Source organism: Microbulbifer discodermiae, assembly GCF_040742695.1.
Taxonomy (GTDB): domain Bacteria; phylum Pseudomonadota; class Gammaproteobacteria; order Pseudomonadales; family Cellvibrionaceae; genus Microbulbifer.
Genome location: NZ_JBFLAB010000001.1, coordinates 1 through 57,671, shown reverse-complemented (window position 1 = coordinate 57,671; position 57,671 = coordinate 1). Strand labels below are relative to the sequence as shown.

38 protein-coding genes and 1 pseudogene (1 of these 39 running past the window's edge) are annotated in these 57,671 nt (G+C 55.8%); 23 read left to right on the top strand and 16 right to left on the bottom strand.

The window, feature by feature from the left end; genetic code table 11:
• The 8 genes from AB1S50_RS00195 to mutT all read left to right on the top strand — a co-directional run.
• Nucleotides 1-614, top strand: partial view of a cell division protein FtsQ/DivIB gene (locus tag AB1S50_RS00195; protein ID WP_367148432.1) — the 3' portion only. The gene continues 115 nt to the left of window position 1, outside the view; only the last 614 of its 729 coding nucleotides appear in the window; its start codon lies beyond the left edge, outside the window; it ends in the stop codon at nt 612-614.
• 219 nt (nt 615-833) lie between these two features.
• Entirely contained in the window at nt 834-2,069 is a 1,236-nt protein-coding gene (ftsA, locus tag AB1S50_RS00190) for a cell division protein FtsA (protein WP_367148343.1), read from the top strand.
• Nucleotides 2,070-2,164: 95 nt separating this feature from the next.
• On the top strand, nt 2,165-3,376 hold the full coding sequence (gene ftsZ / locus AB1S50_RS00185) for a cell division protein FtsZ (RefSeq protein WP_367148342.1): 1,212 nt from the start codon (nt 2,165-2,167) through the stop codon (nt 3,374-3,376).
• Nucleotides 3,377-3,768: 392 nt separating this feature from the next.
• Nucleotides 3,769-4,680 carry a UDP-3-O-acyl-N-acetylglucosamine deacetylase gene (gene lpxC, locus AB1S50_RS00180; protein WP_367148341.1) on the top strand — a complete coding sequence of 304 codons (912 nt, stop codon included), beginning with the start codon at nt 3,769-3,771 and terminating at the stop codon, nt 4,678-4,680.
• 220 nt (nt 4,681-4,900) lie between these two features.
• Nucleotides 4,901-5,839 carry a M23 family metallopeptidase gene (locus tag AB1S50_RS00175; RefSeq protein WP_367148340.1) on the top strand — a complete coding sequence of 313 codons (939 nt, stop codon included), beginning with the start codon at nt 4,901-4,903 and terminating at the stop codon, nt 5,837-5,839.
• A gap of 159 nt (nt 5,840-5,998) precedes the next feature.
• Nucleotides 5,999-8,746: a preprotein translocase subunit SecA gene (secA, locus tag AB1S50_RS00170; protein ID WP_367148339.1), complete on the top strand. Its 2,748-nt coding sequence runs from the start codon at nt 5,999-6,001 to the stop codon at nt 8,744-8,746.
• Nucleotides 8,747-9,067: 321 nt separating this feature from the next.
• A complete protein-coding gene (argJ, locus tag AB1S50_RS00165) occupies nt 9,068-10,267 on the top strand; it encodes a bifunctional glutamate N-acetyltransferase/amino-acid acetyltransferase ArgJ (RefSeq protein ID WP_367148338.1) in 1,200 nt (399 codons plus the stop codon).
• Nucleotides 10,267-10,665 (top strand): 8-oxo-dGTP diphosphatase MutT, encoded by a 399-nt coding sequence (gene mutT / locus AB1S50_RS00160; protein ID WP_367148337.1) that lies wholly within the window; start codon nt 10,267-10,269, stop codon nt 10,663-10,665. Before argJ ends, mutT begins: the two co-directional genes overlap by 1 nt.
• Nucleotides 10,666-10,815: 150 nt before the next feature.
• On the opposite strand, the gene AB1S50_RS00155 is transcribed toward mutT, so the two are convergent.
• The 5 genes from AB1S50_RS00155 to pilB form a co-directional block, all read right to left on the bottom strand.
• Nucleotides 10,816-11,031: a DNA gyrase inhibitor YacG gene (locus AB1S50_RS00155; protein WP_367148336.1), complete on the bottom strand. Its 216-nt coding sequence runs from the start codon at nt 11,029-11,031 to the stop codon at nt 10,816-10,818.
• A gap of 6 nt (nt 11,032-11,037) precedes the next feature.
• A complete protein-coding gene (gene coaE / locus AB1S50_RS00150; RefSeq protein WP_367148335.1) occupies nt 11,038-11,643 on the bottom strand; it encodes a dephospho-CoA kinase in 606 nt (201 codons plus the stop codon).
• Nucleotides 11,644-12,700: 1,057 nt separating this feature from the next.
• Complete coding sequence (locus AB1S50_RS00145; RefSeq protein WP_367148334.1) at nt 12,701-13,573, bottom strand: prepilin peptidase; 873 nt, start codon at nt 13,571-13,573, stop codon at nt 12,701-12,703.
• Between the two features lie 3 nt (nt 13,574-13,576).
• Nucleotides 13,577-14,788, bottom strand: a complete 1,212-nt coding sequence (locus AB1S50_RS00140) for a type II secretion system F family protein (RefSeq protein ID WP_367148333.1) — start codon at nt 14,786-14,788, stop codon at nt 13,577-13,579.
• A gap of 94 nt (nt 14,789-14,882) precedes the next feature.
• Complete coding sequence (gene pilB / locus AB1S50_RS00135) at nt 14,883-16,595, bottom strand: type IV-A pilus assembly ATPase PilB (protein ID WP_367148332.1); 1,713 nt, start codon at nt 16,593-16,595, stop codon at nt 14,883-14,885.
• Between the two features lie 441 nt (nt 16,596-17,036).
• Here pilB and AB1S50_RS00130 point away from each other — a divergent pair, with 441 nt between their 5' ends.
• From AB1S50_RS00130 to AB1S50_RS00120, 3 genes are all read left to right on the top strand, one after another.
• Complete coding sequence (locus AB1S50_RS00130) at nt 17,037-17,513, top strand: pilin (protein WP_367148331.1); 477 nt, start codon at nt 17,037-17,039, stop codon at nt 17,511-17,513.
• Nucleotides 17,514-17,616: 103 nt separating this feature from the next.
• A complete protein-coding gene (locus AB1S50_RS00125) occupies nt 17,617-19,569 on the top strand; it encodes an LTA synthase family protein (protein WP_367148330.1) in 1,953 nt (650 codons plus the stop codon).
• A 763-nt stretch (nt 19,570-20,332) separates the two neighbouring features.
• Nucleotides 20,333-21,865 carry a DUF6531 domain-containing protein gene (locus tag AB1S50_RS00120; RefSeq protein ID WP_367148329.1) on the top strand — a complete coding sequence of 511 codons (1,533 nt, stop codon included), beginning with the start codon at nt 20,333-20,335 and terminating at the stop codon, nt 21,863-21,865.
• Between the two features lie 206 nt (nt 21,866-22,071).
• Here AB1S50_RS00120 and AB1S50_RS00115 read toward each other — a convergent pair.
• From AB1S50_RS00115 to imuA, 3 genes and pseudogenes are all read right to left on the bottom strand, one after another.
• A pseudogene (locus tag AB1S50_RS00115) lies at nt 22,072-25,174 on the bottom strand (error-prone DNA polymerase).
• A 191-nt stretch (nt 25,175-25,365) separates the two neighbouring features.
• Nucleotides 25,366-26,877: a Y-family DNA polymerase gene (locus AB1S50_RS00110; RefSeq protein WP_367148328.1), complete on the bottom strand. Its 1,512-nt coding sequence runs from the start codon at nt 26,875-26,877 to the stop codon at nt 25,366-25,368.
• A gap of 14 nt (nt 26,878-26,891) precedes the next feature.
• Entirely contained in the window at nt 26,892-27,587 is a 696-nt protein-coding gene (gene imuA, locus AB1S50_RS00105) for a translesion DNA synthesis-associated protein ImuA (RefSeq protein WP_367148327.1), read from the bottom strand.
• A 231-nt stretch (nt 27,588-27,818) separates the two neighbouring features.
• Here imuA and dcd point away from each other — a divergent pair, with 231 nt between their 5' ends.
• Nucleotides 27,819-28,388 carry a dCTP deaminase gene (dcd, locus tag AB1S50_RS00100; RefSeq protein ID WP_367148326.1) on the top strand — a complete coding sequence of 190 codons (570 nt, stop codon included), beginning with the start codon at nt 27,819-27,821 and terminating at the stop codon, nt 28,386-28,388.
• A 28-nt stretch (nt 28,389-28,416) separates the two neighbouring features.
• Here dcd and AB1S50_RS00095 read toward each other — a convergent pair whose 3' ends face one another.
• A complete protein-coding gene (locus tag AB1S50_RS00095) occupies nt 28,417-30,462 on the bottom strand; it encodes an amidohydrolase family protein (RefSeq protein WP_367148325.1) in 2,046 nt (681 codons plus the stop codon).
• A 404-nt stretch (nt 30,463-30,866) separates the two neighbouring features.
• Here AB1S50_RS00095 and AB1S50_RS00090 point away from each other — a divergent pair, with 404 nt between their 5' ends.
• Nucleotides 30,867-32,147 (top strand): ankyrin repeat domain-containing protein, encoded by a 1,281-nt coding sequence (locus tag AB1S50_RS00090; RefSeq protein ID WP_367148324.1) that lies wholly within the window; start codon nt 30,867-30,869, stop codon nt 32,145-32,147.
• 84 nt (nt 32,148-32,231) lie between these two features.
• Here AB1S50_RS00090 and pepQ read toward each other — a convergent pair whose 3' ends face one another.
• The gene (pepQ, locus tag AB1S50_RS00085) at nt 32,232-33,542 is read right to left on the bottom strand and encodes a Xaa-Pro dipeptidase (protein ID WP_367148323.1); all 1,311 of its coding nucleotides are present in this window, start codon (nt 33,540-33,542) and stop codon (nt 32,232-32,234) included.
• Between the two features lie 799 nt (nt 33,543-34,341).
• On the opposite strand from pepQ, the gene AB1S50_RS00080 reads away from it, so the two are divergent.
• The 10 genes from AB1S50_RS00080 to AB1S50_RS00035 all read left to right on the top strand — a co-directional run bounded on the left by AB1S50_RS00080 (nt 34,342) and on the right by AB1S50_RS00035 (nt 49,779).
• Nucleotides 34,342-35,067, top strand: coding sequence for an AraC family transcriptional regulator (locus AB1S50_RS00080; protein ID WP_367148322.1), 726 nt, complete (start codon nt 34,342-34,344; stop codon nt 35,065-35,067).
• A 597-nt stretch (nt 35,068-35,664) separates the two neighbouring features.
• Entirely contained in the window at nt 35,665-38,469 is a 2,805-nt protein-coding gene (locus AB1S50_RS00075; RefSeq protein ID WP_367148321.1) for a TonB-dependent receptor, read from the top strand.
• Nucleotides 38,470-38,698: 229 nt separating this feature from the next.
• A complete protein-coding gene (locus AB1S50_RS00070) occupies nt 38,699-39,883 on the top strand; it encodes a Gfo/Idh/MocA family protein (RefSeq protein WP_367148320.1) in 1,185 nt (394 codons plus the stop codon).
• The gene (locus AB1S50_RS00065) at nt 39,876-40,940 is read left to right on the top strand and encodes a sugar phosphate isomerase/epimerase family protein (RefSeq protein WP_367148319.1); all 1,065 of its coding nucleotides are present in this window, start codon (nt 39,876-39,878) and stop codon (nt 40,938-40,940) included. Before AB1S50_RS00070 ends, AB1S50_RS00065 begins: the two co-directional genes overlap by 8 nt.
• A gap of 23 nt (nt 40,941-40,963) precedes the next feature.
• A complete protein-coding gene (locus AB1S50_RS00060) occupies nt 40,964-42,220 on the top strand; it encodes an MFS transporter (RefSeq protein WP_367148318.1) in 1,257 nt (418 codons plus the stop codon).
• A gap of 38 nt (nt 42,221-42,258) precedes the next feature.
• Nucleotides 42,259-42,954, top strand: a complete 696-nt coding sequence (locus tag AB1S50_RS00055; protein ID WP_367148317.1) for a 3-keto-disaccharide hydrolase — start codon at nt 42,259-42,261, stop codon at nt 42,952-42,954.
• Between the two features lie 15 nt (nt 42,955-42,969).
• Nucleotides 42,970-44,652, top strand: a complete 1,683-nt coding sequence (locus tag AB1S50_RS00050) for a GMC family oxidoreductase (protein ID WP_367148316.1) — start codon at nt 42,970-42,972, stop codon at nt 44,650-44,652.
• Entirely contained in the window at nt 44,653-45,387 is a 735-nt protein-coding gene (locus tag AB1S50_RS00045) for a gluconate 2-dehydrogenase subunit 3 family protein (RefSeq protein WP_367148315.1), read from the top strand. It abuts the gene before it with no gap.
• A gap of 389 nt (nt 45,388-45,776) precedes the next feature.
• Nucleotides 45,777-48,068, top strand: coding sequence for an RHS repeat domain-containing protein (locus tag AB1S50_RS00040; protein WP_367148314.1), 2,292 nt, complete (start codon nt 45,777-45,779; stop codon nt 48,066-48,068).
• Between the two features lie 985 nt (nt 48,069-49,053).
• A complete protein-coding gene (locus tag AB1S50_RS00035) occupies nt 49,054-49,779 on the top strand; it encodes a hypothetical protein (protein ID WP_367148313.1) in 726 nt (241 codons plus the stop codon).
• Between the two features lie 247 nt (nt 49,780-50,026).
• Here the strand turns inward: AB1S50_RS00035 and AB1S50_RS00030 are convergent, their stop codons facing one another.
• The 6 genes from AB1S50_RS00030 to AB1S50_RS00005 form a co-directional block, all read right to left on the bottom strand.
• Entirely contained in the window at nt 50,027-50,917 is an 891-nt protein-coding gene (locus tag AB1S50_RS00030) for a TolB family protein (protein ID WP_367148312.1), read from the bottom strand.
• Between the two features lie 488 nt (nt 50,918-51,405).
• The gene (locus tag AB1S50_RS00025) at nt 51,406-51,603 is read right to left on the bottom strand and encodes a CPXCG motif-containing cysteine-rich protein (protein ID WP_367148311.1); all 198 of its coding nucleotides are present in this window, start codon (nt 51,601-51,603) and stop codon (nt 51,406-51,408) included.
• A 1,777-nt stretch (nt 51,604-53,380) separates the two neighbouring features.
• Nucleotides 53,381-53,581 carry a hypothetical protein gene (locus tag AB1S50_RS00020; protein WP_367148310.1) on the bottom strand — a complete coding sequence of 67 codons (201 nt, stop codon included), beginning with the start codon at nt 53,579-53,581 and terminating at the stop codon, nt 53,381-53,383.
• A gap of 715 nt (nt 53,582-54,296) precedes the next feature.
• Nucleotides 54,297-54,743: a DUF3224 domain-containing protein gene (locus AB1S50_RS00015; protein WP_367148309.1), complete on the bottom strand. Its 447-nt coding sequence runs from the start codon at nt 54,741-54,743 to the stop codon at nt 54,297-54,299.
• 816 nt (nt 54,744-55,559) lie between these two features.
• On the bottom strand, nt 55,560-56,459 hold the full coding sequence (locus tag AB1S50_RS00010) for a TolB-like translocation protein (RefSeq protein ID WP_367148308.1): 900 nt from the start codon (nt 56,457-56,459) through the stop codon (nt 55,560-55,562).
• A gap of 135 nt (nt 56,460-56,594) precedes the next feature.
• The gene (locus AB1S50_RS00005) at nt 56,595-57,434 is read right to left on the bottom strand and encodes a TolB-like translocation protein (protein ID WP_367148307.1); all 840 of its coding nucleotides are present in this window, start codon (nt 57,432-57,434) and stop codon (nt 56,595-56,597) included.
• Between the last annotated feature and the right edge of the window lie 237 nt (nt 57,435-57,671).

Here is a 57,671-nt window from a genome sequence, read left to right as displayed (position 1 = left end):
GGGCGAAAGCGCTGGAGCAGGTAGAGGTGAGGGGGCCGTTTCGCGCGGTTTCCCAGCGCGAGATCGAGGAGATGCTACTGCCGTTCCTGGGGCGGGGTTTCTTCTCGGTGGACATTCAGGGGATGCGGGCCGCCTTGCTGCGGCACCCCTGGATCACCGCGGCATCGGTCAGTCGCCGCTGGCCCCGCGGCGTCGAGGTGGTGGTGCAGGAGGCGCGGCCCCTGGCGGTGTGGGGCGGCGACCAGCTGCTGGTGGCCAGCGGCGCATTGCTGCCGCGGCCGCCGGGCATGGTCACCGGGCGGCTGCCGGAACTGGCCGGTGACGAGGAGCTGGTTGAGCAGATTATGTCGCAGTACCAGGCACTTGCGGGGCTGCTGACCGCACGGGATATGGAAGTGAAACGGTTGACGTTTGACGACCTGGCCGGATGGCAGCTGGAACTGGTGTCCGGCATTGAGTTGTATCTGGGGCACGATGAGTTGTTGGAGCGGATCAACCGCTTTCTCAACTTGAGCCGCGGCGTATTGGCTCCCTACCTGGCAAAGGTTGCGCGGGTGGATACCCGCTATAGCAACGCTGTGGCGGTGCAGTGGAGAGAGCGGAAAGAGCAGTAACCCACTGGGGGTTGGTGTCGGCCCGGGCGCAGAGGCAGGGATGAGCATTGGTTAAGCTGGTGTCAAACAGGTTTTTTGGCAGGCTGTTGGAAAAGTAGTTTTCAGCAATCTTTCAGGGACCGTTTGGCGATCGATTTGGTAATGGCGGGCACAGAGCTTGGGCCCAAGCCGGAATTGGAAATGCGGTTCTGAGTACAGTTCAGCGAGGTTGGCAAAAAGATGACGCAAGCAACTGATCAGCGCATGATCGTTGGTCTCGATATCGGCACATCAAAGGTGGTCGCTATTGTCGGTGAAGTTTCCGGCAATGGGGAGCTGAATGTGGTCGGTATAGGTTCCCATCGATCCACTGGAATGAAAAAAGGTGTGGTGGTGAACATCGAGTCCACCGTGCAGTCGATTCAGCGCGCGGTGGAAGAAGCTGAGCTGATGGCCGGCTGTGAAATTCACTCGGTTTATGCGGGCATCGCCGGCAGCCATATCCGCAGTCTCAATTCCCACGGCATAGTGGCGATCAAAGACCGGGAGGTGACCCAGCAGGACCTGGACCGGGTAATTGACGCAGCGCGCGCGGTGGCGATTCCGGCGGACCAGAAAATTCTGCACACATTGCCGCAGGAATTCCTGATCGACAACCAGGAGGGGGTGAAAGAACCCCTGGGCATGTCTGGTGTGCGCCTGGAAGCCAAGGTACACCTGGTGAGCGGCGCGGTAAATGCCGCGCAGAATATCGAAAAGTGTATTCGCCGCTGTGGCCTTGAAGTGGAGGATGTCATTCTCGAGCAGCTGGCCTCCAGCCACTCGGTACTGACGGACGATGAGAAAGAGCTGGGTGTGTGCATGGTGGATATTGGTGGAGGCACCACCGATATCGCCGTCTTCACCGGCGGTGCCATTCGCCACACGGGTGTGATCCCCATCGCGGGCGACCAGGTGACCAATGATATTGCCATGGCACTGCGCACCCCGACTCCCCACGCCGAGGACCTGAAAATCAAATACGCCTGCGCGCTGGCGAAGCTGGCCGGCGAAGGGGAGACCATCAAGGTACCCAGTGTCGGCGACCGGGCGCCGCGGGACCTGTCCCGCCAGGCACTGGCGGAAGTGGTGGAGCCCCGTTACGACGAACTCTTTACCCTGGTACAGGCGGAACTGCGCCGCAGCGGTTTCGAGGATTTGTGTGCGGCGGGCGTGGTGCTCACCGGCGGCTCGTCAAAGATGGAGGGGGCGGTCGAGCTGGCGGAGGAGATTTTCCACATGCCCGTGCGGCTCGCAGTGCCGCAGGGTATCGCGGGGCTGACGGACATAGTCAGCAATCCGATTTATTCCACCGGGGTCGGTTTACTGATGCACGCCATGCAGCACGAAGGGGTTGAGGCGGGCGGCCGGACACCGACACACGGCGAGAACCAGTGGTGGGACAAGGTGAAGCACTGGTTCCGGGGCAATTTGTAAACGAGTTGAGATCGGCGCTGCGGTCGCTGTGTCGCGGCGCTGAATATCAAGGACTGAAGAAAGAATTTGGCATGAGCAAGAAAAGGGGAACAGCAATGTTCGAACTAGTGGACAGCGTACAGGACAAGCCTGTCATCAAAGTAATTGGTGTTGGCGGTGGCGGAGGTAACGCAGTCAAACATATGATCGTCAGCGAGGTGGAGGGCGTGGATTTTATCTGCGCCAACACCGACGCCCAGGCGCTCAAAGATGTTCAGGCGCGCACCATTCTGCAATTGGGCAATAACATCACCCGCGGTCTGGGCGCCGGCGCCAACCCAGATGTGGGGCGCCAGTCGGCGCTGGAGGACCGGGAGCGTATCGCCGAGGTTCTGCAGGGCGCGGATATGGTGTTTATCACCGCGGGCATGGGCGGCGGCACCGGTACCGGCGGGGCGCCCGTCGTCGCCGAGATCGCCAAAGACCTGGGTATCCTGACCGTGGCGGTGGTGACCCGCCCGTTCAAGATCGAGGGGCGCAAACGCGGGCAGGTGGCCGAAGAGGGCATCCTGGAACTGCGCGACAAGGTGGACTCCCTGATCACCATCCCCAACGACCGCCTGCTGGAGGTGTTGGGAACCAAGATCACCATGAAGGCCGCCTACAGCGAAGCGGACAATGTGCTGCTGGGTGCGGTGCAGGGTATCGCCGACCTGATGATCCGGCCCGGCATCATGAACGTGGACTTCGCCGATGTGCGCACCGTGATGTCCGAGATGGGCATGGCGATGATGGGTTCCGGTGCCGCGGTGGGAGAGAGCCGCGCCCGCGAAGCGGCGGAAAAGGCCGTGCGCAGTCCCCTGCTGGACAATGTCAATCTGCAGGGAGCGCGGGGTATTCTGGTCAACATCATCACCGGCAGTGAGGAGAGTGGCTGTCAGGAGCTGACCCTGGGGGAATACTCCGAGGTGGGCGAGATAGTGCAGGAAATCGCCTCGGATGACGCCACCGTCGTCATAGGTACCGCCGTGGATGACAAGCTGGGTGACGAGATGCGCGTTACCGTGGTGGCCGCCGGGCTCGGCGATGGTGTTCAGCAGGCGCCGCGGCCGGCCAAATTGGTGGAAACCGGTCGTCGCGGGGAACTTCGCGAGACCCGCGAAGGTCAGAGTGCTCGCGCCTCTCTCGGCGTGCGGGAAAGTGCCGACACCCGGACCCGTGCGGAGAGCGAGCGCCCCAAGCGCCCAGCGCCGTCTCTCAATGACCCGGATGATCCCGATCTGCGGTATCTGGATATTCCGGCCTTCCTGCGCCAACAGGTGGACTAGTCAAGTCAGGTCCCGGCGTCACTTAGAGACGGCAACAGCACCGCTCATGCCGGCCGGCTCCCCGGGGCCGGCAGCTGTCTCGGTGGCGCTCAGTACAGCGACCGGCCAGTCCGGCCGTCGCTGCCGGAGACCGGGCCTGTGCCCGGTTTATCCGGGCGACAGGGATGATGACTGCTCAACCCGCCTCTGTGGCCCTATCATAGATGCAGTTTGACCGGTTGGCGCCGCAGTTTTTGTGTGGCTATGCTGGATTAGCAGGTGCGGAAAAAGGGATAACCGCCAAAAACCGATGACTGCCGGACGAACAATAGTTTTGGCGTTAGATTTCTGGTACTATCGGCCGCTTGCTGTGGCCCCTGTGCCAGTCCCACCTACCGGAAAATGATGGTTTCATGATCAAACAGCGCACACTCAAAAATGCTATTCGCGCCACAGGCGTGGGTCTTCACACGGGCAAGAAAGTCGTGTTGTCCCTGAAACCGGCGCCCGCGGACACCGGTATAGTGTTTCGTCGCACAGACCTGGACCCGGTGGTCGAGATAGAGGCCCGGGCCGAGAATGTAGGTGACACATTGCTTTCCACCACCCTGGTGAAGGATGACGTGCGGGTGGCCACCGTCGAGCATCTGCTGTCCGCCATGGCCGGCCTGGGCATCGACAACGCCATCGTCGAGTTGAGTGCGCAGGAAGTTCCGATTATGGACGGCAGTGCCGGTCCCTTCGTATTCCTGATTCAGTCGGCGGGCATCCAGGAGCAGTCGGCACCCAAGCGGTTTCTGCGGATCAAGAAGCCGGTTACCGTTGAGGAGGGCGACAAGGTTGTCAGCTTCCTGCCTTTCAACGGATTCAAAGTCACCTTCACCATCGATTTTGATCACCCGGTATTCCAGGGCCGCAACCTCACCTCCTCAGTGGACTTCTCCAGCACCTCCTTTGTGAAGGAAGTCAGCCGTGCGCGCACTTTCGGCTTTATGCACGAAATCGAATACCTGCGCTCCAAGGGCCTGGTGCAGGGGGGCAGTGTGGACAATGCGGTGGTTATCGACCACTACCGCATCCTCAACGAAGGCGGCCTGAGGTACGAGGACGAGTTTGTGAAGCACAAGATACTGGATGCCATCGGTGACCTGTATCTGCTGGGAACCAGCCTGATCGGCGAGTACAAGGCGTACAAGTCCGGTCACGCGCTCAACAACAAATCCCTGCGCAGCCTCATCGCGCAGACGGATGCCTGGGAAATGGTGACCTTCGAGGAAGAGGAAGAAGCGCCCATCTCCTATGTGAAGCCAATACTGGCAGTTTGAATCACACACAAAGCCGGCAGAAGTGCCGGCTTTTTGCCGATGGCCTGTTGAAAAGGGTTTTTCGGCAACCCACTTAGAAGTATGGTCCGGTAGTAAAGAGTACAGTCGCAAATGCCATTGGAAAGGCGTGAGTGGAACGGAGTGCACAGAAGCGACCGCGGTTACGGTGCGACAATAATTACGACAACAAAAAAGTCCCAACTCTACAACAACGCCTGATATGAAAGTAATTTTCGTCAACGAGCGCAGCGGCGTTTCCCGCAGCCTGAACTTCGGTGGCCTCAGCAGAGCCCTGCTGGGGCTGTGCCTGTTGGGTCTGCCCGCCACCGCCTTCTGGCTGGGTATGAATATCCCCGTGGCGGAAAGCGACACCTTTGACGCCCGCACCGTAAAGGCCTGGAACAAGGCCCTGCGCAAGCAGCAGGCGCAGATAGACAGGGCGGATCGCGAGGCCCGCGAGCAGCTCACCGCCGTCACGGTGAAGCTGGCGGAAATGCAGGCCCGCCTGACCCGTATCGACGCCCTGGGGGAACGCCTCACCACTGTAGCCAAACTGGATGAGGGGGAGTTTCAGTTCGGTACTCCCCCCGCCGTGGGCGGCCCGGAGGATCCGGGCATAGCCGGGGCCTCCGAACTGCCCTACCAGCCCCCCGAGTTTCTGCAGGCACTGGATGACCTGTCCGGCGAGATCGAAGACCGGCAGATGCAGTTGACTACCCTGGAATCCCTGCTGGCGGAGCGCCAGCTGCAGGACGAGCAGTTTATCGCCGGCCGCCCTATCGGCCGCGGCTGGATGTCGTCCCGCTACGGTTACCGCACCGACCCCTTCAGCGGGCGCCGCTCCTGGCACAAGGGAGTTGATTTCGCCGGCAAGAAAGGCTCCGACGTGGTGGCGGTGGCCGCCGGTGTCATCACCTGGGCGGAGGAGCGCTATGGCTATGGCCAGTTGGTGGAGATCAACCACGGCAATGGATACAAAACCCGCTATGGGCACAACAGCAAGCTCAAGGTCAAACTGGGCGATGTGGTCAAGCGGGGCCAGGTCATCGCCCTAATGGGGTCCAGCGGCCGTTCCACCGGCCCCCATGTACACTTCGAGGTGTACAAGAACGACCGTCCGGTCGATCCCGCCAGCTACATCCGCCGCACCGGCCGCTAGCAACTACTCTTCCCTGTGCGCGGCGCTGCCGCTGGAGTTGCCAGCCGCAGCGCCTTCCTGTTTACTTGCACCCCAACCCGGTACCGCCCCCGGCCCCGGCTTTGAGCCGGCGCCCCAGATGGCCGCTACCGCACTACAGAATTGAGTGGTTACTGAATAATGATTGGCAAACTGATAAAGACGGTCTTCGGTTCAAAAAATGACCGCGAGTTGAAGCGCATGCGCCGTGCAGTCGTAAAGATCAATGCGCTGGAAGACGAATACAAACAGCTGGACGACGCCGCCCTGAGAGCCAAGACGGATGAATTCAGGCAGCGCCTCGGCGCCGGCGAGACCCTGGACCAGCTGTTGCCGGAGGCCTTCGCCGCAGTGCGCGAGGCCGGTCGCCGCTCCCTGGGTTTGCGCCACTTCGACGTACAGTTGATCGGCGGCATGACGCTCCATGAAGGGCGCATCGCCGAGATGCGCACCGGTGAGGGCAAGACCCTGGTGGCCACACTGCCGGCCTACCTGAACGCGCTGGAAGGCAAGGGCGTGCACATAGTTACCGTCAATGACTATCTCGCCAGCCGCGACGCCAACTGGATGCGGCCGGTGTACGAGTTTATGGGCATGTCCGTGGGCGTCATCGTCTCCAACCAGAACCCCGAGGACAAAAAAACCGCCTACCAGGCCGACGTCACTTACGGCACCAACAACGAATTCGGTTTCGACTATCTGCGCGACAATATGGTGTTGCGCCGGGAGGACCGCAGTCAGCGCCCGCAGAACTTCGCCATTGTGGACGAGGTGGACTCCATCCTCATCGACGAGGCGCGCACCCCGCTGATTATTTCCGGTGCGGCGGAGGACTCCTCCCACCTCTATGTGGCCATGAACAAACTGGTGCCGCAGTTGCAGCGGTCCGTGGACGGGGGCGAAGGCCACTATTCGGTGGACGAGAAGACCCGCCAGGTGGAAATGACCGAAGACGGCCACCAGCTGGTCGAGGACCTGCTGGCCCGCAGCGGCCTGATACAGGAGGACGAATCCCTGTACGCCCCGGGCAATCTGGGCCTGCTGCACCATGTGCACGCAGCGCTGCGGGCCCATGTGCTGTTCAACAAGGATGTGGACTATATAGTGCAGAATGGCCAGGTGGTGCTGATCGACGAGCACACAGGCCGCACCATGCCCGGCCGGCGCCTGTCCGAGGGTTTGCACCAGGCGCTGGAGGCCAAGGAGGGGGTGCAGATCCAGAGCGAGAGCCAGACCCTGGCCTCCACCACCTTCCAGAACCTGTTCCGCTTCTACCCCAAGCTGTCCGGCATGACCGGTACCGCCGACACAGAGGCATTCGAATTCCGCCAGATATATGGCCTCGACGTAGTGGTGATTCCCACCAACATGCCGGTGCAGCGGGACGATCGCAACGACCTGGTGTACCTGAGCAAAGAAGAGAAGATGGAAGCGGTGATCGCCGACATCGAGGAGTGTCGGGACAAGCAGGCGCCGATCCTGGTGGGTACCGCCTCCATCGAGACTTCTGAGGAGATGTCCCGGCGTCTCACCAAGGCGAAGATCAAGCACCAGGTGCTGAATGCCAAGTACCACGAAAAGGAAGCGCAGATCATTGCCCAGGCCGGTCGCCCCGGCACCGTCACCATCGCCACCAATATGGCCGGGCGCGGCACCGACATAGTGCTGGGGGGCAACTGGGAGGCGGAAATCGCCGAGTTGCGCGAACAGCAGGGGCGGGAGCCCACCGAAGCCGAGGTGGCGGAGGTAAAGGCGGCCTGGCAGCAGCGCCACAATACCGTGATCGAGGCCGGCGGCCTGCATATTATCGGCACCGAGCGGCATGAATCCCGCCGCATCGACAACCAGCTGCGGGGCCGCGCCGGGCGCCAGGGGGACCCGGGTGCAACCCGTTTCTACCTGTCCCTGGAAGACAGCCTGATGCGGATTTTCGCCTCCGAGCGGGTAAAGAATTTTATGCAGATGCTGGGGATGGAGCGGGGCGAGGCTATAGAGCACCGGATGGTTTCCAACGCCATCGAAAAAGCCCAGCGCCGCGTCGAGGGCCGCAACTTCGATATCCGCAAACAGCTGCTGGAGTACGACGACGTCGCCAACGACCAGCGCCAGGTGATCTACAGCCAGCGCAACGAACTGCTGCAGGCGGACAACATCAGCGACACCATCACCGCTGTTCGCGTCGACGTGGTCAACGAACTTATCTCAGGCCATGTGCCCCCCCAGAGTGTCGAGGAGCAGTGGGACATTTCCGGCCTGGAGAAGCAGCTGACCGCCGAAATGGGTGTGCCCCTGCCGGTGCAGCAGTGGCTGGACGAGGACCGCACCCTGCACGAGGAGAGTCTGCGGGAGAAAATCACCACCTCGGTACAGGAAGCCTACGATGCCAAGGTGACCCGTATCGGCGAATCCACCGGCGATACCGGGCTGATGGCCACCATCGAACGGCAGATTATGCTGCAGGTGCTGGACCAATTGTGGAAAGAGCACCTGGCCAGCATGGATCACCTGCGCGCCGGTATCGGCCTGCGCGCTTACGCCAACAAGAACCCCAAGCAGGAGTTCAAGCGCGAGTCCTTCCACCTGTTCCAGAGTCTGCTGGACAACCTCAAGCATGAGGTGATTCGCGTGCTGGCCCATGTGGAGCCCATGACCCGCGAACAGATGGAGGAAATGGAGCAGCGCCGCCTGGAAGAGCAGCGCCGCCAGCAGCTGGAATTGCAGCACGCCCAGGCCAGCGCCCTGCCCGAGGCCGGCGACCAGCCGGCGCCACCGCCCCAGGAGCCGGTGCGCCGCGGACCCAAAGTGGGGCGCAATGACCCCTGTCCCTGCGGGTCCGGCAAAAAATACAAGCAGTGTTGCGGCAAGCTGGTGTCGTCCCCTCAGAGTTAAGTCGTAATTCCTGCATTGACCCAAAGGCCCCGCTCAGCGGGGCCTTTTTCGTCAACGAATACCGATTAATACGGCACAGGGATGTGCCGCAGCCGCGCTGGGTTAAGGGCCAGAATTCAATGGGTGGAGAAACATCTCTTGGATTGTCAGGTTGATAGTATCTGCGGATATTCAATTGAATTCCGCAGAAAAATTTGGAAATGCCTTGAGTCCCCGAATTTCAGGGGAAATAATAGCGGCCCTTTACCGGCGCCGGGGTCAGCAGTCTGCTGAAAAGCCCCGCCCCGGGTACAGGCAACTTTAGGGAGACAGGAAGGCACTATGATGGAATCCATAGCATCCATCGCCGGAGTCCGGCTGGCCAGCGTAGCGGCCAATATCAAACCCTGGAACCGGGATGACCTGGTGCTCGTGGCGCTGGACCCGGGTGCGGCCGTAGCCGCCACCTTTACCCGCAACAGTTTTTGCGCCGCCCCGGTGACCGTGGCGAAGGAGCATCTGTGCCGCGATGGTGTGCGGGCGCTGCTGATCAATGCCGGCAACGCCAATGCCGCCACCGGCGAGCGGGGCATCGCCGATGCCCGCGCCTGCTGTGCCGCCGTAGGCCGGGCACTGGGGCTGGCGCCGGAACAGGTACTGCCCTTCAGTACCGGTGTAATCGGCGAACCCCTGCCTTTGGAAAAGCTGCTTGAAGCCATACCGGTGGCCGCCTCGCGGCTGGCTGCAGATGGCTGGAGTGATGCCGCCCGGGCCATTATGACCACCGACACCCGCCCCAAGCTGGCCCAGCGCAGTGTCACACTGGATGGGGAGACCATCAGGGTGGTGGGTATGGCCAAGGGTTCGGGCATGATTCAGCCGAATATGGCTACCATGCTGGCCTATGTGGCCACCGACGCCGATATAGAACCGCAACTGCTGCAGTCGCTGCTGCGGGAATCCGTGGCGGCATCCTTCAACCGCATCACCGTGGATGGGGACACTTCCACCAACGACGCCTCTGTGCTGATCGCCAGTGGCGCCGCCGGGCCGCGGCTGGATAAGGCCGACGATGACAACTACCGGCGCCTGCGGGACGCCATTGTCCAGGTGCATGTGGAGCTGGCCCAGGCCATAGTCCGGGACGGCGAAGGGGCCACCAAGTTTGTCACCGTCCAGGTGCGGGGCGCCGCGTCCAGTGACGAAGCTTTCAAAGTGGCCTTTGCGGTGGGGGAGTCACCGCTGGTCAAGACCGCCCTCTACGCCTCGGACCCCAACTGGGGGCGGCTGGTGATGGCGGTGGGCAATTCCGGTGTGGAGGGGCTGGACCCCTCAAGGGTCAACCTCTTTGTGGATGAAGTGCAGCTGGTGGCCGGCGGCGGGCTGGCGCCCGACTATACGGAGGAGGCGGGCCAGCGGGTGTTTGCCCGGCCGGAATTCACCATCACCGTGGACCTGGGCCGCGGCGGGGCAGAGGAACATATCTGGACCTGCGACCTGTCCCGGGACTATGTGGCCATCAACGCCGAGTACCGCAGCTGATGTGGGTGCATGTGGCGGTGGGCGCAGTGTACCGGCAGGGCGCCATCCTGATCGCCCGGCGCCATGCCCACCGGCATATGGGGGACCGCTGGGAACTGCCCGGGGGCAAGGTGGAGGCGGGTGAAACCCCAAAACAGGCACTGACCCGCGAACTGCGGGAGGAAGTGGCCATCCGGGTTACGCAGCTCAAACCCCTGGTGGAGATCCGGCACGACTACGGCGACAAGCGGGTATTGCTGGATACCTGGTGGGTCACCGGTTTCGACGGTGAGCCCAGGGGCGCGGAGGGTCAGGAAGTGCGCTGGGTACCGGTGGAATCCCTGGGGGAGTTTCGCTTTCCCGATGCCAATCTGGCCATTATCGAAGCGATCCGCGCACAGGTCCTAGCAGGCTGTTGAAATTCGAAAAATTTCGACGCCTGGTACCGGAATAGGGATGTTCCGGCAAAATCGGCGATACCTGAGTCGTTGATTTTGCGAGAAAAGTGAGAATCACATTTTTCGCTTTTCGTGTTTTGAAACAGGCGGGATGCCTTTTTCAACAACCTGTTAGTGCTGGGTGAGGTCCAGATCCCCGCTGAGCAGATCATCGTACACCGGCTGGCCGGGAATCCGGTGCGACTCGCTGGCCCAGTCCCCCAGGTCCATCAGCTGGCAGCGCTCGCTGCAAAAAGGCCGGTGGGGGTAATCAGCACTCCAGGTAATCGGCCGCTTGCAGCTAGGGCAGGGGAGTGTCGGTGTCGGGTCGGAAGTGTCCTGCGGCATAAAATCTCATCTCTTGTCTGACGCGGCCAGTTGCAGATAGCGCTGGTGCAGTGGTTGCACTTGCCGCTCCAGGTCACCGGAATCCCCGCTATTATCCAGCAGGTCGTCGGCGCGCGCCAGCCGCTGGGTGCGGCTCAGCTGCGCCGCCATAATCTTGCGGATCTGCACCGGGTCGGCGCCATCCCGCCGGCAGGCGCGCTCCAGCTGGAGCTGCTCCGGCAGGTCCACCACACAGATTCGCCGCACCAGCTGGTCCTGGCGGGACTCGATCAGCAGTGGCGATTCCAGCATCGCATAGGGGCTTTTGCTCACCTGCAGGGCGGCGATAATCTCCGTGCGGATCAGCGGGTGCAGCAGCCCTTCCAGCCAGCGGCGCTGGTCCGGGTCGTCGAACACCAAGCGGCGCAGACGGGCGCGGTCCAGTTCGCCGTTTTCCAGCAGTACTTCAGTGCCGAAACGGGCCGCGATTTTTTCCAGCGCCGGCCGGCCCGGCTGCACCACAAGGCGTGCCGCCTGGTCCGCGTCCACCACATGCACGCCCAGGGCCCGGAAGCAGGCCGCCGCGGCGGACTTGCCGCTGCCGATACCGCCGGTCAGGCCAACTGTGTACATAGGGTGCTTTCCTAGGGCCTGTTGACACTAACTGAGATAGCCCTGCTGCCACTGGTTTTGTGGCCTGCAAGGCAGGAATTGCGCTGTGTGGTGGGCCCACATAAGCAATTTCTAACGCCGCAGGGCGCGAAACCAGGGGCAGCCCTTCGGGTTGTGCCGGAAAAGGCGCCACTCTTCGTTGCTCGTCGCTCATTTGGAACAACCAAACCGCTCTCCTCTTGCCTCGATTGGCACCTTTTCTGTCACAATAGGGCCAACTCAGTTAGTGTCAACAGGCCCTAGCTGGGGTGGTTTTGCATCATTGCGTAGATTTTCATCGGCCACAATCCAGTCGGCAAGGGTTCAGGTTTGGATTACCGGATTAACGCGGCACAGGGATGTACCGCCGCTGGCCGAAGGCCAGCGCGAGCCCTTGAAAAACGAACGATTGCACATAATTGTGGAGAATGTCATCGGCGGCAAGCCAATCGATACGGGTTCCCCGTTTGGATTACCGGATTAACGCGGCACAGGGGTGTGCCGCCGCTGGTCGAAGGCCAGCGCGAGCCCTTGAAAAACAAGCAATTCCGCGTAATTGCGCAGATTTTCAAGGCGACAATCCAATCGATATGGGTTCAGGGTTGGATTACCGGGTTAACGCGGCACAGGAATGTACCACTGTTGGTCGAAGGCCAGCGCGAGTCCCTGAAAAACAAACGATTGCACATAATTGTGGAGAATGTCATCGGCGGCAAGCCAATCGATACGGGTTCAGGGTTGGGTTACCGAGTTAACGCGGCACAGGAATGTACCACTGTTGGTCGAAGGCCAGCGCGAGTCCCTGAAAAACAAACGATTGCACATAATTGTGGAGAATGTCATCGGCGGCAAGCCAATCGATACGGGTTCAGGGTTGGATTACCGGATTAACGCGGTACAGGAATGTGCCGCCGCTGGTCGAAGGCCAGCGCGAGCCCTTGAAAAACAAGCAATTCCGCGTAATTGCGCAGATTTTCAAGGCGACAATCCAATCGATGAGGGACCATCGATTGGATTACCAAAGGAACCATCGATTGGATCACCAAAGGGAAAAATACCAGCTCATAATCTCCGCCCCCCACAGCATCGCAATCCAGCCGGCGCCGGCCAGGTAGGGACCGAAGGCGATGGGCAGGCGGCGGTCGCGGCCGGCCACCAGGCTCCAGGTGATCCCCGCCGCGGCGCCCACAGCGGCGGACAGAAGAATCACCAGCGGCAGCAGCTGCCAGCCAAACCAGGCGCCGATGGCCGCCAGAATCTTGAAATCTCCGGCCCCCATACCCTCCTTGCCGGTCACCAGTTTGAACAGGTGGTACACCAGCCACAGGGACAGGTAGCCGGCCATGGCGCCGATGACCGCATCCTGCAATGGGGCGAAGAGCCCCCAGATATTCACCAGCAGCCCCGCCCACAGCAGTGGCAGGGTGATGGCATCCGGCAGCAACTGCTTGTCGAAATCGATCCCGGTGAGCGCCACCAGCGCCCAGGTGAAGCCGCAGGCCGCCAGGGCCTGCCAGGTGAAACCCAGCTGCCAGACCACGATGGCGGTAAGCAGGCCGGTGGCCAGTTCCACCAGCGGATAGCGTTTGGAAATGGGTTTGCCGCAGCGGCGGCACCGGCCCTTCAGGGCCAGGTAACTGAGTAGGGGCACATTGTGCCAGGGCTTGATCTCCGCTTCGCAGTGGGGACAGTGGGAGTGGGGCAGGAACAGGTTGAAGGGCGTGTCCAGCAGTTGCTGTTCCGCCGCATCCGGCCGCTGGCCAAAATAGTCGAAGAAATCCCGCCGGTAGGCCCGCTCCATCATAATGGGCAGCCGGTGGATCACCACATTGAGAAAACTGCCGATCAGCAGCCCCAATACAAAGGCGCCGCCGACCGGCAGTGCCTGGTGCAATAGTATTTGATCCAGCACGATTTATACCACGTTGCCGAGCTGGAATATGGGCAGATACATGGCGATCATCAGGCCCCCTACCAGTATCCCCAGCACCGCCATAATCATGGGCTCCAGCAGGGTGGTGAGGTTGTCCACCATGTTGTCCACCGCCTCCTCGTAGAAGTCCGCCGCCTTGGCCAGCATCTCGTCCAAGGCGCCGGACTCCTCGCCAATGGACGCCATCTGCACCAGCATACTGGGGAAGAGGCCCGAGGTGCGGATGGCGTTGTTGAGGGGAATACCAGTGGCGACGGAATCGCGGATATCCAGGGTGGCTTTCTCGTAGACGGAATTGCCGGTGGCGCCGGCCACCGACTGCAGCGCATCGATCAGGGGCACGCCGGCGGCAAAGGTGGTGGACAGGGTCCTGGCAAAGCGGGCGGCGATGGAGTTGTAGGTGACCTGGCCGAAAATAGGCAGTCGCAGAATCAGCCGGTCGAAGAATTCCGCCACCTTTTTGCTGCGCTTCTTGGCCTCGATGGTGCCGCCAATAGCCAGCAATACGACCACCAGCAGTATAAACCAGTGGGCCTGCATCCACTCGGACATTCCCACCACCAGTCGGGTAAAGGCGGGCAGTTCGGCACCGAAGCTGGAGAAGGTCTCGGCGAATTGGGGCACCACCTTGATCAGCAGAATGGAGGTCACCACTATGGCCACCACCAACACTGCGATGGGGTAGGTCATGGCCTTTTTGATCTTGGCCTTGAGGGACTCGGTTTTTTCCTTGTAGGTGGCGATGCGGTCCAGCATGGTTTCCAGTGCCCCCGACTGTTCGCCGGAGGCCACCAGGTTGCAGAACAGATCGTCAAAGTGCAATGGATGCTTGCGCAGGGCTTCCGCGAAGGGCATACCGGAGGCTACATCGTCGCGGATCTTGAATACCAGCTCTTTGACCCCTTGATTGTCCAGGCCGTCGGCCACTATCTCGAAGCTCTGTACCAGCGGCACCCCGGCCTTCATCATGGTGGCCATCTGCCGGGTGAAGAGGGCGATATCCGCCGGCTTGACCTTCCTTTTGCCGCCAAACAGGGGTTTGGGTTTCTTGTGCACCCGGCTGGCGATGATCCCGTGCCTGCGCAGCTGGGCCTTCACCAGTGCGGGAGTGGTGCCGTTGATCTCGCCTTCAACCCTGTTGCCCTTGCTGTCCACACCCTTGTAGACATAGGCGACTGCGCTGGCATTGGCCATAGTGAGGCTTCCCCTTGTTATTTTGGACTGGCGCGGCGGCCCGTACCCTGAGTGAACTGTCTGTGGTTATTTGTGGCTAAAAAAGCTGAGTTGTTTAATCACTGGTCACCCGGTTGGCCTCCTCCAGGCTGGTGATCCCCAGCGCCACCTTGCGCAGGGCCGAGGTGCGCAGGTCGTTGAACCCTTCCTGTTTCGCCTGGTCGGCGATCTGAATGGAATTGCCGCCCTCCATTATAATGCGGGAGATGCCGTCGGTGATGCGAACCACTTCATAGACCCCCACCCGGCCCTTGTAGCCATCGGAGCAGTGTTCACAGCCCACCGGCTGGCGGAGTTTCCACTCCTGCCGGGGAATAGCGACAACATCGAAACCCTGGTTTTTCAAAACCTCCTCCGGCAGGTTGACGGGCTTTTTGCACTCGTTGCACAGGCGGCGCGCCAGCCGCTGGGCGATAATCAGGCTGACGGAAGTGGCGATATTGAAGGTGGGCACCCCCATATTCATCAGTCGCGTCAGTGTCTCCGGGGCGGAGTTGGTATGCAGAGTGGACAACACCAGGTGCCCCGTCTGCGCCGCCTTGATGGCGATCTCGGCGGTTTCCAGGTCGCGGATCTCGCCCACCATAACGATGTCCGGGTCCTGGCGCAGGAAGGAGCGCAGCGCCTCGGCGAAATTGAGGCCCACCTTGGGATTTACATTGACCTGGTTGATGCCCTCCAGGTTGATCTCCACCGGGTCCTCGGCGGTGGAGATATTGCGCTCCGGAGTGTTGAGGATATTGAGCCCGGTATAGAGGGAGACGGTCTTGCCGGAGCCGGTGGGCCCGGTCACCAGAATCATGCCCTGGGGCTGGGCCAGGGCATCCATATAGAGCTTTTTCTGCTCGTCCTCATAGCCCAGGGCGTCGATCCCCAGCTTGGCCGATGACGGGTCCAGAATCCGCAGCACGATTTTCTCCCCCCAGAGGGTGGGCAGGCTGTTGACACGGAAATCGATGGCCTTGGTCTTGGACAGCTTCATCTTGATACGGCCGTCCTGGGGCAGGCGCCGCTCGGAAATATCCATCCGGGACATCACCTTCAGTCGGGCTGAGATCCGCGATGCCAGCTGGATGGGGGGACGGGCCACTTCCTGCAGCACCCCGTCGGTGCGCAGACGTACCCGGTAGGTTTTTTCGTAGGGCTCGAAGTGAATATCCGAGGCGCCGCCGCGGATAGCGTCCAGCAGCACCTTGTTCACAAACCGCACCACCGGCGCCTCGTCGCCAACGGTGTCGTCATTGTCCCGGGTTTCGGGGGCCTCGGCCCCCACTTCCAGCCCCTCCAGCTCCTCGTCGTCCAGGCCCTCCAGGCCGGCCCCCATATCGTTATTGTCGGACAGGTAGCCATCGATGGCCTTGGCCAGCTTGTCCGCCTCCACCAGCACCGCATCGGTGTTGAGGCCGGTGTTGAAATTGAATTCATCCAGCCCGGACAGGTTGGTGGGGTCCGCCACTGCCACAAACAGTCGGTTGCCCCGTTTGTACAGCGGTAATGCGAAATGCTTGCCGATCAACCGCTCGTCGACAATATCCCTGGGGATCAGGTCAAAGTTGTAGCTGCCCAGATCGAACAGGGGCGAGCCGAACGCCTGGGAGGCGATCAGGGCCAGCTCGCGGCTTTTCACCAGCTTGGCCTCCACCAGGTGCTGGGCAAAGGTCTGGTTTTCCCGTCTGGCGGCCTTGCTGGCCGACAGGGCCGTGGACTCGTCCAGAATCTGGTCCGCCACCAGCCGCTTGGCCAGGCCGTTGAGGGGAGTACTGCTCATGGTGTGTTGATCTGGCTCAGGATAATTGTATTTTTAATGGGCTGGCCCAGTGCGAAAAAAGCTGCGGCCCGGGGTCAGCCCAGGCCCAACTATAACCAAACCCGCCGGTATCGCCAATCGGCGCGGCTCCGGCTTTTATCCTTATATTCCTTGTCGAGTAAAATCAACTGCTGTAAAAATTCCAATATATCTCCATGGGAAATTTGTGACTGTTCCTGATTAAACCATGACGGTTTGGGGATTAAAGTGACGCTTTTTGTCACTATTTGAAAGTTAGGGTCAAAGTAGAAGTTTTTTGCTTAAAAAACAGGCAAAAATCCCACTAATGCCCGGTAAATCTCCGCTTGCGCGAATTGGCACAAAGATTGTATTGTTGAATGCGATTTCCTAAGGGGAATTTAGAACAACCAACTCGAATCACTCTGTATGGAGACGGTTACAATGAAAAAACAACAGGGCTTTACACTGATTGAACTGATGATCGTGGTGGCGATTATTGGTATTCTGGCCGCGGTGGCACTGCCTGCCTACCAGGACTACACCGTGCGGGCTAAGATGTCAGAAGTTATTTTGGCTGGAAGTGCATGTCGTACCACCATCACTGAAACTGTACAGTCTGCAGTAGGCTCTACTTTGCCGTCCGCTGGAGAGTGGGGCTGTGAATCCAGCTCTCCAGCCACGAAATATGTTCAAAGTATCTCTACTGATGCTAATGGAGTAGTGACTATTGCTGTTCAGGGGCTGACACCGAGTGTTGCCGATGGTGATGTTGTTACAGTGATTCCGGTAATTGCTTCAGATGGCACCAAGTTGGCCAACTCAAACGTTGGCGCTTCTATCTATGGTTGGATCTGTGGCGGTGATGGCACCGATGTTGATCCCAAGTACCTGCCGGGTTCTTGTCGCGGTACCTTCTAAAACCTGTAACCACAGGTTATTAAGGCTCCGCTCTGCGGGGCCTTTTTGTTTGTGTCTGGTCGAAGACTGACACAGAGCCTACTTTTTTCTTTTGGAAGTTGGGATGGGAAGGCTGTATTTCTTCGGGGATTTGATACTGGTGGCAGCTGCCATTTCGGCACTTGCGCTCACAGCCTATTTTGGTTTCCCGAACCCGGTGCCAGTCGGCTTGGGCAGCTCGGTTGCTGTAGCGGCAATCGTCCTGGCAGTTCTCGTTTTCGCACGCAGCCTATCTATTCGCATCGCTTCTGTGGTTGGCTTTTTGCTTCTAAGCTTTTGCTTTTTTATCACTGTAGCAAACTGGTGGCATTATCAGTATTTCCAGGTGTTTTTTAATTATGAGTTTCTTCCGTTTGCGCGGGATAGTGGCGATGTGCTGAAGGCTCTACCTGCTTTTTCCTATAAGAAGGAGGCTGCATATACAGGCATTACCTATTTGTTTTTGTTTGTTTTTTATGCAGGCTGGTTTAAATGGCGTGAGCTATCACCATTCCGAGCCAGAATCGGTGCTATTTCTCTTCTATTGGCGGGGCTAGGATTGCTGTATTGGGTGGATTCTGTCATTGCTGATCTCCGCAAGGCCAATGCCTTCACCTTGTCACCTTACTATTTGCATCCAGTTCACGCTTTTATGATACCTTTGGATAGTAAATCAGCTGATACTCTATCGGACTGGAGTTATTTCAAGAAGAGGAATCGGGTATTAGCTGAGCAGGAGTATTTTCCGGTAGGTTTAGATAGTAAGCCATACAATATTCTTGTTATTACTATGGAGTCGTTTCGTGCATCCTTTTTGGGCGCCTACGGACAACGCAAAGGGCTAACTCCAAACTTTGACCGGATTTCCCAGCGGGGCTTTTTATTTCGCAATTTCTATGCAAACACCAATTATACAGTGAAAGGTGAGAACGCAATTATCTGCGGGATATTTGATCATAACGCCAAGATTTCTATTGCAGAATACCCTGGCGAAAAGAACCTGGAGTGTATGGCGTCAGCGCTTAAGGCGAAAGGATATGAAACACTTTATATGCACGCGAATTACGGTAGGTTTTACAACAGAAAGTACTTTATGCCGCAGCAGGGGTTCAGGCACTTGTACTTCCACGCCGACAAGCCCGGAGTAAATCGGGCGTCCGATGACAATATCGGTTGGGGACTGGCAGATGCCGAGTTTTTCAAGTTGGCACTAGACAAAGTTTCCCAAATGGAGGTGCCGTTTTATGCTCATCTTCTGTCGATTAGTAATCATTACCCCTTCGACTATGATTGGCCGGTGGATGTGCCCAATAGCCTGGAGGGTGTTAGGGATGAGGAAAGAGTATACCTCGCCTACGAAAATGCTATTTTCTATAGTGACTATGCTTTGGGGGTTTTCTGGAAGGAGTTTGAAAGTAGCCAGCTATTTGAAAATACCATTGTGGTAATCACCGCAGATCATGGGGTCTGGTCATTTGCAGCTAATGAGGGGTTGGATGAAACATACAAAGATGAAGAGTTTTTTCGGATGCCGCTGTTTATCTACCACCCTGAGTTTGAGGGGTACAGGGAGGTGGACCAGGTGTCCAGTCAGGTGGATCTTCCGGTTACTTTAATGAACCTCGTTGGAGCCGAATTCGATGCTGAACGTTTTCTGGGCAAAGACCTGTTTGATCGTGTCGAAGCGCCCTGGGCGGTATTGATGAAGGGAGGGCAGATTTCCTTCAGGGAAGCAGGGCGACTCTGCTTACCGGTTAATACGGACTGTGCTGGGGCTTACCAGTCCTGCTGGGCTGGCACCAGCGCTGCCGATGTGTCGGATTTTTTTGGCATGTCCCAATGCTATGAGATTGATGGGGATTTATTACGTGGTGGTAAAGTAATGCCGGTAGAGGGCCAGAACAAATTTATCGATAAGGCGTTTGGCATGGTTGCTTATGAAAACCGACGGGTTTTTGAAAATGCAGAAGATTCGGAGTTGGTTGCTCCGGTTCATCTGAGTTTACGCCAGCTTTTCAAGGAGGTGGAGAAAGACTGATGGGCTAGGCGATAGAGTATATATAAATAAAAATTGTATTTAGTGTTTAACTACTCTTAAGTATAAATCAAAACCTTCCCAAATTTATTGTGAGACCAAGGTTGTTTTGCGCGAATAGTGCTATTCAATCTCCAGTTTTCCTATAGGCACCCTATCAAATGTAGAGTTTGGATATTGTCAGATTCGGGCGAAAATGGCTGGATTCATACCAGAATATGCCTCTGAATCTCCAAATAATAAAAAGTTCTGATGTGGCGTTCCAGGTGAATAAAAAAGAATCAATTGCTCAGAGTATTAATGAATAAGACTGGGTTGGAAATAGTGTGTAAATCATGGATTCTCAATTTTGGCGCTTAAGTCATTAATTAAGCTGACCAGAATTTCAAATAGCTGAGGTGTGATAGTGTATATAATTGCTTCTTCCTGACCGAACCTGTATAAGGCAGGGGAATTAGATGCCGAGCCTCTACTTATTATGTTCCGTCAACCTATTTTTCTGGTTATCTTTTTGCTCATATCAGCTGAAGTGCCCGCTGAGCCCAGTTACTTTGTCAGGCAGTCCATTTTTGGGGTGAAGTATCCTACTGGATTTGCGGCCTGTGATGCATACAGACAAGAAATCCAATACTCACAAGATGCAGTTAATCCCGGCGGTACAACGACAATAATTCAAAGTCCTCCGGAGGACTTGTATCCAGATCTTAGAACAACTGCTACATGTCAGGTTAATTGGACTAGGACGCTCAACGGGAATACGAGTAGCTTGGATTACTATAGTAATGTAGCCAGAGGAGGCTGTTTAGAAGGCCGGTCGCCGATACCCGGCTCGGGAGAGTCTCCTGCTGAGCCGGATGACTGCCGGCAAACCCCGGCGTGCGCAGCACCTCTAACCTATAACTATAATTCGGTAACTTGCGAGAAGAAATGCCCGGCGGATAAACCCTGGTCCGAAACCGCGAGGGACTGTGTAGCCCCACCAGAGCCGCAAAACTGCAATAGTCTGGCCGGTAATCCTATTAACTTTCTTAGTGGCCATAAACTGCAGCGGGAACTGGTTTTTGCGGCCAGTGGGGATTTTCCCCTGAGTTTCTCCTGGTTTTACAACAGCTTTGGCAACCACCGCAAGACCGGTGCCGGTTACAGCCTGGGTTCGGTTGTCGCCGGGACCACAGTGCACTCTGAGCAGCCGCTGCCTGCAGGAGAGGAACCTATCACTCTGCCGTTGGACAGGGACACTGCTTTGGAGTATACCGGTGATGCCTCAAAGCACTGGCGCCATAACCACAGCTACTTCCTGGCCCATTACACTTTAGCGGATGGGATAACGGAAAGGATGATTGCCTATCGCCCCAATGGCAGTGACCTGCATTTTGTCAATGAGAGTGGTGTCTTTGTGGCCCTGGCCAACCGCAATTGGCAGGTGACCAGGGACCTGGATGCAGGGCTGCAGCCTTTGGGCTGGACGCTAAAAGTGGATGGTTTTACGGAGCGCTATGATACAGCTGGGCGTATCCTGCGGATGGAGAACCAGCGGGGTGAGGGTATCAGTTATACCTACGACGGCAGTGGTATCCAGCAAACCTCAATCGCCGATGATAATGGTAACAGCGTCACCCTGGCCTACACCGATGGCCAGTTGACCCAGATTACCCGCAATGACAACTCCGTTTACCAGTTTGCCTACAATGGCAATGGCTTGCTGCAATCTATCACCTTCCCGGGCATTAGCACGCCGCAACGGCTTTTTCGCTATGAAGACAGCCGCTTCCCCAATGCGCTGACCGGGGTCACCGACGAAGCCGGTGTAGTTTATAGCAGCTTCGCCTATGACGACTTGGGGCGGGCCATTCGCACCGGGCACAATGGCGGCGCCGAGTCGCTGGATGTGGCCTATGTGGATGCCAATACCCGGCGCCTGACCAATGCCCTGGGCAAGCAGACCAGCTACCACTACGGGGATATAGATGGGGTCAAGCGTATCCTGTCCATCGATGGCGAAGCCTCGGCCAACTGTGCAGCTGCCAACAGGGCCTACACCTACGATGCCAATGGTTTTGTGGCCACTGAGACCGACTGGGAAGGGAATATCACCAGTTTTACCCGGGACAACCTGGGCCGCGAGCTGAGCAGAACCGAGGCCGCCGGCACGCCGGAAGCCAGGACCATCACCACCCAGTGGCACGCCACATTAAATCTGGTGCTGAAAATCACCACACCGGAGTCGGTGACGGACTTTACCTACGACAGTTCGGGCCTTTTGCTGGGTAGCCAGACAACACCAGTAGTGGGACCCTAAACGCAGCATTAACCCGGCAGCTAAATAAGTTGCCGGGTTAATAGGCTGGTGATTGCCGGAGGCTTGATCAGCAGCCTGCTGTCCCGAACAGGGATGTTCGGACCGCAAATCAAGCATGTAACTGCTTGATTTGTCGTGGAGGGTTTGCGGACATGCGCCGCAAACCCGGGTTGAGGAAAGCCAGGGAAGGCTTTTTCAACAACCGACTAGTGAAAACTTCTAACCGCTTGCACCTTGTGCCACTGCAAACACCGGATATCCCCGGCCACCAGATGAATTACCGGCTGGCTTTCCCTGTCAACCGCGCTGATTTGCACCCTGCCGCGGACCTGTAAAACAGCCCCCCGCTTGATCTCGGCTTTAAAACGCTGCTGCAGCGGCTCCCACACCACCACATTAATGGTTCCGCTCTCGTCCTCCAGGGTGAGAAACAATACCCCCGATGCGCTGCCGGGCCGCTGCCGGCAGGTGACCAGCCCCATCACGGTCACCATTTGCCCATCCCGGATATGGAACAGTTCTTCGGCCCTGGCATTACTCTGCAATTGATGCCGCCGGCGCAGCAGGGCGACCGGGTGCTCCCGCAGGCTGAGGCCGGTGCTGGCGTAGTCGTCCCGGGTCTGGTCCTCCAGGGAGCTGGCGGGTTTGTGGGGGGCTGGGGCCTGCCGGTGGGGCTCCCGGTCCAGGGACTGCCAGGTATCCATATAGCGGTTGCCCCCCAGGCTGCCGAAGGCGTCGGCGCGGGCCAGCAGCGCCAGTTGTTCGCGGCTCAGTTGGGTGAGACGGCGGAAATCCCCCAGGGAACGAAAATCCTGTTTTGCCCGCAGCTCACTGATGCTGTCGGCGCTGGACTGGCTCAAACCCCGAACCAGCCGCATGCCCAGGCGCAACATGGGCGCTTTTGTTTCCGGTGTGCTCTGTGCGCCGGCTGCGCAGGACCCTGGCCGCTGCTCCACAGGCAGTGCCAGCCGGTGGTCCCAGTGGCTGTGGAGCACGTCCACCGGCAGTATTTTTACAGGCGTCCTGGACCAGCTGCGCGGGGGCGTAGAAACCCATTGGCTGGCTGTTGAGCAGGCCGCAGTAAAAGGCGGCCGGGTGGTGGTGTTTGATCCAGGCGGAAAAATAGGCCAGCAGGGCAAAACTGGCGGAGTGGGATTCGGGAAAGCCGTAGACACCGAAGCCTTTCATCTGGTTAAACAGCTGCTCGGCAAAAGCTTCCTGGTAGCCGTTGGCCAGCATCCCCTGCACCAGCCGGTCCCGAAACTGGTAGAGGTCCCCGTTTTTGCCCCAGCTGGCCATGGCGCGGCGCAGCTGGTCGGCTTCACCGCCGTTAAACCCAGCTGCAACCATGGACAGCTTGATCACCTGTTCCTGAAAAATAGGAACGCCGAGGGTGCGTTCCAGTACCGGGCGCAGTTTTTTGTGGGGATAGGTAACCGGTTCCAGCCCCTGCTTGCGTTTTAAATAGGGGTGCACCATGCCTCCCTGGATTGGGCCGGGGCGGACTATGGCGATCTCGATGGTGAGTTCATAGAAATTGCGCGGTTGCAGCCGGGGCAGCATACTCATCTGGGCGCGGGATTCGATCTGGAATACACCGATGGTGTCGGCGCGACCCAGCATTGCGTAAACCGCCGGGTCCTTGGCCGGAATATCCTGCAGCCGCAGCTTTGGCCCGTAGAGCCCCATATAGGTGAGGGATTTGCGCAGGGCGGTGAGCATACCCAGGGCGAGCACGTCCACCTTCATCAATTTCAGGTCCTCGATATCCTCCTTGTCCCACTGCACTATGGTGCGCCCGTCCATGGCCGCATTCTCGATGGGCACCAAGGTGTGCAGGGGTTTTTCGGTGATCACGAAGCCGCCCACATGCTGGGACAAATGCCGGGGAAAGCCGTAAATCTGCCGCAGCAGCTGCGGCAGCATTTTGCCGGCGGCACTGTGGGGATCTATCCCCACTTTTTGCATCTGCTGGGGAAATGCCTCCAGGCTGTCCCACCAGGCGCGCTCCGCCTGCAGCCGCTCTATGGTGGCGGAACCTATGCCCAGCGCCTTGCCGATATCCCGCAGGGCGCTCTTAAAGCGATAGGTGACTTTGTTGGCGGCGAGGCCGGCCCGGTCGCGGCTGTACTTCCGGTAAATATACTGAATAATTTCCTCCCGCCGCTCATGCTCGAAATCCACGTCGATATCCGGCGGTTCCCTGCGCTCGCGGGAGATAAAACGCTCGAACAGCAGCCCGATATGGTGGGGATCGATTTCGGTGATAAACAGGCAGTAGCAGACCACGGAGTTGGCGGCGGAGCCGCGACCCTGGTACAAAATATGCTGGCTGCGGGCATGGTGCACTATGTCGTAAATGGTGAGGAAATAGTGCTCGTAACCCAGTTCGGCGATGATCGCCAGTTCCGTTTCTATCTGTTCCGCGATCTCTGTTTTTGGCCCCCCGGGCCAGCGCTGTTTTAGGCCCGCTTCTACCAGTTGCCGCAGATAACCACTGGCGCTCTGGTTGGCCGGCAAAACTTCCGAGGGATACTGGTAGCGCAGTTCCGCCAGGCTGAATCGGCACTGTGCGGCGATGTCGGCGGTGCTGGCGATGGCCTGGTCGGGGTAGAGTGCGGCTATATCCTCCAGGGGGCGCAGGTAGCGCTCGGCATTCTGCTGCAGCCGATAGCCCAACTGCTCCAGGGTGCAGTTGTGATAATTGGCATTGAGCACATCCTGCAGCGGCTTGCGGCTGCGACAGTGCATCAGCGCGGCGTTGGTGGCCACCAGGGGCAGTGCCTCCCTGCGGGCCGCGTCCACCAGTTCGCGCATGCGGGCGCCCTGCTGGGACTGCAAACCATTGCAGAGCGCGAAATAGAGCCGCCCGCAAAAGTGTTGTTTTAGCGCCGCCGGAACCGGGCGGATTTCCGCTTCCGGCAGCCAGATTGCGATGGCGCCGCTGCAGTACTGCACAATATCCCCGATGCCCGCCCGATACTGTCCTTTGGGGGCGCGCAGCTGGGCGGCGGAAATCAACTGGCAGAGACCGCTGTAGGCGCTGTGATCCGGGGCGAGGAGCACCAGCTCGCCGCCTTCCTGCAGCCGCAAAAAACTGCCGCAGATCAGTTTTAGCGAACTGTCCTGGGTGCTTTTCAGCTTTTCCAGTTCGCTGTAGGCGCGCACCACACCGGACAGGGAGCATTCGTCGGTGATGGCGAGGGCGCTGTAGCCCAACTGGTGCGCAGTCCGGACCAGTTCCCAGGGGTGGGAGGCACCCTGCAGAAAAGAGAAGTTGCTCTGGCAGAAGAGTTCGGCGTACTGCATGCAATAATCGGAATGGAACTATTAACCGGGCAACCCAAGTGATGGTCCCTCATCCATTGGATTGTGGCCCTTGAAAACCTGCGCAATTACGCGGCTGGCTCTACAAGGACTCGCGTCGGCTTGCGGCCGGCGGCGCGGCACATTTCTGTTGGGGACAGCAGGCTGCTGAAAAACACTTTTTCAACAGCCTGCTAGGCATAGATACCGTGCAGGTACCATTCTTCCGAACTGAGATCCTGAAATACCCAGTAGAGGCTGCCATCCCTGCCGCTGGCAATATAGTAGTCGCGGGCGTGGCGGCACCGCTGCCACCAGTAGCCGTCGATACGCTCCGGGCCCTGCAGCAACTGCATCTCGCCCTGGTGAAACAATCGCTGCCCGCGATGGCGCAGGCGGGTGGGGCGCGCCAGCAACCAGTTGGGCCGGCAGGCGCCGGCGGGCTGCAACTGCCGGTCTTTGCGCCCGCCCTTGCGGTCCGCTAGCGGGGTGTCGGCGGTTTGCCAGGCCTGCTCCGGCAGATGGCTCTCCCTGAGACTGACGCCTGACAGCGCCTGGTGGCCGAGGCGCGCCCGCAGCTTGTCCAGCAGCTGGTGGCTGCGCTGCAGCTTGCCGCTGTCTGCGAACAGGTCCTCGTCCACAAGCGTCTGTTCCAGCGGCTGCAGCTGGTCGCAGGTGAGGTGCAGCGACTGCACCGGTTGCTCCAGGCTGAGCCGCTCCAGTTGCAGCCGGGTCAGGGCGATCAGTCTCTGGGGGTCCAGCAGTGGCCGGGACGTCTCCACGGACACCACCTTGCAGCCCTGACGGCCGAAATCCAGTTTCCAGCGCAGTTTCTGGGTGTAGAGCTGGCGCCGCTGCAACTGCTGGCACAGCTCGCGCACCAGGCGGCCGGCGGGGAACAGCAGCTGTTCGCTGTTTTCCAGGGGGCTGGGAAAGGGCAGTTCGCGGTGAAACTCCACCGGCGGCTGGTAGCCGGGTACCGGGTCCTGGCGGCTGCCGTTCAGGCGCGCCAGGTATTGGACGAAGTTGCGGCCGAAACGGCTGCCCACTTCCGACAGCGGAATCGCCAGCAACTGGCTGACCCGTTTGATACCGCAGGCGTAGAGCTTGGCCAGGGTCCGGTTGTCACAGTCGAGCAGTTTGCAGGGGGAGAAGCTGATCCACTGGCGCCACTGTTGCGGGCTGGGGGGGGTGCGGGTGTCCCGCAGCCACTGACTGTGCTCCGGCAACTGGCTGAGCATCCGTGCGGCACTGGGGCTGTGACCCAGACCCATGCGGGCGCTGATACGCATCTGCCGCAGCTCGCGCCGCAGTTGTTGCAACAGCGGCTGCAGGCCGCCCCTGGCTTTGAGACAGCCGCTCAGTTCCAGCTGCAGGCTGGCGTGTTGCATGTCGCCGTCGGCGATGGCGCCGGCCGCCTGGGGGGAGACCACCGGGGTGAAGCTGTAACCCCACTGGGCCAGTTCCCGCAGCAGCTGCGCCTCCCGCTCCGTGTCCCGGGTGAGCAGGGAGAGGTCGCTGCAGAGGGCGCAGGCGGTGGCGACGGTGAGACCGGTCTCGACACCGCGCTGCCGGGCGGGGCCGTTGGCATCCACCACCAGCTGTTTTTCCACCACCGCTTGGGGAAGCGTCTCTGTGCGGTTGTGCTGGGCGCGGGTAAGGGTTTCCAGGGGCAGCCTGGGGAACTGTATGCACAGCCAGAGCATGGTGATGGACTCCCTCAGTGCAGCGGCTGGTCGCGACGGATCAGGTCGGGACTGCGGGGCAGCTGCAGGCGCTGGCCCGAGTGTCCGCCCAGCTGTTTTAGCAGTTGCAGGGTGAGCTGTTCGCCGTCGCTGCTCAGCTGCAGCCGCAGGCTGGCGGGCGATGGCGCAGCGGCGCAGCTGCCGGGGCGAAAATGGAAGTGCAGACAGTCGCCCTGGCGGGCGGCTATCTGCAGGCGACGCAAATCCCTGTCGGTCGCTTCCCGGGATGGCTGCCAGCTGAGCAGCGCGCCACAGCAGCCGGCCTGCAGCGACTGCTCCATGGCCCAGAGCTGATCCCGCTGACCGCGGGGGTGCAGTATCAGCAGCCTGTCCAGCTGTACGCCGGCGGCGGCCAGTGCCGGGGCATAGGGGATATGCGGCGGGTTCACCAGCACCACCATCTGCCCGTCCCGGGTCAGCTCCGCCAGTGCGGGCAGCAGCAGGCTCAGCTCGCCGATGCCGGACTGGTCCGCCAGTAATTCGGTGGTGGCACCGCGGGGCCAGCCGTGTCCGCTGAGCAGGGCATCCAGGCTCCGGTAGCCGGTGGTAATGCCGTTGCGCGGGCGCCGCTGTTCATTGGCGGCCTGCCAGATATCTGCCCGGTCCAGCAGCCGGCGCAGACGCTGTTGCTTTAACACCTTGTTCTGTATGAGGTTTTCTGCACTGTTCACACTGACGTCCTCGCCTTGTGCCCCGGGAATAAAATACTATATTTATATACAGTAGTAACTGTTCTTTTATACAGTAGTTCATTCGGGGCGGCAAGCGCCGGGTGACGCTAGTGGCGGTGGCCTTCACCCGATCGGCAATTAGCCGCCGGCGCTGGCACTTTTGTGCCCGCCGCAAACCCGCTATGATTCGGCCTCTTTACTGGCCAGCAGAAGCGACTCGAAGGGGGCGGAGTGAGTATCAAGTCCGATAAATGGATACGCCGGATGGCCGAGCAGCAGGGTATGATCGAGCCTTTCGAGCCGGGCCAGGTGCGCCGCAACGGCGATGGTGAGCGGCTGATCTCCTACGGCACCTCCAGCTACGGCTACGATGTGCGCTGCGCCGGTGAGTTCAAGATTTTCACCAATGTCCACTCCGCCACCGTGGACCCCAAGACCTTCGACGAGAACAGCTTCGTGGATGTGGAGGGGGACTCCTGCATTATTCCGCCCAACTCCTTTGCGCTGGCGCGCACGGTGGAATACTTCCGTATCCCGCGCTCGGTGCTGACCATCTGCCTGGGCAAGTCCACCTATGCCCGCTGCGGCATTATCGTCAATGTGACGCCACTGGAGCCGGAGTGGGAGGGGCATGTGACCCTCGAATTCTCCAACACCACCAACCTGCCGGCGAAGATCTATGCCCACGAGGGCGTGGCGCAGATGCTGTTCTTCGAGTCCGATGAGGTCTGCGATGTGTCCTACCGGGACCGCGGCGGCAAATACCAGGGCCAGCGCGGCGTCACCCTGCCGCGGGCCTGATTCCCTCCTCTACCGGTGCCCGGAGTAATCAATTGATGGCGGTGCCCCCCGGCTGGTCCAGTGACACCGGCACTGAGGGGTGGAATGGCTCAATGCCCAGCGCGCTGTACAGCTGGTCCGGCCGGTAGAGGTTCTGCCCCTCGATCACCAGTGCGGTGCGGCGCAGCGCACTGATGTCCTCCAACGGGTTGCCGTCCAGCAGTACCAGGTCCGCGTCCTTGCCGACGGAAATAGTGCCCCCTGTGTTCAGTTTGCCCACCAGGCTGGCGGGCACCAGCGTGGCGGTGCGCAATACGTCTGCATTGGGGATGCCGGCCTTGGCGTAGAGTTCCAGCTCCCGCAGCAGGGTGAAACCGGGGATGCCGTCGCTCCCCGCCACCATCGGCACCCTGTGCTCGTGGAGCTTGCGCACCATGTTCAGCAACGCCTGGGCGGACAGGTCGTAGTCCTCCCGGTGCTCCGGTTTTACATCCAGTTCCGCGCCAATAAACTGGCGGCGCACATTGATGGGCAAATGATCGGCGATAGCGGCAAATTCCGGGTCCAGCTTACCTGGCTGGCGCAGCAGCATGGAGCTGAATACGGTGGTGGTGGTGTCCACGACTGTGCCTTTGCGGGCCAGCTTGTCCAGGAAGCGTGCCACTTCTTTGCTGTTTAAATCCAGTTCGTGGGCGTGTTCGCCGACTTCGGTAAAGCGCAGCCGTTTGCGTGTGTCTATGGCGCCCATGAAATTGAGAAACAGCATGTTGATATGCTGGATTTCGTCGAAGCCCGCATCCACTGCCTCCTCGGCGGTCATAAAGGCGGGGATATGGCCGGACAGGCGCAGACCGCGGCTGTGAATATGCTCGGCCAGGGGGGCTATCCACTCCGGTTCCATGGAGCTGTAGGTTTTGATCTGCATATAGCCGCGGTCGGCATACCAGTCGACTATTTCCTTGGCCTGCTCAAGGCTGGTGGTGGTCTTGCCCATGCGCATGGCGTTTTCACTTTCCCGGTCCATAAACCCGGCGCGATAGACATCGCCGCCGATTATCTGGCCGGAGGAGAAGAGCCGCTCGATGCGCATGATATTGTCGTGGGTGTTGCCCAGGTCCCTTACGTTGATCACGCCGGCGGCCATATTCAGCACACCATCTGTGGGGGAGAGGTGACTGTGCATGTCCCAGAGCCCGGGGATCAGGGTCCTGCCGCGCCCGTCGATACGGGTAATTCCGGGCAACCGGATCGGCGCGATGCTCATGCGGGTGATCTTGCCATTCTCGATCAGCAGGTGGCGCTGTTCCAACAGCTTGCCCGCTTCTACGTCCACCAGGTTCACATTGCTGATCAGAATCGGTGCCTTGGACTTGAGTGTGTGTTTTGCGGAGAGGTCCTGCAGGTATTTGTCGGCGGCGCGGATTTGCCGTTCCTTGAGTTGGGCCAGGTGGGATTTGTCCCAGCCTTTGCGCAGTATTGCAAACCAGCCCCCTTCGTCCGCCGCGAACAGGTTGCCGCGCTGGTCGAACCAGCCCAGTTGCGGTGTGAAGGAAAGGCCGCTGACACCGTAGAGATAAACCGTTTCTTCCACCTCGCCCTGGGCCAGGGTCATCCGGTCCAGCTCAAACAGCCGCGCCTGTCCCTGGGGCAGCAGGCTGATGCTGCGGTCGTCACTGGCCAGCAGCGCTTTTACCAGTTGTGATTCCACTGCCAGGGTCGAACTTTTGGGTATGTAGAACTGCGGCGCGGAAGATTTCGCATTGCCGCGCTCGTCGTCACTGTGCCACTGGGCGAGGCCGTCGACTACGGAAAACTTTTCATTTACCGGCGCGCCGAATGGGCTGGTGCCTTCTATGTGCAGTTGCTCAGGCACCTGTTTGGCGCCGATAGTGAAACTCTCTTTCAGGTCGAGGCGGCGATTGTTCCAGCCCAGTTTGAGCTGCCCGGTGACCTGGTTTCCCTGCCACTCAATCACTTCCGTGCCAGCGACACCCTCCTTGTCGTAAAACACATATTCGATGGTTTCTGCGTGGGAAGGACTGAAGCCTCCCAGCAGGACTGCAGACAGGGCAATGGACCAGACTGGGATTTTCATTGTTGGGGACCTTATTGTGATTATGAATATAACTTAGGGCCTGTTTACACCAATAAGGCAACTATGGCTATTGCGATTGATTACGGAGGAAGTTTATGTGCCGCCATTTATAATATTTGTGACTTTTTGGGCATTTATCTATCCGACAACTCCGTAAGCTGCCCGGTTAATGTGGTAAAAAGATATGCCATCCTGGGCGGAGACCGACGCAGGCCCTTCCGCGTCATTGCGCAGACTTTCAAAGGCGACAAAATAGATGGGGAATCACCTGTTGGATCGCCGGTATAACAATAGGGGGAGTCGTGAGACAACTAACAATAATAATTGGACTTGTCTTAATCGCGGGTTTTCCCACTGCCTGCGACAAAGTTGTCACCGAACAGGATTTAATTGGCACCTGGCTAGTGGATGACACTGCGATCGATGCTTTCATTGCCTCCGCTCGAAAGGCCGCCGGGGACCAGAACGAAGATTCCCTCATGAATGTAATGGAGCCTATGCTGCGGCGCTTAGCGAATAACCAGGGTGTGGAATTTACGGCGACGGAAGTCCGTGAAATCCGCGGCGCCTCGCGGTCGAACCCCAAGAAGTACCAGGTGGTGTCGATCGTGGGCAATGACATCACCATTCTGGTTGAAGACCGCGAATTTCTCGCCTCGATCGACGGCAATATTCTAGTTCTCGGCGCCAAGTCGTCGAGACAGCCTCTTCCCTACCGCAAGCTCAATGCGGAGGAACTTGCGGCATTCAATGGAAAGATGGGAGACGTTGAGCGGGGCCCCGATCCGGGCACTTCACCCGGGCACCGTATCCTGTGGGCGGTGAACGCTGAATTCGAAAAGGCGGCGGAGTACATCGACAAGCACCCGGAGGTGGTGGCACTGCGGGATGGGCAAGGCAATACAATGCTGCATTTGGCAGTGAGTAGTCGCAAGGCCGAACTGGTGGAATTGCTGCTGGAAAAGGGTGCCGACGTTAACGCGCTGGACAATTTTAACAAGACGCCGTTACAGGTATCCCTTCGAAATTTTGGCAAATCGCCACAGCTGCTGTCGATGCTGATCGAGGCCGGTGCCGAGCTGGGTTACCACGGCAATATTCTCAGGACGCCGCTGGACCAAGCGGTGGATGAAAACGATCTGGCCCTGGCCCGCTATCTGCTGAGTCGGGGGGCGCCTGTAGATGCCCGCAAGTTGCCCACAGGCAAGACGCCTTTCCTGCGCACTGTGGAGAAAAGCCAGCTTGAGATGGCACAACTGCTTTTGGAGCATGGCGCCAACCTGAATGCGCTCTGGTCTGATGATAGCAACGCACTGTATCTGGCGGCCCGAGAAAGCTCCCCTGGAATGTTGAAATTTCTGCTGGACAAGGGGATGGACCCCAACCAAACCAATAGCCGGGGGTGGACGCCACTGAATAATGTCAGGTGGCGCGAAGACGGTAAGCTCGAGGCCACACGCTTGCTGGTTGATGGCGGGGCCGATATAAACGCCGTTCATTACAACCCGGTATTGATCGACGCTATTCGCGACCAGGATTTGGCCTGGGTAAAGGGTTTACTCGCACTGGGGGCAGACCCGCAGGTGAAGTCGGTCATTAATCAATCCGCTTTGGAGTTGGCCCGTGAGACCGGTAACCCGCAATTAATCCAAATAGTGGAGAAGGGGCTATTACAATCCAATTGATGATTGGCCCATTGGGTTGCCGCCTTTGAAAGCTTGCTGTCCCAAGCAGGAATGTGCGGGCCTGCCCGGGCCCGCAGCTGCGGATTACTCTGCGTAGCAGTCCCGGGTGATATTTTCCGTGCGGTCCCCGTGGACTATCACATTGTCCTCGATTCGCACCCCGCCGAACGGCCGCAGCGCGTCCACCTTGTCCCAGTACACCTCAGCCGCAAGATCGGTCTCCCGCAGGGCCGCCAGCAGTGGGTCGATAAAATAGAGGCCGGGTTCGATGGTGAACACCTGGTTTGCCTCCACCGTGCGCGTGGTCCGCAAAAACGGATACTCTGCCGGGGGCGGGGTGATGCCCCCGGTCGCTGCCGTCTGGTGGCCGCCCACATCGTGCACCTGCAGGCCGAGGAAGTGACCCAGGCCGTGGGGCATAAAGGTGCCGGTCAGGTTGGATTCCACCGCGCCCTCGGCGGAGGTCCTGATAATGCCGAACTGCTGCAGCAACTGGCCGATCTTCAGGTGGCACTGGCGGTGGAGTTCCCCATAGGCGACGCCGGGTCTGAGCCCCGCCACCAGTTCCTGTTCCTTTGCATCCATCGCCGCCACCAGTTCCGCGTATTCGCCGTCGCGAAAGGCGTGGCTGCGGGTGATATCGGCACAGTAGCCATTGCAGTCGGCGCCGGCATCGATCAGGAAACTCTTCAGCTCCGACTCGGGGATACGCTGCCCCGACAGGTGAGTATAGTGCAGTATGGCGGCGTGCTCGTTGAGGCCGACAATATTGCCGTAGGGCATCTGGTTTTCCCCCTGGCCCGCCGCCCGCAGGTAAGAGAGATTGATCTCGAACTCACTGGCGCCGTCGCGAAAAGCGGCTTCCGCGGCCCGGTGGGCGCGCACGGCGATACGGTTGGCTTCCCGCAGGCAGGCCATTTCGTAGGGAGTCTTGTAGGCCCGCGACCAGTGCAGCCGGGCCAGCAGTTCTTCGGGATTGGGAATACCGATGGGCCAGCCCTCCAGGCCGTCGGTCTCCCCCAGAAAGGCGGCGTTCTCTGATTGAAGAAAGGCTTTGGCATCGGCCGGGCTGTTCAGCAGGTCGATATCATACTGATCACTCCAGAAGGTGCGGGGCGCCGGCGGAACATAGTGCCAAAAATCCACCGGGCGGTAGAACAGCAACCTGGGCTTTTGCCCGCGGCGGTAGATAATCCAGCTGTGGGGATTGTCGGTGACGGGTACCAGCGCCTTGAACTGGGGGTTGCAGCGGAAGGGGTAGTAGTTGTCGTCCAGAAACTGCACCTTGGGCCTGCCGCTGAACACGTTCAGGGTATCGAAACCGGTTTGTTCCAGGATGTCATCGTAGCGCTCCCGCAGTGTGGCGAGGTGCTCGGCAAAGAGTTGTTTGTCCATGGCTGCCTGTTGTGAGTTGGCGCGTCATAAACGCAGGTTAAATCGTCCGCATAGTGTATGGCCGCAAGGCCGGTTATTTGATCTGAATTTCCGTCGGGTCACAGCAGATACTGCTGGAGTATTGCCACCGCGGCAAAGGGTTGATGGGTTGCCTCCCCATAGGCCCCAGGCCCCCTGCCCGATGGAGTACCCAGGTCTTCCATTGTCGTCTAAATCATTATTTTTTATAACAACAAATCCCCTGTTTTTAATAAGGTTTTGCGATTTTATTGTGTCCGATTGATTGCCCAGGTCAACTTCAATAACCTCATCTGCGCCCAAATCGGCTCGAATATCGCCGGTCTGGCGATAGTTGTTTAATAAGGTGGTTGTTTTCTGATCGGCCGGTGCGGGTTACCGGCTCTGTCAGTCAATTGGGGCGGGCCCATGTGCCCAGGGCTAAATCGGCACAGGGGTGTCCCGCCCCCGGTCTCTGTGTATTGCCGCCTGATTCCCCAAACTGGACGCCAGCAGAAACTGGAGACCCAACCCCCGATTTCTGCAGACACTGGATTCCTCTGCCTACCCTCTATTACAGATAGCCCCGTGGCCTCCTTATTCGACCGCGGCCACTTTGCCGTTCAGGGCTGCGGTCAAATGGGTGAATTCCGTCTCAGGAGTGCGGACTTCCAACCGGTAGGGTTGGATACCGGCAGCTCGCCAGGGCCGCAAGTAGCGGGTGCGGCTGCATTACATAATAAACGCGTGACCGACCTGCCCGCCGTCAGCCACAACCTGCACGGACGCCGATGGAGAAACTATGAAATACGAATCCATATTCGCCCAGATCACAACCCAGCAGATTATCGCCATGTTTGACCTGCTTTCCGATGTGATTTTTTGGATAAAAGACGATACGGGACGGGTAATTCACTGCAATCAGGAATTTGTACGGCATGTAGGTCGCAAGTCCATAGGCCAGGTGTTGGGGCATTCCGATCTCGATTTTTCGCCCCCCTACCTGGCCAGGAATTTTATGATGGATGACCAGCGGGTGATGGCCGGGGAAATTATCACCGAAAGGCTGGAGCTGAATATAGACAGGTCCGGGGAGCTGGCCTGGTTCACCACCTCCAAGCGACCGCTAAAGAACGCCCAGGGGGAGATTATTGGTACCTATGGTGTAGCCAGGAACCTCAAGAAAACCGTAAAAACCCTGTCGGGCATGGAGAAGATAAAAAGGCCTGTGGAATATATCAAGAACAACTATGGCCGCAACATAACGATTGAGGAACTGGCTGAGGTGGCCAGCCTGTCGGTCAGCGCCCTGGAGAGACGCTTTAAAAAATATTTGAAGAAGACGCCGATGCAGTTTCTCCGAGAAATCCGCCTGGAGAATTCGCGCCGTATGCTGGTCGAAACACAAATGCCGGTGTCCGAAATTGCCTACTCGAGTGGTTTCGCCTCCCACAGCTATTTCAGTCGGCATTTCAAAGCGATGTTTGGATTCCTGCCCGCCAATTATCGAGCGGAGGTCCAGCCCTAGCAGGCTGTTGAAATTCGAAGAATTTCGACGTCTGGTACCGGAATATGGAGGTTCGGCAAAATCGGCCGTCTAAGTCGTTGATTTTGGGCGAAGAGTGAAAATTACATTTTTCGCTTTTCGTGTTTTGAAACAGGCGGGATGCCTTTTTCAGCAACCTGTCAGGGAACCTCTGATGAATTCGGTGCAACCTCAGGCTGTGGCCCTCTGGCAGGGCTATACGGGACTGTCCACCGTAGGGCAAGGCCGATACCAGCCGTTTTGTGAAATTGTGCAGATTTTCAAAGGCGACAATCCAATCGACAGGGAACCATCTATTGGGTCGTCGGGTTAACAGGCGGTGAGTTGGCCCCTGGACTCATTCCACTGAGTTTTTGCACAAAGTCTAAACGCCGATTTTGTTGCATCGAAGACCGAATATCGGTTACCTCCCATTGGCCCTTCTTGCCTAGTATCGAAGTGCTCGACAAGTAGCTGTTATTTCCAAGGGGTTACTGCAGTCTTCCGCGGTTCAGCCGGGCATGTGAAACCGGGTGGGGAAGTAGTGAAAACAACACTAAATCGGGCGGCGATAATTTGAATAGCAAGGGAGGGGTCGTGATGATAAATAAAATAGATTACCAACACCTGTCGGCATCGGGAGTGAAACTCTTCAAACACTCCGCACTGTATGTTTCGATTTCCGTCGCGGCAAGCGGGCTGGCGGTGGCACAGGAGGTTCCGGGGCAGGAAGCTGCACTGGAAGAGATCGAGGTTATTGGCATTCTGGGAAGTAACACCAAAAACCTGGCCATAAAACGGGATTCGAATTCCATCGTGGATGCCATCACCGCAGAGGATATCGGTAAATTCCCCGACAAGAACGTGGCTGACTCCCTGCAGAGAGTCCCCGGCATAACGATTACCCGCAGTGGTGGCGAAGGCAGCCGTGTGAGTATTCGCGGCACCAGTGCTAACTGGGCCCTCACCCAGCTGAATGGAAACTATATTTCCACATCAGACAGCGGATCGCCCACTCGCAGTTTCAACTACGCCCTGCTGCCCTCCGCCATGATCAGCCGGGTGGAAGTCTATAAGAGCCCGGAAGCGAGGCTCGACGAGGGGGGAATAGGGGGCACGGTCATCCTCCACAGCCGCAAGCCCCTGGAACTGGGCGCCGGGGAGGGCATTGTCGCCCTGGAATCAACCTACTCGGATACTACCGAAGAGTGGGAGCCGAACTTCAGTTCTCTGTATTCCTGGAAGAACGCCGATGAAACCTTCGGCATTCTGGCCGGTTATACCAATCAGGACAGAACGGTAGTTGGTATTGAGAATGGTGCCAGGCACTGGCGCTTCCACTCGGATACTGTGGCAGATGCCGAAAGGCCCGCGATTGTCGACCAGGCCACCGGCGAGGTGTACAACAATGTATGGGCACCCCGGGCTATGGATATTTCAAACCAGAGACAGGACCGGACCCGGGACGGCTACCAGCTGACGACCCAGTGGCGCCCCACGGACCAATTGGAACTGTCGTTTAACTACTTTGGTGCCTCCCTGGGTTACAACCGCCGCGAGCAGCGCCTGACGTTCGCCGAATGGAATGACAACCACAATCCCTACTTTGGCGTGGAGCTGGATGGAGATACCGTCGTCACCTACGGTTTTGGCGACAATGGGCTGCTCAACGGCGCCAACTGGGGCGATGCAGATGTGAATGGCGGCGTGGCGGTACGCCGTGGGTTGATGTCTCCCCAGGTCACCGGCGAGGACATCACCGGGGACTCGCAGTCAGACACCTTTGATTTTGAGGCCAGCTACCAGGGGGATTCTTATTCCGCGACCCTGAATATCGGCCGCACCGAGGCCAAGGGTGGCGTTTCCGAGCGCATCATGGCCAATATGGATGCCCGCTACGGCTCGGTAAACAGCTGGCTCTGGTCCATCGCGGATGGAAAGCCGAGCTATGAGGTCTCCACGGACCTGACCACAGACCGCGACGCCTACCCCTACTACGACTGGTTCAGCTCTGATTCGACAGAGAACGAAGACCGGGAGGATTACTACCAGCTGGATCTGGAATTTGATACCGACTGGGAATTTATCAGCAAGATCTACCTGGGCACCAAGTACCGGGACCATGAAATCCGCTCACTCAGAAACACATTCCGCTGGGATGATGGTATTGCAGACAATGGCGGTTACCGGGGCTGGCTGCCGGGAACCGAGTGGTTCCACAATCCGGATTTCCACCCGGACACCTCCACCCTGCTGGGCTACGGGGTGGTGGACAACAGCGCGGGGGAAACCGGGGCAATCAATTTCCTCCCTTTCGATCTGAATGCGCTGAAAGGCTATGTGAGCGACAATTTCACCCGCACCGTGGTACCTGTCCTGTCGGGCACCTACAGCATCAATGAAAAAATCCTCTCCACCTATGCCCAGGCGGATTTTTTCTGGCACGACCTGCGCGGTAATTTTGGTGTTCGCTATGTGAATACGGACCTCACCACCTCCACCTACGATGATGTCATAGGCCAGGAATCCACCGAGGCCACCGCCAACAATCGTAGCAGTGATACAACCAATATTTTGCCGAGCCTGAACCTGGCCTGGGACCTGAGCGATTCCCTGGTGCTGCGTTTCGCCGCTGCCAGAACCATGTCCAGAATCAGTTACAGTGATCTCGGGCAGGCCGAATCCTATGGCCCGCCGGTAAATATAAACTCCAGTGATTCCTGGACCGGCCGCGGTTCCGGAACCTCCGCCAATACAGATCTGGAGGCGCTGCTGGCGGATCAATATGATATCGGTATCGAGTGGTACTACGCCGATGCATCCGCGCTGGGTATAACCCTGTTTAACAAGGATATCAGCAATATACCCATCAGCATCGTCGAGATTGTCGAACGGGAGCACAGCTGCTGCAACGGGCCCATCGAAGTTGAAATGAACACCAAAGTCGGGGGAGGGGAGGCGACTTCCCGGGGCGTTGAGCTGTTTGCCCAGTACGCCTTCGAAAACGGCTTCGGTGTCCTGGCCAACTACACCTATACCGATACCAGCACCTCCGACGTGTTGAACAACGGCGTAAGGACAGAGGCCGAAATTCCCGGCACTGCAAAACACCAGTACAACCTTTCCGGGTACTATGAGCGGGACGCCTACAGCGTCCGCGCCTCCTACAACTGGAAGGAGGACCGCGCCAGTTCGCTCCACCAGGGTTATAACCTCTACGACAAGGCCTATGGCCAGCTGGATGTAAATGCCAGTTATTACATCAACGCGGGATTAAGCCTGACCGCCTCGGTGATCAACCTTACCGAGGAAAAACAGGAGGGATTCTGGAAGCAGGAGAACCGGCTGACCTATTACAACTATTATGGTCGCCGCATTTACCTGGGCCTGAACTATAAGTTCTGAGTTGCAAAGTCTTGTGACGGCGGGCTTTGGTGTTTAGGGAGTGTTCCCGCCCGCCGAAACGGGAATATGTGAATATGAAAATCGCTTCAGATCAATGGTTAGTTCTCGGGGGGTTATAAATTTGAGAAGTATTAATAGGCCAAGCAAGTCCAGTGAAAGTTTTTACCTCTTCCCCGGTAATCCGGTAATCGAGTAGGTACTATGAATAGTGAACGCAGGTGCTTGTAAGATGAAAAAACTCCGTATGGGAATGGTCGGTGGTGGCAGCGGTGCCTTTATAGGGGAAATCCATCGTATTGCCGCGGCCATCAGTCAGGATATCCAACTGGTCTGCGGGGCCTTTTCCTCCGATAGGGAGCGAACACTGCAAACCGGACGGCTATTGGATCTGGAGGCCGACCGCTGCTACGGCAGTTACGATGAGATGTTTGCCCGGGAGTCCAGTCTGCCGAAAGATATCCGGATGGAATTGGTGGCGGTGGTTACGCCCAACCACCTGCATTTTCCGGTGGCCAGTGCGGCACTGGAACATGGGTTTCACGTAATTTCCGACAAGCCGGCGACACTGAATTTGCAGGAAGCGATTCGGCTTAAGGAAATTATCGAAAAAACCAACTGCCTCTATGCCCTCACCCATGTCTATACGGGATACCCCCTGGTCAAGCAGGCCAGGCACCTCGTTGAGAGGGGAGAGCTGGGAAATATTGTCAAGGTCGTCGCCGAGTACAGCCAGGGCTGGCTGGCCACAAAAGCGTCGGAGACCAGCAAGCAGGCCGCCTGGCGGCTGGACCCCGCGCGCTCCGGAAGAAGCTGCTGTATTGGCGATATTGGCGTGCATGCGGCAAACCTGATTGAGTATATCTCCGGCCTGAAAATAACCGCCCTGTGTGCGGACATTTCCACAGTGGTAGAGGGCCGGACACTGGATGACGACGGCACTGTGCTCCTGAGGTTCGACAACGGCGCCAAAGGTGTATTGCTGGCCAGCCAGGTTTCGGTTGGCGACGAAAACAATCTGCGTCTGCGAATCTATGGGGACAAAAAGAGTATCGAATGGTCGCAACTGGACCCCAACACCCTGTGGCTGAGATCCAACAGCGAGCCTACACAACAGATCCGTACCGGAGTGGGGGAAATGAGCCCAGCGGCGACTCGAGCCGCCTATGCCCCGGCCGGGCATACGGAGGGCTACCTGGAGGCGTTTGCCAATATCTACAAAAATTTCAGCGCGCAGATACGTGCGCAACGCAATGGACGGGATTGCGACAACAACAGTTTTGACGTACCCGGGATAGAGGCGGCCATACGGGGTATGGCATTTATCGAAGAAACCATGGATGCGGGTCAATCCAGTTTGAACTGGATGCCGTTTTCACTAACAGCAGAGATGTCCGAGGGTGTAGTCGGTGAGTAAAATCAGAGGTCCGGGAATTTTTTTGGCACAATTCTCCAGTGACGAAGCGCCGTTCAACAACCTGGCTGATATCTGCCGCTGGGCTTCCGGGCTCGGGTACAAGGCAATACAACTGCCGACGACCGATAGACGCCTGTTCGATTTGTCGCTCGCCTACAAGAGCGCCACCTACTGTGACGAGATAAAGGGCCTGGTGGCGGACTCGGGTCTCGCCATCAGTGAATTGTCCACACACCTGCAGGGCCAGCTGGTGGCCGTGCACCCCGCCTATAGCCGGCAGTTTGATGCGTTTGCACCGGAAGCGGTGCGAGACAGCCCCCAGTGCCGTACAGCCTGGGCAATCGAACAGCTTGTCATGGCCGCGGAAGTCAGCCAGAGACTGGGCTTGACCGCTCACGCGACCTTTTCCGGGGCGCTGTTGTGGCCCTCTTTTTATCCGTGGCCACAGCGCCCCCCGGGGCTGGTGGATGAGGGGTTCAGGGAGCTGGGTGCCAGGTGGCTGCCGATACTGGACCGGTTCGAAGACGCGGGGGTCGATGTGTGCTTTGAGCTGCATCCGGGTGAGGACCTGCACGACGGAGTGACCTTCGAGCGGTTCTTGCAGGTTGTGGGAAACCACCCGAGAGCCAATATCCTCTACGATCCCAGCCACTTCGTATTGCAGCAGATGAATTATCTGGAGTTTATCGATATTTACCATGAACGTATCAGGGCGTTTCACGTAAAGGATGCCGAGTACCGCCAGAGCGGCCGCAGCGGTGTCTACGGCGGCTACCAGACCTGGCGTGAGCGGCCGGGGCGCTTCCGCTCCCTCGGTGACGGACAGATAGATTTCTCGCAGATATTCACCAAGCTGACACAGTATGGCTATGATGGCTGGGCCGTATTGGAATGGGAGTGTTGTTTTAAACACCCCCAGGACGGCGCCCGGGAAGGGGCGGAGTTTATCGCCAGGCACCTGATCAGAACCAGTGATCGGGAGTTCGATGATTTCGCATCCAGCGGAGATGATCCGGGTTTAAACCGGGAAATACTGGGGCTTGATTTTACCGGCTAGAAAAAAGAACCTAAAGGTGGCATATGTCTATCAATAAAAATAAATTGTTTTTTGCGAGCTGTCTGGCTCTGACAGTGACCGCTATGACGTTTGCAATCAGGGCCGGTATCCTGTCGCAGCTGGGCCGGGATTTCTCCCTGACCGATGCCGAGCTGGGGTGGATAAATGCCATGGCGTTCCTGGGATTTCCCGTCGCCACCATGATCGGGGGAGTGCTCTACAACCTGGTCGGTGCCAAAAAGCTGATCCTGATGGCATTTTTTGGCCACCTGCTGGGCGTGGTTCTCACCATTGCGGCCGAAGGTTTTTGGGGTCTGTTGATCTCCAGTTTCTGTATCGGGTTTGCTAATGGTTCGGTGGAGGCGGGGTGCAACCCGCTTGTGGCCAACCTGTACCAGAACAACAAGACCGCCATGCTCAACAAGTTTCATGTCTGGTTCCCGGGCGGAATCGTAGTGGGCGCCCTGGTTTCAAAATTGATGACCGATCTGGGATTGGACTGGACTCTGCAAATCGCCGTTATGTTGCTGCCAACCGCCCTGTACGGCTATTTGGTTCTGCAACAGGATTTCCCCCGGGAGGAGCAAGCGACCACTTCCACCACAAATAACCTGGCGGCCCTGGTTTCGCCACTGTTTTTGTTCATGGCACTGTGCATGACCCTGACCGCCACCAGCGAGCTTGGCACCCAGCAGTGGATAGAGAGAATTTTAGGGGCCGCAGGGGCATCGCCGATGCTGATTATGGCGATGATCACCGGCGTCATGGCGGTGGGGCGTTACTTTGCCGGCCCGGTGGTTAAAAAGTTCAATGCGGAGGGGGTTCTGCTTTATTCGGCGGTGGCCACGTCCATCGGTATATACAGTATGAGCCTGTCTACGGGGGGGATGCTCTATGTATCGGCGCTTGTCTTTGCACTGGGTGTCACCTACTTCTGGCCCACCATGCTGGGATTCGTTGCGGAAAATATTCCCCAGGCCGGGGCGGTCGGGCTATCGGTAATGGGCGGTATCGGCATGTTCGCGGTGAGTATCTGGAATCCGGTTATCGGGCGCTGGATCGATCAGGCGCGGGAAACTGCCCTCGCCCGCAGCGCCGGCCCCGAGGAGGCGGAGCTTATTGCCGGCCAGGCCACCCTGCAGAACCTGGGTGTTTTTCCGCTGGTCTGTATTTTGGCTTTTGTTGCGCTGAATATATATATGCATAAAACCCGCAACTCCGATGCAACTCACCCTGATCACTCTGCGGAATCCACTGGTCTGGGTTCAAACAAGATTTAGCTTTTCAATTCCTACGGCTGCATAGGAGGTAGGTCGCAATGAAGAGAATATTAAACAGTATTTTAGCGGTGGTGCTTGTTGGGGCTTCCTGGGGCCTGTGCGCCCAGGATAACCAGTTGACAGAGAAGGAGGTAGAGCAGGGCTGGGAGTTGCTTTTTGACGGCCGCGACCTGGGGAAATGGAGAAATTTTAAAAAGCCGGGTCTGAGCAAACAGTGGCAGGCGGTCGATGGGGAAATGGTCCTGACCGAGGGTGGCGGTGGCGATATCCTGACGAAAAAAACCTATCGGGATTTCGACCTGAAACTGGAGTGGAAAATATCCCTGGCAGGCAATAGTGGCATCTTTGTACTGGTGGACGAACTGGGCAGCCAGATCTACTCCCATGCCCTCGAGGTGCAGGTGCTGGACAATGAGCGCCACGCGGACAACAAGGTGGACTCCCACCTGTCCGGATCCATCTATGACCTTATTGCGTCCCCCAAAAAGTCCCACAGACCCGCGGGTGAGTGGAACCAGGTGCGGATACTGCTCGAGAAAAAACACCTGCAAGTTTGGCAGAATGGCTACCAGACAGTGAATATCCTGATTGGTGGAGAGGAGTGGGATCGACTGGTTAAAAACAGCAAATTCAGGGATTGGCAAGGGTTTGCCAAAGGGGATGCGGGGCATATCGGTCTGCAGGATCACGGCGATAGCGTCGCCTTCAAGAATATCAAAATAAAAGAGATTTAATCCGGGGTGCCTGGCATGGAAAATTTTGATTATGAAGTGATTGTCGTCGGCTCCGGCGCCGGTGGTGCCATGGCTGCCTATACGCTCACAAAAGCGGGGCACAGGGTATTGATGCTGGAGGCGGGCCGCAACTATGACCCCAAAACCGAAACCCCCATGTTCCGGCGCAACGGCGATGCGCCGCTGATGGGCGCGGGCAATGCGGACAAGAATTTCGGTTTCTACGATGCGACTGTGGATGGCGGCTGGACGGTGCCGAACGAGCCTTATACCCGCGCCAAAGGATCGGATTTTTACTGGTGGCGGGCCCGCATGCTGGGGGGCAGAACCAACCACTGGGGGCGTTTTTCACTGCGTTTCAGTGAGCATGATTTCAAGGGCAAAAGCCGCGATGGACTGGGGGCTGACTGGCCTTTCGAATACAGCGACCTGGCCCCCTGGTATGACAGGACCGAGGAACTGGTCGGGGTCTGTGGCACCAACACGGGCCTGGACGATATGCCGGACTCCTCCGAGGGCATACTGCAGCCACCGCCGAAAGCGCGGGTGCCGGAACTGCTGGTAGCGGCGGCGGCGAAGAAACTGGGTATTCCCACGGCACCCATGCACAGAGCGGTACTGACGCGCCCCAAAGACGACCGCGCGGCCTGTTTCTATGCCACCCCCTGTGGTCACGGCTGTTCCATCGGTGCAGCCTTCCAGACCACCACCTCCCTGATACCCATGGCAAAAGCCACCGGTCGCCTGCAGGTGGTCACCGATGCCATGGTCAGGGAATTGAGTGTGGATGACAAAGGGAGAGTGACGGCGGTCACCTTCGTCGATAAAAAAACCAAAAGCAGCCGCACCCTGGAAGCCCGTGTCATTATCCTGGCCGCCAGCGCCTGCGAGTCCGCGCGTATTTTACTGAATTCAAAGAGCAGGCGTTATCCGCAGGGGTTGGCCAACTCCAGCGGTCAGGTGGGCAGAAACCTGATGGATTCCACCGGTGCCAACCTGGGCGCGATGATTCCGGGGCTGCAGGGCCGGCCGATTTACAACGAGGACGGACACACCGCCAATCACCTGTTTATTCCCTGGTGGGGCCACAAGCAGCAGGCGAAGGGTGCATTGGATTTTCCACGGGGATATCACTTCGAAATCGGCAGTGGATTCGGGGAGCCGGGCGCCGGTGTATCCGGTGATCTGGACGGTTACGGCAAGCCGTTGAAAGATATCGCCAAGAGAGCCTACGGCTCCTATGTGGGCCTGTCGCTGCGCGGTGAAATGTTACCCAACCCCCAGTCTTATATGGAGATAGATGACAAAGTCAGGGACCAGTGGGGTATTCCGGTGGCCAGGTTTCACTGGAAGTGGTCGGAGCATGAACTAAAGCAGGTTCACCACGGCCTGAAAACCGCCAGGGCGATCCTCGAAACCATGGGCGCCAGGTTTAGCGGCCCCCTGCCCAGGGCGGAGGATGCCATCTCCAAGGGGGGTGAGATTATCCACGAGGTGGGCACCACAAGAATGGGCGACTCCCCCCGGGACTCGGTAACCAATCAGTGGGGGCAAACCTGGGATTGCGACAACTTGTTTGTGATGGATGGGGGCGTCTTTGCATCCAATCCACACAAAAACTGTACCTTGACCATCATGACCCTGGCCATGCGCAACGCTTCCTGGCTGGCGGGGCAGTTAAAGCCGGGGGTGCTCTAAATGGCTTCAAATAATGACAAAGCGCAGAGCGGCGCGCGCTACAGGACTGCGCTGACCCGCAGGGAGTCCCTGAAATGGCTGGGGCTGCTGTCCGCCAGTGTGGTAGTGCCGCCGGTGCTTGCATCCAGCCTGAAAGGCGACTCCCGAGGGAAGGGACACTGGCCCAACATGCCGCTAAAACCCATCACCGGCGAGGGCTATGGCAAGGACCCCAATCTGATCGTTCCCCCGGAGGCGCCCTGGCCACTGACACTGGCACCCCGGGAACTGGAAACGGTGGCCCTGCTCTCGGAGCTTGTGGTGCCGCGGGAGGGTAATGTGCCCTCCGCCAGGGAGTTGAAGGTGCCCGATGTGGTCAACGAGTGGGTCAGTGCGCCCTATGCCGGGCAGCAGCGGGACAGGGACTCGATCCTGCGCCTTATCGGCTGGCTGGAGGATGAGGCCAGGCTCAGGTTCGACAAGGGGTTCCTGGTGGCGGGGGACGCGCAGAGACTGGCGATTATCGACGATATCGCCTATAAAAAAGCGCTGGCTTCAGCGGAGTTCTCGCGCCCGGCGGCGGCCTTTGCCCGTTTGCGCGCACTGGTTCTGGCAGCCTTCTTTTGCACCCCGCAGGGCACCAAAGATATTGGTTACCTGGGCAATGTGCCCATTGCCGGCGATTATCCCGGACCCACCAAGGAGGCGATGCAGCATTTGCACGGACTGCTGGATGAACTTGGACTGGCGCTGTAGAGACAGGGGCAACGGAGATTTGCCCCAACCGGCACTGGCCGGATTTTAATCCCATTCTACGGGCGCTCCCCCCCTGTAAGGCCAACTGTGTAAGGCCCTCTCCATAAGCAAGGCTCCCTGCTGTCCTTAACAGGGAGCTTCGGGCCGCAAACCCTGGTTGGGTAAAGCCAGGGAGGACTTTTTCAGCAAACTGCCAGAGACCCACTGTGGTGAAATCGCGGTTTGAGCGCCGTGCCCGGGTTTGTTGGCGCACTGCTCCGCATATACCGCTGCACACCTATTACACTATTAACCCGGTGATCCAATAGATGATTCCTCATCGACACGAAAACTTATCCAGTCACACTTAATTGCGTTGGCTCCGGGAGTTTTGGGCCAGGGAGGGCCTGGTGTTGCGATTTCTATGCTGCTGGTGTCTGCTGGTCGGAATCCTGTCTTCATTGATGGCGTGTGGAGGGGGCGGGAGTGACGGCACAACCAATGGCGATGACGGCGGGGTGCAGACCGGTGTTCTGACCGAGGTGGTTGTAGCCGGCTTGCCCTATCGCACGGAAACACAGTCGGGTGTCACCGGAAGTGGAGGTGAGTTTTCCTTCAGGGAAGATGAAACCATCACTTTTTTTATTGGTGACATTCCCATCGGCTTTGCGGTCCCGGCCCGGGAGCGGTTACGGTTGCGGGACCTCTTTCCCCAACTCCGTCTTTACAGGGTTTTTAACGACCTGAAGTTTCTATTCGCGCAAATTCCCAGTTGGCCGGAGTTGCGTGCCTTTAACCGTTTTCACAATACCCTCTTTTTGCTGGAGGCGTTTGACCGGGATTCCGATCTGGGCAATGGCGTGGTGCTTGACGCCGGTGTACCGGAACTTCTCGACGGGGTGCAGATGGATCTGGGGATCGATATTTTTGTATTCTCCCGTCATTTCCCCCCTCTTATCTATTTTGCCAATCGCGCCGATGAGCTGGGCCTGGTGGATTCCGCTGCGGTCAGGAATACCGGAATGGTGCTGGATAGTTACTACAGATCAGTGGGGCTGGTGAGCGGTTTTTATTTGCCAGTGGGGGAAACCCTGGATTTCCTCACAGCCCCGCTTTTGGATGAAATCATCGACTACAAGTACGACGATCCGGGCAACCTGATAGAGATATTGCGGGACTATGACCGCGACCCCCTGACGGCGATTGCCGAGCTGGCCACCTTTGATGAATTTGGCAATATCCTCAGTTTGACCCTGGAGGCCGAAGCCCTTCGGGTGGACGATGAATTGGCCCGGTTCGACTATGACAGTGCGGGCAACCTGATCGAAATCCGCAGGGATACCAACGGGGATGGCAACTTCGACCTGATCCAGACCCGGGACTATGTTTTTGGGGATCTGGCTTACGAAATTCGGGTTACCGAGACCCGGGATGCCAGCAGTGACCACAGGATTCAGTTTACCCTCTTCTATCAATTGGACAGCGCCGGGCGCCTGACAGAGTTGCGTCGGGACCGGGAGCTGCTGGCCAGTTTTGATTATTTTGCGGGAGGCGTACTGAAAACCGAGCGGCTCTTTGTTGCAGGTAAAGCTGCACCGGTCCGGGTAAGGGAGTTTGACCAACTGGCGCAGCTGGTCCTGCTGGGTTTCGATACAGCGGAACTTGGCACAGGCCAGTGGCAGTTTTTCTACAACCAGCGGGGGCAAATAGTTCGCCAGCGTTTTCGGGGCACAACGCCGGATCATATCCCCCTGCGCCTGCTGGTGGAAAGAGAGTATGGATTGGGCCGAGAGTTGCTGCTGCTTACGGTGGATTTCGGCGAGGATGGCAATATCGACCGGTCGCGCGAATTTGTTTATGACAATGACATACAGCTGGTGAGGGAAGTCTGGTTTGATCATGTGGGCAGTCAGAAGACCGCTGTGTTCGAGGTCACCTATCAATACGATGCAGCGGGACAGGTTTTGGTAAAAACCAGAAGCGATCTTCGGCCGGACACGCCTCTGCTGGCCACCGGCGCGAGGGTTGCGTTTATCTATGGTTATGACGAGCGGGGCAACCTGCTGAGTGTCGAGCGCGATAACCGCATGGATGGGGGAGTGGATTTTGAGCAGACATTTATCCTCTCCAGAATCAACTGGCGGGCCGCACTGTTGTGGATTCAAAGGCCTTCCGTCTATTCCAGACAGCCATTTGAGACATTGCCCCCAAAGAGCGACCTGCTGCGCAGCCTGGACGAATTTGTAAGGCTGCAAAGGGTCGAGGACCATCTGGTGGATATCGACCTGCTGGTGACGCTGGAGGAAGACCTGCGCCTGTTTCGTGCGCTGGAAGGAGTGGAGGCAATTAGCATCAACTGCGGAAATCCCTTCCGGCTGGAATTCCTTACGCAAGCCAGGGCGCTATTGAGTGACCTGGAGCCGCTGGAACCTGTAACAACGCTGGTCCTTTGGTCTATAACCCGCGACGGTGTTTTGGTTATCGTGGATGAAGAGCAGGAGTTTCGTTTCCAGATACGTCTGTTTACCAACCCGGTTCTTCTGCCAGGCCAGCCGCAGGTGGAGTTTGTGTTTGAACTGAGACCGCTGGATGTCTACCCGCCGCCCTATGGCTGTACTTTTCGGGGGCGCCTCACCAGGGATGTGGCCGATGACCCGGTGGGATTTCCATTGCCCGGGAGCGGCAACCCACAGGGTAGGTAAGCGGGTTTTGGTATTCGGAGTATAAAAGTAATCTTCGGGAGTGAAAAATTGATTTAGCGGTAGTGAGGTGGTTACTTTTCATGGGTAATTCTGGAAGCTAACACCACAGTCAGTCACGGCTTGGTTTCTATAGTTCATGTACGATAATAGGAGCAAAGCGGCGGTAAAAATGCACTTCTCGAGAACTCCTCAAGATCTTCAATTACTTACTTACTTACTCGTTATCAATGTAATTTGCATAACTTATAAGTGAGCATACGAAATTGTGTGATATTGAGTCGGGATTCGTAAATTTGATAATTAATAGGTATAGCGTTTTTAGGTAAGGGCTGCCCATTGAAATACGCTTGTATTTTACACGATTGCGAGATTCTATCTAAGCGCCTCAAAGAATTTGAAAAAAAATGAAAACCGATATTTAGCCGCACGAAAGCCCGCCGGAGGCTGCACAACCTGCGGTGAAGCTGCTCAACTAAACTTCTCCATCTACACTGCGGACCCAGTGGAATTCTGCCCACCGCACAGCCGCCCGAGTTGTTTAGTGAAACCTATAAATGGATAAAATTTGTCCGATTTTCGCTCTGCGGCGCTATAAAAAGACAAAAGAAGAACCTGCAAATTGGGTTTGCGTTTGCTTGTGAATGGCGGAAGTGGGCTTTATACTTCCTTCACTTGAGAATTTTTGGGAAATTTTCCTAATCTCTACCAAAAGTATTAAATGTACTTAAAGTAAGTCCAAGCGATCTTGATGTGGCGAATAATTTATCAGATATCGGAATGATAGTGGCTAATAAGTAGAGTCATCGGAAACAGTATTATATTTAGCAAAGGAGTGCCATTTAGAAAAATAGCTGGCTACAGGTAGGTTGCGTTTACGATCCTATTTTAGGGTTTTAGAAAGCAATGTGAAGGCACCTCCATAATATTGCTTTACAAAAAACCTTAAATACTGGAATGGTCCATTATTGATGTTAGAGAGATAACTATGAGCTTGATTAAGAGTGGTTTTGCAGTATTAATAAGTTTATCCGCCGGTCTCGCCTCGGCGGCATACGCCACCGGGAATACCTCCAAAGCACAGGTCGCCCCGGAAGATGATATGGCGCAAGTGATCCAGGGTGATGGGGCTGCAGACGACGAACCGACACCCTCCGTTGAGGATACACGCAATGCATACCTCATCTTCCCTGGCGGCGTTACGGCTGGAGGTTTCGCGAGTAACAGTGATTACTGCTCCGCGTACACGCCGAAGAACGGAACCTGTCTGACAGGCAAGGGCCCGTGGGGCTTGGTGAAGGCCGTGCCTTTTGCTGCGACGGACCCGCAGGGGGACCTGATCTCTCTGCCGACCGTCTTGGCGATGGACCCGTCGTTACCGGTGTTTGGCGATGGCCACAAGAACGACCTGGTCCAGATTGCGGATTCGTACAATCAGTTGATGCTACCGGCGCACGGCGAGGGCAGTGCCTCCAGCACTCTCAACAATGCCCTCTCGAAGAAGTGCCATAAGGGGCGATATTGGAGCGGGGTCTATGACGACGGAAGCGGGGGCACGGAGAAGAGTTGCAAGCGCTTCACCTATGCTGGACAGAACGTCGGCATCTATGGCAACTGCAAGACGAAAAAGTGGGGCAAACTGAAGAGCGACGGCCACAAGAATTGCCATAACCACAAGGCGGAGGTCCTGTGCATCTGTGGGATCGCCAATTAGCAGGAGCCCCCGATAGGCCATCCTGTTCCTGATGGTAGGAGCGTTTTTAATTGTATGCGCGCAAAATCCCGCACTTTCAGTGCGGGGATCTAAGCGGTCCGACGATCGCGGACTAATGATTGCTGTAAGCTGCATTGACTAATAATTTGAAGAACTGAAAAACGTTTTCCATAAGCTAAAAGTCAAATATTAAACTATATTTGAGTGTCGTCGGTATGCCAGATTTATTATATTTCTGTCAAAATTATTATTTATGCTTTTTTAACCACGCAGCAGTGGCACCATCAGATATAAACTTTCTTACAGAAGTTCCATTTTTATTCATGATGTAGACATGTTTTTCGCCCTCATTATCGCGTGATGTAAATATTATTTTAGAGCCATCAGGTGACCAGGATGGCGTCGAATCACGAACATTATTAAATGTTAATCGTTTTTGATTGGTGCCATCTATATCCATACTATAAATCTCATAATTTCCGTCTCTATCAGACATAAAAACTATTTGCTTGCCATTGGGGGAAACCTCAGGATGCCACTCTTCAGCTTCATTGTTTGTTAATTGAATAATGTTTTCACCGTCAATATCAGCTATGCTTATTTCATTTTTTTTATCTTTGAATGCTGAGTTAAAGACTATTCTACCATCTGTTGTAAAATCAGGTGCTCCACCACTCAGTGGTTTTATTTGCGTTTGTCCACTACCATCTGAATTCATAATCCAAATTTCTGTTTGTAAAGTTTTCTCCGTATCTCTGTATTCCCTTGCGAAAGCGATTCTTTTCCCATCAGGAGACCATGTTGGAGCATAATCCTTTTTATTTTTTGCATGAGTTAACCTCTTCCTGTTCGTACCATCAATATTTATTGTATGGATAGACCATGTTTTGTTTCCATCATGGTATGCATACATAGCTATGTGTTTTCCGTCTGGGGACCAAGCCGGATAGCCATCATTATTGGCACGATTGGTAAGTCTAAATTTTGATGTGCCCTCAACATCGGTAAGATAAATTTCCCCATGACCGGATTTATTTGAATAGTAAGCGATTGTATAGAGAGTTGGTTTAGCTTCACACGCGATACCCATTATCAATACAGAAAATGACAGAGCTACTGATGGGTAAATAGATTTCACAGTGTACTCCTTATTATTCCAAATTATTTGCTATTGCTTAGATAGGATTGAACAAGCGGCCAATGTAACCAAGCTAGCTTTAAAATACCCGACGTCCTTATGATTTTTACATGATTTTATTCTGACGGTGACAATTATCACGAAAGGCGCTGAATTAATCTAAATAGCCTTAGTATTTCTAGCCTCGAAATTAGATTTTGTACGATTTCCCTGGTGCCGATCTTTGATTGATACTTCGATGTTGTATAGGTAAATCAAAGATTCGCCGCTCTCTACATCGGGCACTAGTAGCGAAGAGAATAAACCCGCTATGTCATTCCGGGTTTCTGCTACCAAGAGATAAGCCTTTGTATTCTAAAGTTTCTCAGGCCAAATAATGTTCATAGTTGGGTTAGCGGGTAACTCCGCGGTAGGGGCGCGTATTGTTCGCGGGCCCTTTGGAGGGTTGCAGGCCCGGAATGTATTTGACCACTTTTCTATCTGATTTATTAGTAAGTTTCATTCTCTTCCCTGACTGAAACAGATAGGTCTCCATTCATGCCCATTGATATGTTAAATATTATAGGCTTGCAGCAGACTTGGCAGTCCTCGATGTATTCTTGACCGACCTCTTCACCGTTGATGAGTACAGTAATGGATTCTCCACAGTAGGGACAGTAGATAGTCGTTTCTTCTAATGATCCCATTCGTTAGTGGCTCTCTGCACAACCTATTCAAATAACATTTATATAGTGGTTGGTGGTCGTTATCACCACTATTATCCTGATTATTCTTTCGGAAGCAATTCTGCGCCAACCCTGAAAACCTGATTAAAAATTGCCCATTTACATAAGATGGGTACAACTACCTGTGGTAGGGAATTGGTCGTCAAGATTACTTTCATGGAATCATATTAGAACTGCTAACTCATTGTATTTACTGTATTTTCTGATGCGGTCCTATATCCCGTTCAAATAATGATCACTGTGATCCGTATATAGATTGGTACGCCACGCTTCCCACAAAACGGCACCATTGCCCAGATACGATTATGGACAGGCCGCCCTCCATCTCCCCCTTGAGGCCTCTATTGGGTACAGACACGGGCAGTGTCGCCTGCAGCGATTAGCGGTACCGGCGGGGAGAGGCAGGCTGCTGACAGACCTTCTTAACTGCGCCTACCTTCCCACAGTGTGGGCAAGAGAGGGTAGACGCTTGGGTACGGCTGGGACCTTACAATCCTCAGGGGCATACTGCCCTTGGGGTCAAGATCGCTTTCGTTTGGTCGGTTTGAGTTGAGCTGGTGTATGGGAGGAGGGGTACAAGGCCTGGTGGTCCGCCAGCTCCCAGGCTTGCTCCTGCAGCTCAAATAAGCGCTTGAGCCATAGGGGACGACCAACCTCGCATGGCGCAATGTCCAACTCCACGATATCGTCGTGGATGGCTACAGGCGTAATGGTATAAAAGCTTTCCAGTTGTAGTGGCTCAGACAATCGACAGGGGAATACGGCCATCTTTATCGGCTCCTTGAATGGCCTGGGGCGGAAGGCGTTATCAAAGCGATTGGTTTTGCACCGTTACTCTCGCCGCAGGCGCGGTCCTTAGGGAAAATAAGAGATAAATCCGGGGATAGGCCGCGTAGCCGGGGCGGTGCGCGGCTGAAGTAGAGCACCACACCAATGGTCGCGCTACGCCACAGGACACCCCGGCGCCAGGGGCGGGGGTGACCAGAAGAGCCCGGCTTCAGGGGGAACCTTATTGAAGACGAGCGAATGTGTGGCGTATCATCCAAGACAGCCTCGCTAGATACTAACTTATCTTTCGGGGTTAGCCATCTCTCGGTGTGGCAGCACCGGGGGGTGGCGCTTATGCCTTACTCACGCGGTCATGATGTGGTCCTTCTTTATTTGATTTTGATTTGTAATTCGATTTGCTGTGGTTATGGATTTCCCGCGAGCGCCACTGTTGTGGGGCGCTCGCGGGCTGAATAAGAATCTTTGCGCTATTTAATGAGCTTTTTATCTATTTTTAATCTGTTTTTGCCATTTTTTATAGCCGGCACAGGTTTGTCGGCTGGACGCCAGGGCAGCAGACCCACCGTATTCCCTTTTTGCAATTAATTCAATCAAGTTGAAGCTTTAAGCGACAATGAGTGTATTTTCCTAACACTGGCGAAGAGTTCTGCCGTCCATCAAGGCATCAATAATCTGTTCCCCGGTAATCCAAAGTCTGCTCGCCAGGGTGTCTGGCTAAAATTCAACCAGGCCGGCTGGTATAGCTAATCACTTAACATTTCTATTTCAGGTGGTAACGCTACCGCTGGAATTGGTGTCCGGGTTTAGTAGACCACTACAAAAGTTAATAGCGTGATTACTCTTAGCTCCACATTTGACTGATATTGCACCAGCGTAATAATTAGTTCATAAGCCAAATGACGAGGAGCTGTGATTCCACCACATTTTTATATGCTGCTGGAGTTTTGTACTAATTCTTTTTATCTTTCATCAGGGCCCAATAGACTATTCCCAAACAAGCACCTATTATCGGGCCAAAAGAGACCCCCATTGCAACGCTGCCGAATGCAGCACCGAAAGCTGATCCAAGACTGGCACCAATTCCTGCGCCTATTGCTATACAGTAAGTAAGTAGCTTTTCTCTCTTCTTTTCAATCTCTTCATTTTGCATTCTCTATTCCTCTAATTGAGTGATTGCAACCCCAGTGTCAATTCATATACTCTCACATACCCCTTAAATCTTAGTCATTGCGCTCACTACTATCCTGATTATTATTTCCTCAGCGATTTTTCGTTGCCGAATTATTTTCCAAATGAAGGACAGATCATTACGACTGCTTGGTACTACAGAGCCAGTCAAGATATTAGTCACAACGCCTATCTTCGCAAAATCCCAAAGATTTTGTAAGCTTTAACCCGGGCCTTGCACGAGCCCGGATACAAGAACAGCGGAAAGCCTTATCGTCATTGGTGCTAAAAACAGTCCGATAAGAAATTATGCCGTGATAGAATGCTACCAGCCTGAACCCCGATTTTCATCCCTTTCCCGTCGCAAAATCACTGCAGGCTTCACTGGTGGTGACCTGGCCTCCGATGCTGGCCTTTTGCTTTGTGCGAGTGCGATCAGCGCCTTGTCTGCCCCGCTTTGGACACCAACAGGATCGCCCGCCGCGGTAGGTTTGCACGAGGTGCTCTTCGACCAGTTCGTGGCCCGCCACAAGAAGGCGCCCAAGCGGTTGATCCTTGTGTTCGATGCCATGAACGTCCAGTGCATGGGGAGCGTGAACAACACTTCTTCAGCTGTCACTACAACAGCTATTGTTTTCTGCCACTGTACTTCTTCTGTGGTCGGCGTGTCTAACCCATTAATACATCTATTTCAGGTGTTATTCGGATTCCAGCTTATAAGTAAGGATATAAGAATGTTTGCCCAGGTTTTGGTTAATTTGAAGTGAGCCTGTAATAGAAGCCAGATCACCGCTGCCGGAGCCAGGTATGATTTTAATTGTTAATTCCTGTGATTCTTTAGACATCAAACCATAGTGGCTGAGAGTGAAGCTTCCGGATTTGTCCCCTATGCTACCGACAAATTCTTCAATTGCTGAATAGACAGCCACGCCACTCTCAGCTCTTTTGCTTAGCATCTGACCAGTGCCGGTGCCAACCATATTTCCGGTATAACTTTTGTTAATAATCATTCGGCCGGCTGGAGCGACTTTGTCATTTGCAGGTTCCAATTTTATCTCGAAACTACCTTCTGCTTTCATTTCCTTTTCTTCTTTTGATGAAATTTCTTCGGAAAACATAGGAAAAGAAAAAATAATAAAATACAATAGGCACTGATTTTTGCTCGCATGGCCTTGCCTTTCCTAATAAATTAAATTTCATTAATCTGAGCGCATTGCTCAAGCGAAACGTCTGCAACGCATTCCCAGATTTGCCTTGTTGTGGATGGAGTTGTATATACGCATATATGGTGACCGAAACAAAATCCAGCTACGTCACTAAAAAAATTTCTGTGCTCCCATTTGTAAAAATACTAAATATTTATAAATACCATTACTCCTTCGAAAAAGTCAACCTGAAAAACCCAACTATCTCATGTCTATGAACTGATCATTCAGAATTTAATATAAACATGAAGATAAGTATGCAGGGCAATATAACCTGCAGAAAATCCAGCACAGTTTCTATATAGATCGGTAGCCGTCACTATTTATTCTTTTAATTGCACTTTCGGAAGCAATTCTACTGCAGTCTTCCAACGCTTTTACTAAAGTCGTGCCGTTGCGCAAAAATTGTGCAAGTTTGCAAGGTGGAAAAACAGTCATCAAGGTGGCTGTAGTGCGCTCAGCCTCTCTATCCAACCCTACTTAAGCTGCTTCGTGCTCCTTTGGCAACGAGACTATTCTATTTATACCAAATCTCGCTATACCTGCGAATTCCCCCTCTATCCATTCTCCAGACACCGGCTTGGCCATTACAGACAGAGATCCACTACCAATCAATTCTACTTTATAAATCTCTGGTTCCATACTTGTGACACGTAACGCTTCAAGCAAGGGTAATAGTTGACTATACTGAGAAGCGAAGACGAGTCAACTATTACGAATCCGCCTTTAATGCTTTGTTATATGCGCTACATTCAATCACCTATTGTTTGCCTTGAGATTTTCAATAACTTGCGCATCCACCCAGTAACTTTTACCTACCCAGTTACGGCTGCCATCTTTTTCCGTTACCCATTCACCACGCATAAAAAACAGGTATTTTCCATCTGGCGAGACACGAGGGCTTTGTTCATAAATTGGTGTATTTATTTCGTTTCCCATATTTATAGCCTGTCCCCATGAACCATCGCTCTCTCTAAAGCTAATATAAATATCTGGTTGGCTACTACCGTGGTTTTCATCTCGTTCTACATCCCACATTAAGTAAGTCTCATCTGGCGCAATATATGGGTGAGCGATATAATCACCTTGGTTAATCTCAGGTCCCAATTTAATGGGTTCTTCATATTTTCCATTTACCAAGCGAGAATAACCAATGTTGCCATGGCCATTATCCTCCTGTTTAAAAAAAGGAAAATAAAAGGTACCCTTAGCTGAAACTGACAAACCGTGAGCTTGTTCTTTCAAGAACTCTCCCATCTCTTTAGGCTGAGACCAACCAGTTTCCGTCCGTTCGCTATACTGTTTTCCAAGGTACATGGTATTACCATCAGCAGAAAATAAAGGCCATTTCAAATCTGTCTCATACACTTCGCTCCACTGATTATTTTCATAATGAATAACAAAAAATGTACGTTCTTTATATTTGCCATTTTTCCTGGTAAAATAAAATGATTTCATATCAGGTGAAAATGCGCCACCTTCAAACAAGCCATTCGGTGAAAGTATTTTGGGTGCAAATAGCTTGGGTGTGATGCTTGGTGGTTGTTCACCAAAATAGCGATTTTCTAAAGCTGGAAGTTTATCGAAACCGTAACCAGTAACACTAAATATTACAACAAAGAGAAATATAAAAATTGAAGAGTAAGTGCGGTTCATAGTTTATCCTTAATTTAAAATCAGTTATTGATTTAGTTTCCATAATACAGATGACGATTGATTTACTTGTGCATATATCGCTAGCAAAAGGCGCGCTGCCTTTTGGCGTCGCTCTTGTCGCGATTGTTATATGGTTTACTCTTTGGGCCTAAGTGTTTCAATAATCTGCGCATCCACCCACATCCTGTCATATGGTGGGTTGCAGTTCGGGCAAAAGGAAAGGTATTTTCCATCGGGCGTTACGTACGCTCCGCCATCCCAACCGTCTGTGTTTATCTTATCTCCAAAGTTAATAGCCTCCCCCCAGGAGCCATCTTTTTTTCGAAAACTGATATGCATATCAGTTCTCCCATATCCGCCTTCTCTCTCGCTATCCCAAATGATATAGGACTCATCTGGAGCGATGAAAGGGTGAGCATTCCATTTTCCAGTATTTATTTCCTTAGCGAAGGGTTTCGGCGCTTCACGTTTCCCATCTACTAAACGTGAATAGCGAATAATGCCGTTTCCATTAGTGCCTACTTCGTCAAAAACCAAGGTTCCTTTTAAGGAAGCGGTAAGGCGCATGATTCTTATGTCTTCGAAAGCAGCTCCAATGCTTTTCATCTCTGACCAGCCTGTGTCGGTTCGCTCTATGTACTTATCTTTCGAGTACATAATATCGCTTCCCGAAGAATAAAAGTCGTATTTCTTCCAGATTCGGCCTTCCTTGCGAAAGCTGATAACGACAGGCCGAAAAGGTCCAGCAAGGGAGGAGATAAAGTAAAATTCATCCATGCCTGAACCGTGTAGTCCACCTAGCTCCCATCCCTCTGCAGACATGGCGTCTAATGCAAGAGGCATTGCTACCATGTCCGGAGGCGTTAGCCCAAAATAAAGGTCCTTAGAGGCTGAAACTGTATCTTGACCATAACTCTTGCTACTTATGAGTAGCACATAAAGTAGCAGAAGAGCTGAAATACAAATATGCTTCATAACTATCCTTATTTAAATATTATTGAGCAATAAGTCAGTTTAATTGAATTGGTCTTAAAACTCCTGACGTTCTTATGACTTTTATATGATTTTGTTCTAGGGCCTGTTAACACTAATTAGCCGGTCAGCGATCAATGAAAAGTTGATGAAGAACTTAAAAACGACATCCAACTTATCAAATCGACTAAATATTCTTCGGAAACCTTTCAAGCGGCGAAACAGACGCTCTACTTCATT

Excerpts from the sequence above, each read along its gene's own strand:
- ftsA (WP_367148343.1), top strand. The coding sequence starts at position 834 with ATGACGCAAGCAACTGATCAGCGCATGATCGTTGGTCTCGATATCGGC.
- ftsZ (WP_367148342.1), top strand. The coding sequence starts at position 2,165 with ATGTTCGAACTAGTGGACAGCGTACAGGACAAGCCTGTCATCAAAGTA.
- lpxC (WP_367148341.1), top strand. The coding sequence starts at position 3,769 with ATGATCAAACAGCGCACACTCAAAAATGCTATTCGCGCCACAGGCGTG.
- AB1S50_RS00175 (WP_367148340.1), top strand. The coding sequence starts at position 4,901 with ATGAAAGTAATTTTCGTCAACGAGCGCAGCGGCGTTTCCCGCAGCCTG.
- secA (WP_367148339.1), top strand. The coding sequence starts at position 5,999 with ATGATTGGCAAACTGATAAAGACGGTCTTCGGTTCAAAAAATGACCGC.
- argJ (WP_367148338.1), top strand. The coding sequence starts at position 9,068 with ATGATGGAATCCATAGCATCCATCGCCGGAGTCCGGCTGGCCAGCGTA.
- mutT (WP_367148337.1), top strand. The coding sequence starts at position 10,267 with ATGTGGGTGCATGTGGCGGTGGGCGCAGTGTACCGGCAGGGCGCCATC.
- AB1S50_RS00155 (WP_367148336.1), bottom strand. The coding sequence starts at position 11,031 with ATGCCGCAGGACACTTCCGACCCGACACCGACACTCCCCTGCCCTAGC.
- coaE (WP_367148335.1), bottom strand. The coding sequence starts at position 11,643 with ATGTACACAGTTGGCCTGACCGGCGGTATCGGCAGCGGCAAGTCCGCC.
- AB1S50_RS00140 (WP_367148333.1), bottom strand. The coding sequence starts at position 14,788 with ATGGCCAATGCCAGCGCAGTCGCCTATGTCTACAAGGGTGTGGACAGC.
- pilB (WP_367148332.1), bottom strand. The coding sequence starts at position 16,595 with ATGAGCAGTACTCCCCTCAACGGCCTGGCCAAGCGGCTGGTGGCGGAC.
- AB1S50_RS00130 (WP_367148331.1), top strand. The coding sequence starts at position 17,037 with ATGAAAAAACAACAGGGCTTTACACTGATTGAACTGATGATCGTGGTG.
- AB1S50_RS00125 (WP_367148330.1), top strand. The coding sequence starts at position 17,617 with ATGGGAAGGCTGTATTTCTTCGGGGATTTGATACTGGTGGCAGCTGCC.
- AB1S50_RS00110 (WP_367148328.1), bottom strand. The coding sequence starts at position 26,877 with ATGCTCTGGCTGTGCATACAGTTCCCCAGGCTGCCCCTGGAAACCCTT.
- AB1S50_RS00095 (WP_367148325.1), bottom strand. The coding sequence starts at position 30,462 with ATGAAAATCCCAGTCTGGTCCATTGCCCTGTCTGCAGTCCTGCTGGGA.
- pepQ (WP_367148323.1), bottom strand. The coding sequence starts at position 33,542 with ATGGACAAACAACTCTTTGCCGAGCACCTCGCCACACTGCGGGAGCGC.
- AB1S50_RS00080 (WP_367148322.1), top strand. The coding sequence starts at position 34,342 with ATGAAATACGAATCCATATTCGCCCAGATCACAACCCAGCAGATTATC.
- AB1S50_RS00075 (WP_367148321.1), top strand. The coding sequence starts at position 35,665 with ATGATAAATAAAATAGATTACCAACACCTGTCGGCATCGGGAGTGAAA.
- AB1S50_RS00070 (WP_367148320.1), top strand. The coding sequence starts at position 38,699 with ATGAAAAAACTCCGTATGGGAATGGTCGGTGGTGGCAGCGGTGCCTTT.
- AB1S50_RS00060 (WP_367148318.1), top strand. The coding sequence starts at position 40,964 with ATGTCTATCAATAAAAATAAATTGTTTTTTGCGAGCTGTCTGGCTCTG.
- AB1S50_RS00055 (WP_367148317.1), top strand. The coding sequence starts at position 42,259 with ATGAAGAGAATATTAAACAGTATTTTAGCGGTGGTGCTTGTTGGGGCT.
- AB1S50_RS00050 (WP_367148316.1), top strand. The coding sequence starts at position 42,970 with ATGGAAAATTTTGATTATGAAGTGATTGTCGTCGGCTCCGGCGCCGGT.
- AB1S50_RS00045 (WP_367148315.1), top strand. The coding sequence starts at position 44,653 with ATGGCTTCAAATAATGACAAAGCGCAGAGCGGCGCGCGCTACAGGACT.
- AB1S50_RS00035 (WP_367148313.1), top strand. The coding sequence starts at position 49,054 with ATGAGCTTGATTAAGAGTGGTTTTGCAGTATTAATAAGTTTATCCGCC.
- AB1S50_RS00025 (WP_367148311.1), bottom strand. The coding sequence starts at position 51,603 with ATGGGATCATTAGAAGAAACGACTATCTACTGTCCCTACTGTGGAGAA.
- AB1S50_RS00020 (WP_367148310.1), bottom strand. The coding sequence starts at position 53,581 with ATGCAAAATGAAGAGATTGAAAAGAAGAGAGAAAAGCTACTTACTTAC.
- AB1S50_RS00010 (WP_367148308.1), bottom strand. The coding sequence starts at position 56,459 with ATGAACCGCACTTACTCTTCAATTTTTATATTTCTCTTTGTTGTAATA.
- AB1S50_RS00005 (WP_367148307.1), bottom strand. The coding sequence starts at position 57,434 with ATGAAGCATATTTGTATTTCAGCTCTTCTGCTACTTTATGTGCTACTC.